General features: G+C 65.5%; 49 protein-coding genes (2 of these 49 running past the window's edge). 27 read left to right on the plus strand and 22 right to left on the minus strand.

Translation table 11 applies throughout. The features are described 5' to 3' along the window. Positions 1-763, minus strand: partial view of a substrate-binding domain-containing protein gene (locus GQB00_RS11300; RefSeq protein ID WP_165856282.1) — the 5' portion only. 317 nt of this gene lie to the left of the window's left edge; only the first 763 of its 1080 coding nucleotides appear in the window; its start codon is at positions 761-763; the stop codon falls past the left edge of the window. Positions 764-891: 128 nt separating this feature from the next. On the opposite strand from GQB00_RS11300, the gene GQB00_RS11305 reads away from it, so the two are divergent. The 5 genes from GQB00_RS11305 to GQB00_RS11325 are packed head-to-tail and all read left to right on the plus strand — an operon-like array spanning position 892 to position 6930. Continuing rightward, on the plus strand, positions 892-1398 hold the full coding sequence (locus GQB00_RS11305) for a formate dehydrogenase subunit gamma (RefSeq protein WP_165856283.1): 507 nt from the start codon (positions 892-894) through the stop codon (positions 1396-1398). Further along, positions 1398-2942: a formate dehydrogenase beta subunit gene (locus GQB00_RS11310; RefSeq protein ID WP_165856284.1), complete on the plus strand. Its 1545-nt coding sequence runs from the start codon at positions 1398-1400 to the stop codon at positions 2940-2942. Before GQB00_RS11305 ends, GQB00_RS11310 begins: the two co-directional genes overlap by 1 nt. Before the next feature lie 16 nt (positions 2943-2958). Next, positions 2959-5847, plus strand: coding sequence for a formate dehydrogenase subunit alpha (fdhF, locus tag GQB00_RS11315; protein WP_165856285.1), 2889 nt, complete (start codon positions 2959-2961; stop codon positions 5845-5847). Further along, complete coding sequence (fdhD, locus tag GQB00_RS11320) at positions 5834-6700, plus strand: formate dehydrogenase accessory sulfurtransferase FdhD (RefSeq protein WP_207950670.1); 867 nt, start codon at positions 5834-5836, stop codon at positions 6698-6700. The genes fdhF and fdhD overlap by 14 nt, the downstream gene beginning before the upstream one ends. Further along, positions 6697-6930 (plus strand): formate dehydrogenase subunit delta, encoded by a 234-nt coding sequence (locus GQB00_RS11325; RefSeq protein WP_323127272.1) that lies wholly within the window; start codon positions 6697-6699, stop codon positions 6928-6930. Before fdhD ends, GQB00_RS11325 begins: the two co-directional genes overlap by 4 nt. Positions 6931-6932: 2 nt before the next feature. On the opposite strand, the gene GQB00_RS11330 is transcribed toward GQB00_RS11325, so the two are convergent. The 10 genes from GQB00_RS11330 to GQB00_RS11375 all read right to left on the minus strand — a co-directional run bounded on the left by GQB00_RS11330 (position 6933) and on the right by GQB00_RS11375 (position 18916). Continuing rightward, positions 6933-7580, minus strand: coding sequence for a condensin complex protein MksE (locus tag GQB00_RS11330; protein WP_207950671.1), 648 nt, complete (start codon positions 7578-7580; stop codon positions 6933-6935). Further along, entirely contained in the window at positions 7567-9021 is a 1455-nt protein-coding gene (locus GQB00_RS11335) for a hypothetical protein (RefSeq protein WP_165856287.1), read from the minus strand. Before GQB00_RS11335 ends, GQB00_RS11330 begins: the two co-directional genes overlap by 14 nt. Beyond that, positions 9011-11977: a hypothetical protein gene (locus GQB00_RS11340; protein WP_165856288.1), complete on the minus strand. Its 2967-nt coding sequence runs from the start codon at positions 11975-11977 to the stop codon at positions 9011-9013. The genes GQB00_RS11335 and GQB00_RS11340 overlap by 11 nt, the downstream gene beginning before the upstream one ends. Beyond that, positions 11967-12764: a hypothetical protein gene (locus GQB00_RS11345; protein ID WP_165856289.1), complete on the minus strand. Its 798-nt coding sequence runs from the start codon at positions 12762-12764 to the stop codon at positions 11967-11969. Before GQB00_RS11345 ends, GQB00_RS11340 begins: the two co-directional genes overlap by 11 nt. A 5-nt stretch (positions 12765-12769) precedes the next feature. Further along, positions 12770-13603, minus strand: coding sequence for a hypothetical protein (locus tag GQB00_RS11350; protein WP_228276700.1), 834 nt, complete (start codon positions 13601-13603; stop codon positions 12770-12772). A gap of 3 nt (positions 13604-13606) precedes the next feature. After that, on the minus strand, positions 13607-14881 hold the full coding sequence (locus GQB00_RS11355) for a type II toxin-antitoxin system HipA family toxin (protein ID WP_165856290.1): 1275 nt from the start codon (positions 14879-14881) through the stop codon (positions 13607-13609). Continuing rightward, positions 14881-15195 carry a helix-turn-helix domain-containing protein gene (locus tag GQB00_RS11360; RefSeq protein WP_165856291.1) on the minus strand — a complete coding sequence of 105 codons (315 nt, stop codon included), beginning with the start codon at positions 15193-15195 and terminating at the stop codon, positions 14881-14883. Before GQB00_RS11360 ends, GQB00_RS11355 begins: the two co-directional genes overlap by 1 nt. Before the next feature lie 320 nt (positions 15196-15515). After that, positions 15516-17111 (minus strand): solute:sodium symporter family transporter, encoded by a 1596-nt coding sequence (locus tag GQB00_RS11365; protein ID WP_165856292.1) that lies wholly within the window; start codon positions 17109-17111, stop codon positions 15516-15518. 99 nt (positions 17112-17210) lie between these two features. Then, on the minus strand, positions 17211-18128 hold the full coding sequence (locus GQB00_RS11370; RefSeq protein ID WP_165856293.1) for an SMP-30/gluconolactonase/LRE family protein: 918 nt from the start codon (positions 18126-18128) through the stop codon (positions 17211-17213). After that, on the minus strand, positions 18128-18916 hold the full coding sequence (locus GQB00_RS11375) for an IclR family transcriptional regulator (RefSeq protein WP_165856294.1): 789 nt from the start codon (positions 18914-18916) through the stop codon (positions 18128-18130). The genes GQB00_RS11370 and GQB00_RS11375 overlap by 1 nt, the downstream gene beginning before the upstream one ends. A 361-nt stretch (positions 18917-19277) precedes the next feature. Here GQB00_RS11375 and GQB00_RS11380 point away from each other — a divergent pair, with 361 nt between their 5' ends. From GQB00_RS11380 to GQB00_RS11405, 6 genes are all read left to right on the plus strand, one after another. After that, positions 19278-21005, plus strand: coding sequence for an IlvD/Edd family dehydratase (locus GQB00_RS11380; RefSeq protein ID WP_165856295.1), 1728 nt, complete (start codon positions 19278-19280; stop codon positions 21003-21005). Between the two features lies 1 nt (position 21006). After that, the gene (locus GQB00_RS11385; RefSeq protein WP_165856296.1) at positions 21007-21771 is read left to right on the plus strand and encodes an SDR family NAD(P)-dependent oxidoreductase; all 765 of its coding nucleotides are present in this window, start codon (positions 21007-21009) and stop codon (positions 21769-21771) included. After that, entirely contained in the window at positions 21768-22706 is a 939-nt protein-coding gene (locus tag GQB00_RS11390; protein WP_165856297.1) for a 2-dehydro-3-deoxygalactonokinase, read from the plus strand. Before GQB00_RS11385 ends, GQB00_RS11390 begins: the two co-directional genes overlap by 4 nt. A gap of 25 nt (positions 22707-22731) precedes the next feature. After that, on the plus strand, positions 22732-23367 hold the full coding sequence (locus tag GQB00_RS11395) for a 2-dehydro-3-deoxy-6-phosphogalactonate aldolase (protein WP_207950672.1): 636 nt from the start codon (positions 22732-22734) through the stop codon (positions 23365-23367). Positions 23368-23436: 69 nt separating this feature from the next. Further along, a complete protein-coding gene (locus tag GQB00_RS11400; RefSeq protein ID WP_165856298.1) occupies positions 23437-24432 on the plus strand; it encodes an aldose 1-epimerase in 996 nt (331 codons plus the stop codon). Between the two features lie 67 nt (positions 24433-24499). After that, complete coding sequence (locus GQB00_RS11405) at positions 24500-25966, plus strand: patatin-like phospholipase family protein (protein ID WP_165856299.1); 1467 nt, start codon at positions 24500-24502, stop codon at positions 25964-25966. Between the two features lie 45 nt (positions 25967-26011). Here the strand turns inward: GQB00_RS11405 and GQB00_RS11410 are convergent, their stop codons facing one another. From GQB00_RS11410 to GQB00_RS11425, 4 genes are all read right to left on the minus strand, one after another. Then, complete coding sequence (locus GQB00_RS11410; RefSeq protein WP_165856300.1) at positions 26012-26395, minus strand: septal ring lytic transglycosylase RlpA family protein; 384 nt, start codon at positions 26393-26395, stop codon at positions 26012-26014. 288 nt (positions 26396-26683) lie between these two features. Next, positions 26684-27661 (minus strand): hypothetical protein, encoded by a 978-nt coding sequence (locus GQB00_RS11415; RefSeq protein WP_165856301.1) that lies wholly within the window; start codon positions 27659-27661, stop codon positions 26684-26686. Positions 27662-27697: 36 nt separating this feature from the next. Continuing rightward, on the minus strand, positions 27698-28120 hold the full coding sequence (locus GQB00_RS11420; RefSeq protein WP_165856302.1) for a hypothetical protein: 423 nt from the start codon (positions 28118-28120) through the stop codon (positions 27698-27700). Positions 28121-28386: 266 nt separating this feature from the next. Continuing rightward, positions 28387-29769 (minus strand): ribonuclease J, encoded by a 1383-nt coding sequence (locus GQB00_RS11425; protein ID WP_165856303.1) that lies wholly within the window; start codon positions 29767-29769, stop codon positions 28387-28389. A 132-nt stretch (positions 29770-29901) separates the two neighbouring features. Here GQB00_RS11425 and GQB00_RS11430 point away from each other — a divergent pair, with 132 nt between their 5' ends. After that, positions 29902-30906, plus strand: a complete 1005-nt coding sequence (locus tag GQB00_RS11430) for a ribonuclease Z (protein WP_165856304.1) — start codon at positions 29902-29904, stop codon at positions 30904-30906. Between the two features lie 18 nt (positions 30907-30924). On the opposite strand, the gene GQB00_RS11435 is transcribed toward GQB00_RS11430, so the two are convergent. Genes GQB00_RS11435 through GQB00_RS11445 form a run of 3 tightly spaced genes read right to left on the minus strand, consistent with a single transcriptional unit; the run spans position 30925 to position 34612 of the window. Further along, entirely contained in the window at positions 30925-32418 is a 1494-nt protein-coding gene (locus tag GQB00_RS11435) for a CoA-acylating methylmalonate-semialdehyde dehydrogenase (protein WP_165856305.1), read from the minus strand. A gap of 19 nt (positions 32419-32437) precedes the next feature. After that, a complete protein-coding gene (locus GQB00_RS11440; protein WP_165856306.1) occupies positions 32438-33712 on the minus strand; it encodes a M24 family metallopeptidase in 1275 nt (424 codons plus the stop codon). 18 nt (positions 33713-33730) lie between these two features. Then, complete coding sequence (locus GQB00_RS11445; RefSeq protein WP_165856307.1) at positions 33731-34612, minus strand: hypothetical protein; 882 nt, start codon at positions 34610-34612, stop codon at positions 33731-33733. A 104-nt stretch (positions 34613-34716) separates the two neighbouring features. Here GQB00_RS11445 and GQB00_RS11450 point away from each other — a divergent pair, with 104 nt between their 5' ends. The 8 genes from GQB00_RS11450 (at position 34717) to GQB00_RS11485 (ending at position 42333) form a co-directional block, all read left to right on the plus strand. After that, positions 34717-35574: a LysR family transcriptional regulator gene (locus GQB00_RS11450; protein ID WP_111493609.1), complete on the plus strand. Its 858-nt coding sequence runs from the start codon at positions 34717-34719 to the stop codon at positions 35572-35574. Between the two features lie 357 nt (positions 35575-35931). Beyond that, entirely contained in the window at positions 35932-36567 is a 636-nt protein-coding gene (locus GQB00_RS11455; RefSeq protein WP_204355787.1) for an ABC transporter permease, read from the plus strand. Between the two features lie 37 nt (positions 36568-36604). Beyond that, entirely contained in the window at positions 36605-37789 is a 1185-nt protein-coding gene (locus GQB00_RS11460; RefSeq protein WP_165856308.1) for an ABC transporter ATP-binding protein, read from the plus strand. A gap of 3 nt (positions 37790-37792) precedes the next feature. Next, on the plus strand, positions 37793-38524 hold the full coding sequence (locus GQB00_RS11465; protein WP_111493605.1) for an ABC transporter permease: 732 nt from the start codon (positions 37793-37795) through the stop codon (positions 38522-38524). A gap of 79 nt (positions 38525-38603) precedes the next feature. Further along, positions 38604-39485 carry a glycine betaine ABC transporter substrate-binding protein gene (locus GQB00_RS11470; protein WP_165856309.1) on the plus strand — a complete coding sequence of 294 codons (882 nt, stop codon included), beginning with the start codon at positions 38604-38606 and terminating at the stop codon, positions 39483-39485. Between the two features lie 64 nt (positions 39486-39549). Beyond that, positions 39550-40878, plus strand: a complete 1329-nt coding sequence (locus tag GQB00_RS11475) for an MmgE/PrpD family protein (RefSeq protein ID WP_165856310.1) — start codon at positions 39550-39552, stop codon at positions 40876-40878. Positions 40879-41076: 198 nt separating this feature from the next. After that, positions 41077-41895 carry a nitrilase-related carbon-nitrogen hydrolase gene (locus GQB00_RS11480; RefSeq protein WP_111493600.1) on the plus strand — a complete coding sequence of 273 codons (819 nt, stop codon included), beginning with the start codon at positions 41077-41079 and terminating at the stop codon, positions 41893-41895. A gap of 96 nt (positions 41896-41991) precedes the next feature. Beyond that, complete coding sequence (locus tag GQB00_RS11485; protein ID WP_165856311.1) at positions 41992-42333, plus strand: DUF805 domain-containing protein; 342 nt, start codon at positions 41992-41994, stop codon at positions 42331-42333. On the opposite strand, the gene GQB00_RS11490 is transcribed toward GQB00_RS11485, so the two are convergent. After that, the gene (locus tag GQB00_RS11490; RefSeq protein ID WP_165856312.1) at positions 42330-42734 is read right to left on the minus strand and encodes a gamma-glutamylcyclotransferase family protein; all 405 of its coding nucleotides are present in this window, start codon (positions 42732-42734) and stop codon (positions 42330-42332) included. The genes GQB00_RS11485 and GQB00_RS11490 overlap by 4 nt on opposite strands. Positions 42735-42963: 229 nt before the next feature. Here GQB00_RS11490 and GQB00_RS11495 point away from each other — a divergent pair, with 229 nt between their 5' ends. Then, entirely contained in the window at positions 42964-44376 is a 1413-nt protein-coding gene (locus tag GQB00_RS11495; RefSeq protein ID WP_111493596.1) for an alanine/glycine:cation symporter family protein, read from the plus strand. Positions 44377-44434: 58 nt separating this feature from the next. On the opposite strand, the gene GQB00_RS11500 is transcribed toward GQB00_RS11495, so the two are convergent. Beyond that, positions 44435-46003, minus strand: coding sequence for a BCCT family transporter (locus GQB00_RS11500; RefSeq protein ID WP_165856313.1), 1569 nt, complete (start codon positions 46001-46003; stop codon positions 44435-44437). 268 nt (positions 46004-46271) lie between these two features. Here GQB00_RS11500 and GQB00_RS11505 point away from each other — a divergent pair, with 268 nt between their 5' ends. From GQB00_RS11505 to GQB00_RS11530, 6 genes are all read left to right on the plus strand, one after another. Continuing rightward, complete coding sequence (locus tag GQB00_RS11505) at positions 46272-47942, plus strand: VRR-NUC domain-containing protein (protein ID WP_165856314.1); 1671 nt, start codon at positions 46272-46274, stop codon at positions 47940-47942. After that, positions 47942-50227 carry an ATP-dependent DNA helicase gene (locus GQB00_RS11510; protein ID WP_165856607.1) on the plus strand — a complete coding sequence of 762 codons (2286 nt, stop codon included), beginning with the start codon at positions 47942-47944 and terminating at the stop codon, positions 50225-50227. Before GQB00_RS11505 ends, GQB00_RS11510 begins: the two co-directional genes overlap by 1 nt. 281 nt (positions 50228-50508) lie before the next feature. Beyond that, on the plus strand, positions 50509-51507 hold the full coding sequence (locus GQB00_RS11515; protein ID WP_165856315.1) for a glycosyltransferase: 999 nt from the start codon (positions 50509-50511) through the stop codon (positions 51505-51507). Beyond that, positions 51482-52393, plus strand: a complete 912-nt coding sequence (locus GQB00_RS11520) for a polysaccharide pyruvyl transferase family protein (protein WP_111493586.1) — start codon at positions 51482-51484, stop codon at positions 52391-52393. Before GQB00_RS11515 ends, GQB00_RS11520 begins: the two co-directional genes overlap by 26 nt. Next, complete coding sequence (locus GQB00_RS11525; RefSeq protein WP_165856316.1) at positions 52390-53679, plus strand: lipopolysaccharide biosynthesis protein; 1290 nt, start codon at positions 52390-52392, stop codon at positions 53677-53679. The genes GQB00_RS11520 and GQB00_RS11525 overlap by 4 nt, the downstream gene beginning before the upstream one ends. Continuing rightward, positions 53676-54875, plus strand: a complete 1200-nt coding sequence (locus tag GQB00_RS11530; protein ID WP_165856317.1) for a glycosyltransferase family 4 protein — start codon at positions 53676-53678, stop codon at positions 54873-54875. The genes GQB00_RS11525 and GQB00_RS11530 overlap by 4 nt, the downstream gene beginning before the upstream one ends. A 50-nt stretch (positions 54876-54925) precedes the next feature. On the opposite strand, the gene GQB00_RS11535 is transcribed toward GQB00_RS11530, so the two are convergent. Together GQB00_RS11535 and GQB00_RS11540 are read right to left on the minus strand one after the other, a co-directional pair. Further along, positions 54926-55990, minus strand: coding sequence for an acyltransferase family protein (locus tag GQB00_RS11535; RefSeq protein ID WP_162628709.1), 1065 nt, complete (start codon positions 55988-55990; stop codon positions 54926-54928). Between the two features lie 28 nt (positions 55991-56018). Next, positions 56019-57061 carry the 3' portion of a glycosyltransferase family 4 protein gene (locus GQB00_RS11540; RefSeq protein WP_165856318.1) on the minus strand. Its footprint extends 181 nt past the window's final position, so 1043 of the gene's 1224 nt are visible here — the last part of the coding sequence; its start codon lies off the right edge, out of view — the gene reads right to left on this strand; the stop codon is at positions 56019-56021.

Consider the following 57061-nt stretch of genomic DNA (forward strand, 5'->3'; position numbering starts at 1 on the left):
GGCCCTCACGAATGCCCTGTTCCGCCAGCAGCATGTTGAACAGGATCCGCGTACCGGAATGCTCGTCCCGGTTGATGAAACGGACATCGGACCGGGTCAGGTCGGCCAGGCCGGTCACCGTCTCACGGCTGTCACGCCGGATGATCAGCCCCTGCTCCCGAGTGACGAAGCGGACGACCCTCAGTTTTTTAAGATCGAGCTGATCCTGGTAGGCCGCCATCACCTGCTCTGCCTGGTGCGGGCACGCCGGAAAGTGGAAGCTGGCCACATCCGCATCCCCGCGAGCCAACGCGCTCAGCGCTTCAGCGGGATTGCAGTAACGCAGATCCAGCTCCAGCTCATCGGAGAAATCCGGCAGCAGGGCCACCGCATAGCCGTGACTGGCGTGCAGTCGCAATACCGGATGCGCCCCCGCCAGCAACTGCTGCAGCTGGTTGTTGAGCTCCGAGGCCATGCTGTCCATCTGCGGCCCCAGACGGGCCTTGGCCCGTTGTTCGGACCACAGCAGTTTCTCGCCCAAGGCCGACAGGCGGGTGCCGCGCCCCTTGTGCATATCCACCAGCGGCAACCCGAAAAAGCCGGCGCTGCGATTCAAAAGGTTCCAGGCGTGGCGATAGGAGATCCCCGCCTGTTCGGCGGCCACGGTGAGCTTGCCCGCATCGCGCACGCCTTTGAGCAACCGGAACAGGACGGGATCGAACAGTTCGCCTTCCTCGGAGCGGAAGACCCAAGCCGGTGAAATGCTGAGTTTTTTCTTATGCATTGTTTTTCATATTTCTAGCCGATGAATGGAGTGCTATTTTTCCAGTAAGCACCTGATCAGAGCCTATAACAATTAAGAATGGTTGTGCATAACCGTCAACCATTCGAAACCTGATGAGAGTCTCCGCCATGTCACAAGCTGCTGCCCAAGCCGCGCAGGACTGGACGCTGGAACAGATCCAGCAGGAAATCGACGCCCACCGTCACCGGCCGGGCGCGATGCTGCCGATCCTGCACGCCATCCAGGACCGTTTCGGCTACGTTCCCGAAGCCGCCGTACCGCTGATCGCCGAATCCATGCGCCAGACCCGCGCCGAGGTCCACGGCATTATCAGTTTCTACCACCATTTCCGCACCCGCCCGACCGGCAGCCATGTGGTTCATGTGTGCCGCGCCGAAGCCTGCCAGGCCGTGGGCGCCCGCCAGTTGGAAGCTCACATCAAGGGGCGGCTGGGGATCGACTTCCACCAGACCAGCGCCGACAACGAGATCACGCTGGAACCGGTCTACTGCCTCGGCAACTGCGCCTGTGGCCCCTCGGTCCGGGTGGATGACGCCGTCCACGGCCGTGTCGACGCGGACACGTTCGACCGACTCGTGGACCAGCTCACGACGACCGCCGTGGAGGTGAAGTGATGTCCGTTACCGTGTACGTGCCCTGCGACACCACGGCACTGGCCATGGGGGCCGACGCCGTCGCCGACACCATGAGGCAGGCCGCCAATCAACGCGGCGTGGAACTGAACCTCGTCCGCAACGGCTCCCGGGGGCTGTTCTGGCTGGAGCCCCTGGTGGAAGTCGCCACACCGAACGGTCGCCTGGCCTACGGCCCGGTGAAAGCCGCCGACGTGGATAGCCTGATCGCGGCCGGGCTGTTCGAGGGCGAGACCGATCACCCGCTCGCGCTGGGCCCGACCGACGACATTCCGTACCTCAAGAAGCAGCAGCGCCTGACCTTTTCCCGCATCGGCGTGACCGACCCGCTGTCCATCGACGACTACCGCACCCACCGTGGTTTCGCCGGCCTGGAAAAAGCGCTCAACCTGAGCGGCCAGGCGATCGTCGATGCGGTGAAGGCCTCCGGCCTGCGCGGGCGCGGCGGCGCGGCCTTCCCCACCGGCATCAAATGGCAGACCGTGCACGACGAGCCGGCGGGCCAGAAATACATCGTCTGCAACGCGGACGAAGGCGACTCCGGCACCTTTGCCGACCGGCTGGTGATGGAGTGCGACCCGTACCTGCTGATCGAGGGCATGACCCTGGCCGGGCTGGCCGTGGGCGCCGATCAGGGCTACGTCTATCTGCGCTCGGAATACCCCGTCGCCCACCGTATCTTCAGCGAGGCGCTGGCGCGCGCCTATGACGCCGGCTACCTGGGCCGGGACATCCGCGGCAGCGGCAGGCATTTCGATCTGGAAGTCCGACTCGGCGCCGGCGCCTACATCTGCGGCGAGGAAACCTCCCTGCTCGATAGCCTGGAAGGCAAGCGCGGCATGGTGCGCGCCAAGCCTCCGCTGCCCGCCATCAAGGGCCTGTTCGGCAAGCCGACAGTGGTGAACAACGTGCTGTCCCTGGCCGCCGTGCCCTTCATTCTCGACCAGGGCGCGCAGGCCTACGCCGATTACGGCATGGGCAAGTCCCGCGGCACCCTGCCGCTGCAACTGGCCGGCAACGTCAAACGCGGCGGGCTGGTGGAACTGGCCTTCGGCATCACCCTGCGCGAGCTGATGGAGGATTTCGGGGGCGGCACGCTGACCGGGCGGCCACTCAAAGCCGTGCAGGTGGGCGGCCCGCTGGGCGCGTACCTGCCGCAAAGCCAGTGGGACACGCCCATCGACTATGAAGCCTTCGCCGCATTCGGCGGCGTCGTCGGCCACGGCGGCGTGGTGATGTTCGACGACACCGTGGACATGGGCGAGCAGGCCCGCTTCGCCATGGAGTTCTGCAGCGTCGAATCCTGCGGCAAGTGCACGCCCTGCCGGATCGGTGCCGTGCGCGGCGTGGAAGTGATCGACCGACTCCGCGCCGGCGAGAACGTGGAGACCAACCGGGAACTGCTGGCCGACCTCTGCGACACCATGATGGACGGCTCCCTGTGCGCCATGGGCGGGATGACCCCCTTCCCGGTGCAGAGCGTGATGAAGCACTTCCCCGACGAACTGACACACCGGCCGACCTGAACCGCAGGAGGCAGCCATGCTGAACTATTTCGACCCCAGAGAGTACCGCATTGACCCGAACCGGGACCTGGGCACGCCGCCGGCGCTCTCGGAAACCGCCGTGGCCCTGACCATCGACGGCGTCGAGATCCACGTGCCGGACGGCACCTCGGTGATGCGCGCGGCGGCCCTGGCCGGCATCACGATTCCCAAGCTGTGCGCCTCGGACAACCTCGAGGCCTTCGGCTCCTGCCGCCTCTGCGCCGTGGAGATCGAAGGCAAGCGCGGTTACCCCGCGTCCTGCACCACGCCGGTGTCCGAAGGCATGGCAGTCCACACCCAGACCGGCAAGCTCGCCAGGCTACGGCGCAACATCATGGAGCTGTACATCTCCGATCACCCGCTCGACTGCCTGACCTGCCCCGCCAACGGCGACTGCGAACTGCAGGACATGGCGGGCGCCGTGGGCCTGCGGGACGTGCGCTACGGCTTCGACGGGGCGAACCACCTGGACGCGGAAACGGACGACTCCAATCCGTACTTCAGTTTCGACCCGAGCAAGTGCATCGTCTGCTCGCGCTGCGTGCGCGCCTGCGAGGAAGTCCAGGGCACCTTCGCCCTGACCATCGACGGTCGCGGCTTCGACTCCACCGTCGCCGCCGGGCAGGACGAGGACTTCATGGACTCGGAATGCGTCTCCTGCGGTGCCTGCGTGCAGGCCTGCCCCACCTCGACGCTGATGGAAAAGAGCGTGATCGAGGTCGGCGTACCGGAACACAGCGTCGTCACCACCTGCGCCTACTGCGGCGTGGGCTGTTCGTTCAAGGCTGAAATGAAGGGCGACCAGCTGGTGCGCATGGTGCCCTACAAGGGCGGTGACGCGAACCACGGCCATTCCTGCGTGAAGGGACGCTTCGCCTTCGGTTACGCCACCCACAAGGACCGTATCAAGGAACCGATGATCCGCGAGTCCATCGACCAGCCCTGGCGCGCGGTGTCCTGGGAGAACGCCATCGACTTCGCCGCCCAACGCCTGAAAGGCATCCAGGCGGAACACGGCCGCGAGAGCATCGGCGGCATCACCTCGTCGCGTTGTACCAACGAGGAAACCTACCTGGTGCAGAAACTGGTGCGCGCCGGCTTCGGCAACAACAATACCGACACCTGCGCCCGGGTCTGCCACTCCCCCACCGGCTACGGCCTGAAGACCACCATCGGCGAATCCGCCGGCACCCAGACCTTTGACTCGGTGATGCAGGCGGACACCATCCTGGTGATCGGCGCCAACCCCACCGACGCCCATCCGGTGTTCGCCTCCCAGATGCGCCGCCGGCTGCGCCAGGGGGCCAACCTGATCGTCGCCGACCCGCGCCACATCGACCTGCTCGACACCGCCCACGGCGGCGAAGGCCTCCACCTGGCGCTGAAACCCGGCACCAACGTGGCGCTGATCAACGCCCTGGCCCACGTGGTGGTCAGCGAAGGTCTGGAAGACACCGACTTCATCGCCAGGCGCTGCGAGCCCGGCGCCTACAACACCTGGCGCGAGTTCATCCAGGAAGAGAAAAACTCACCGGAAGCGCTGGAAGCGGAAACCGGCGTGCCCGCCGACAAGGTCCGCCAGGCCGCCCGGCTCTACGCCAGCGTCGGTAACGGCGCGATCTACTACGGCCTGGGCGTGACCGAGCATAGCCAGGGCTCGACCATGGTGATGGGCATCGCCAACCTGGCCATGGCCACCGGCAACCTGGGCCGGGAAGGCGTGGGCGTGAACCCGCTGCGCGGCCAGAACAACGTCCAGGGCTCCTGCGACATGGGCTCGTTCCCGCACGAGCTGCCCGGCTACCAGCACGTGGGCGACCCGGCGGTGCGCGAGCGCTTCGAGAACCTGTGGCACGTGAAGATCGACGATGAGCCGGGCCTGCGCATTCCCAACATGTTCGACGCCGCCATCGCCGGCCACTTCAGGGCGCTCTACGTGCAGGGCGAGGACATCGCCCAGTCCGACCCCAACACCCAGCACGTGGAACAGGCGCTGACGTCCCTGGACTGCCTGATCGTGCAGGACATCTTCCTCAACGAGACCGCCAAGTACGCGCACGTGCTGCTGCCCGGCGCCACCTTCCTGGAGAAGAACGGCACCTTCACCAACGCCGAGCGCCGCATCAACCGGGTGCGCAAGGTAATGGCGCCGATCGCCGGCAAGGAGGACTGGGAGGTGACCCAGGACCTGGCCAACGCCCTGGGCTATGCGATGAACTACAGCCACCCGTCCGAGATCATGGACGAGATCGCCCAGCTCACGCCCACCTTCACCGGGGTCAGCTACGCGAAACTGGACGAACTGGGCAGCATCCAGTGGCCGTGCAACGCCGAGCATCCCGACGGCACCCCCACCATGCACGAAGTGGACTTCCCCATCGGCAAGGGCCATTTCGCGGTCACCGAATACGTCGCCACGCCGGAACGCAGCAACCGCCGTTATCCCCTGCTGCTGACCACCGGCCGTATCCTCAGCCAATACAACGTGGGCGCCCAGACCCGGCGTACCGAGAACAGCGTCTGGCACAGCGAGGACGTGCTGGAGATCCACCCCAGCGACGCCGACCTACGCGGCATCAGGGACGGTGACTGGCTGGGCGTGTCCAGCCGTGTGGGACAGACCGTATTGCGCTGCCGCATCAGCGAGCGCATGCTGCCGGGTGTCGTCTACACCACCTTCCACCACCCGGGCAGCGGGGCCAACGTCATCACCACCGACAGCTCCGACTGGGCCACCAACTGCCCCGAGTACAAGGTCACCGCCGTGCAGGTGGAGAAGGTGACGCAGCCGTCGGCCTGGCAGAAGCACTTCCAGTCCTTCGACCGGCGCCAGCACGACTACCTGGAACATTCGAGTGACGAGTCCAACTTTGCCATTAAATGATCCCGAAGCACCGGCCTCCGGGCCGGACGACACCCCGTCGGCCCTGTTCCGCACCCGCGTCGACGAACGCGGCCAGGAACGGGCCGGCGAGACCGACGATGTCGTCGCCGAGGAGATGCCCGTCGCCATGGTCTACAACGGCATCTCCCACGCGGTGATGATGGCCACGCCGTCGGACCTGGAGGACTTCGCGGTGGGCTTCAGCCTGACCGAGTCGATCCTCCATACCCCGGACGAACTCTACGACCTGAGCGTTCAGCGCAGTCCGGCCGGCGCCACGGTGGACATGACCATTGCCAGCGAGCGGCTGTTTGCCCTCAAGGCCCAGCGTCGCAACATGGCGGGACGCACCGGCTGCGGCCTGTGCGGGACCGAGTCGCTGGACCATGCGATCCGCGCCATTCCACGAATCGACGCGCCGCCCGCCCTCAGCGATGACGCCGTCCAGACCGCGGTGCGCGACCTGAAGCAGCACCAGCCCCTGCAAGCGGAAACCGGCGCCACCCACGCCGCCGCCTGGTGCGACCTGGACGGCGCGATCCTGGCCGTGCGCGAGGACGTGGGGCGCCACAACGCCCTGGACAAACTGGTGGGGCACTGGCTGCGCCAGGGGCGCTCGTTCGAACGCGGGTTCGCCCTGATTTCCAGCCGGGGCAGTTTCGAGATGGTGCAGAAAAGCGCCATGGTGGGCATCGGCGGCCTGGTGGCGGTTTCCGCGCCTACCGGCCTGGCGATCCGCGAAGCGCGCAAGGCCAACATGACCCTGATCGGCTTCGCCCGCCCGGGCCGCCACGTGATCTATCATTGCGGACAGACGTCCACGACCGACGCCAAGCAGGAGAGCCCGACGTGAACAGCGAGCTTCATCACCTGATCCAGATGATCAACCAGATCAGCGACAACAACCTCCACCACGGCAACAACGCCCAGGCGGCGGACAAGGTCGCCACCCACCTGAAGAAGTTCTGGGCCCGCAGCATGAAGCAGCAGATCATCGACTACGCCGGGAGCGACGGCAGTGAGCTGACGGACGTGTCGAAGCTGGCGGTGGCGCGGCTCATAGAACTGCGGCAGGCGGGCTAGGCCTAGCCCGACACACCTTCCCGCGCCTCATACGCCGCCACCAACTGCTGCAGGAAGTGCATCCCCGCCGAGCTCAGGAAGAAGCGTTTGGGGCCGGTCCGGAACAGCAGCTGGCGTTTGCCCAGGTAGTCCAGGGCTTCGGCAATGCCTTTCTCGAAGCGGGCCGCGCGCAGCATCTCGCGGTATTCCTCGTCCGCGGCCAGGGCGTCTACATCCTCGTCGCGCAGGCCGGCGTCCGGCCGGCCCAGGTATTCCAGATCACGTCCCGAGCGGGCGAAGTAGCGGCCGATCAGCAGGAGGCAGACCTGCACGCGGAAGGCGTTCTCGTCGTGTTCCTCGCTCTCGTCGTCGGTGTTCTCGCGCAGGTAGAAGAACGCCCCGTTCTCGTTGAACACCAGTTCGCTGCCCAGGTGTTCATAGAAGGTCCGGAAATGGGCCAGGTGGTTGTACAGCAGGTTGTAGAGCGGGTTGGCTTCCAGCTCGGCGCGGTTGAGGTTGTAGACGTCGCGCACGATGACCTTCCCCGCCGCCAGCTCCCGGAACAGGGCCGCGCTCTGCGCCGGGGCGATGCGGTCGAAGCCGCTGCCGCCGGCGTGATCCAGCTCCGCGGGAGCGACGCTGTCGGTCGGTGTGTGTTCAAGATCCGGCATGGCTCGCCTCTCCCTGTGATGTCGGTGCATTGGGGCGCGGCTCCAGGCGGCGCCGGCGGTAGACGAAGACGTCAGCGATGTCGTCGGGGCCGCTCTCCGTCTCCAGTGTGTTGAAGCGGTTGGTGGTGACCACCTGCAGCCCCTCGGGGTGTTTATGGCTCAGGCGATTGACCGCCGCCAGCAGGTCCGGGAAGCGATAGCCCGCCACGACACCGTCGAGCCGGCCGTGCAGCTCGCGCACCAGATCCCGGGTCGGCCGCAGCTGCAGGGATTCCAGCCATTGATACAGGGTCTGGATGCGCTCGGCGTCCACTTTCGGGTTGCGCCCGGCAGCCGCCGCCCGGCCCAGGTCGGGCACCTGTTCCTTGCGCCCCAGGTCCGCCAGCCGCAGGTCCAGTTCCGAGAACAGCAGTTGGTAATAGCTGGATGACTGGCCGAACGCATACTGGCGCGGCCGGCTCTGGGCCTTGAGGCCGACCAGGAAGCCGGTGGTGCGGGAGAAGTCGCTGCCGTCGAGCCACTTCTTCTTCAGGTTCAGGGTTTCGGTGTCTTCCTTGAGCTCACGCAGCTGAGCGAAGAAATGCTCCATGGCGTTGTACTGGACCATGCTGCGCCGGGTCTTGCGCAGGAAATGATCGACTTCCGCCGCCAGGGTCTGGATCGGCTTGTGCAACGCGTTGAGGCTCAGGGACGAGCGGAACATCTGGTCGGCGATGTCCTGCTGCCGGTTCTGCTCCAGCAGGCGGATGATGCCTTCCAGCGTGGCGAACAGGTTAGCGCCGTCGGGCAGCTGCGTGTCCGGGTTGAGGAACACCAGCGTCGGCTGGATGTGGCGCTCGTACAAGGTCGCGATGCGTTCCAGCAGGTCCTGACGGAAATGGCTGAACTGCTCCGGCGCACGGCTGGCGTCCCCGGACATGTCCGCCAGGTCGGCGCTCAGGGTCTGCATGCGCAGGATGTTCTGGCGCAGCAGGCCGATCAGCAGACTGACCCGCTCGTTCAGGTCGTCGCGCAGCTCGGTGAAATCCGGATCGGCGTCGTTGAAGGTGCTTTGGGTAAGCCGGTCGTGGATGTCCCGCAGGGTGACCAGATGACCGCGCAGGCGGGCGTCGGTCAGCTCCTGGTAGAGCGACGCATTGCAGGCCCGCACCAGGTTGAGCAGCGCTTCCTGGAACACCAGCCGGCGCTCGCCCTCCGCCTTGACGATGTCGATCACCAGCCCGGTGCGGAACAGGTTGTCGGTGCTGAACCCGGTGCGGATGCGCTCCTGCTCGGTGCGCTTGAGGCTGCGGACGTAGTCGAGCACATCCATGGCCAGCTCGCTCTCGCGCACGTAGCGCACCGACTCGCGGTCCATGCGCTCGATCACCCGGAACAGGACGCGCGGGTGTTCGAACAGCAACCGCGTGGTGTCGAGGGTGCTGAAGCGTTTACGACTCATGACTCACTTCCAGCAGGTGGTGCTGCGTCTGGTCGAACCATTCCGACAGGCCCTCGCGGTCGCTGAAGCCTTCCGGCCCGCCCCAGAACACCAGCGTGCGGCTGGCACTGTAGGGCCGCGCCGTGCGCATCTGCCCCACTTCCAGATGGCGACCGACCTGGAAGATCAGCTCGGGACTGGCGCTGTGGGTGGCGGCGGAGAACAGATTGAAGCCCTGGTCCTGCAACCGGTCGAGCAGCGCCGGCACCTGGCTCACGTCCACGCTGGCCAGCTCGTCCAGCACCATCGGGAACGACAGGCTGATCTGCGGGTAGAGCACCCGCCGCAGCAGGCGGTGCACCAGCTCCAGGTTGATCAGCGCCGTGGTGGACGTGGACTGCCCCTTGCTGTCCAGGGTGGTCGAGGACTGCTTGCGGGTGCGGTAGGAGACGCCGGTCACCACCTTGTCCATGGTCAGGCGGTTGCCGCTCTTCTGGTCGCCGAAAAATTCCGCCACGAACACCCGCAGGCGGTCGTAGAAGGCATCGGACTGCAGCTTGCCGGACGCGTAGGGATCGATCGCGGCGGACTCTTCCACCAGGTTGTGGAACTTGGGATCGGTGTGGATATCGACGCGGATCTCCACCAGATCGTTGATGGTGACGCCGTCCAGCTCCCGGTTGAGCGCCGCTTCGAAGCGCTGGATGTGCTCGCTGTTGGCCTTCAGCGCCTGGCGGTAGCTCGCCACCGTTTCGTTGTGGGAGTCGATCTGCTCGCGCAGTACGCGGCCGCTCTCGGCCAGGCCGGCGAACAGGTCGGCCAGCGCCTTGAAGGTGTCGCGGATCGCCTGCCAGCTGGGGCTGTCGCTCTCCAGCAGGCCTTCCCGGTCCTCGCCGATGCCCTTGTTGATCAGCCGGCGCAGACTCTCGAGGATGTTGAAGCGCAGCTGTTCCAGTTCCTCCAGCCCGCTGCGGATATCGTCCAGCCGCGCCACGGACACCGCCTCGGCCGCCAGCGGTGCGTCCGCCTCCACGGTTTTCAGGGACGGGAAGCGGCGCATGTCACCGCTCACCGTGGTCTGCAGGTGCAGCAACTCGGTTTCCCGTTCCTGGGCGCGGCGGGCGACGGTCTGGGCCTTGTCCAGCTTGGTGCCGACCGCTTCCACCCGCTCGCGTTCGATGGCGGTTTTCTCCTCCAGGGCCGCGACGGCTTTGTTGGCCTCGTCGATGGCCTGGGTGGCGTCCTCGATGTTGGTGGCGGCGCTGGGCAGGCGCTTGAGAATGTCCAGCTCCTTGCGGGTGGCGGCGATGTCCTTCTCCGCCTGCTGGATGCGCTGGGGCCGGTCCTGGCCGCCGCTGGCCGAGTCGTCCAGTTCCGCCAGATGGCGGCGGGCGGCGTTCAGTTCGCCTTCGAGCTTGTGGCGCTGGGCCGGGAAATCATCGGCCTGGGGCGCGCGGGCCGGGAACGCGGTGTCGAACCAGTCGAATCCCCGGTCGGTCTGCGCGAAGAGTTCGGCCATGCGGCCCAGGGTGGCTTTGGTATCCTCGTCCAGCGCCTGACCCGGGCTGGCCGACACCAGCTTCGGGTTCACCGCCCGCAGCGGCGCGATGACGTCGTCGTCGAGCTGGTTCTGCAACTGCCACTGGGCGCGCTGCTCGCGCTCGGCCAGGGCCTTGAGGTCCGCGTCCAGCTGGTCGATGGTACGGGTGAGCTGGGCCTTGCGCTGTTCCGCCTGGGCGGCGCTGTTGAGCGCATTGAGCTGGGCCTGGCTGTCTTCCAGCGCCTCGTTCAGGGTGGCCTGGATCTCATCGGCGGTCAGGTCGCCGTAGCGGGACACCAGCAGTTCGCCGTCCTTCTGGACCTTCTCCGCCTTGTCGAGAACGGAGGTCTGCGCCTTGATCTCCCCTTCCAGCCGGTTCTGCTCGGTTTTCAGGCTGTTGAGCTGCTTCTGGGACTGTTTCTGCGCGCCCTGCAGCTCGTCCCGCTCGCGGTCCGCCTGCTGACGCTGCTGGCCGATCTCCGCCAATGCCGCGGTCAGGCCGTCGCGGAAGGCCGCAAAATCGTGCTGGGTGCGGGTCAGGGTCTGGTAGCGCTCGAACGCACTCTGCAATTTATCGAACTGGGGCCGCGCGCTTTCCACGCGAGTCAAATGTTCCTGGCGGCTTTTGAGCTGGTCGTGGCGGTCGAGGAACTGGTCGATGTCCAGCTCGAAGGCGTCGTCGGCGAATTTCTTGTCCGCCTCGATGATGCTGGCCACCGCGTGGGCCATGGCCTTGTCGTCCGCCTTCATTTCGAACAGCAGCAGAATCAGCGTGCGCAGGGACTGGATCTTGCGCTCGTCCGGGTCCGCCAGGGGCAGCACCGAGTAGCGCACCGCGTCCGGCGACATCAGGTCGCTGCTGTAGAGGATGTGCTTGAGCCTGGTGGGGTCGCTGCTGACCGTCGTCTCCCGGGACAGCGTCTTCAGCGCCTCGGTCACCCGGGCCACGGTCAGCCCCTCCACCGCCTGGCCGATGCCGTCGGCGTCGTCCTCCTCGCAGCGCCAGAACAGGCCGCGCAGCTGGTCGTAAGCGACCGGCACGAAGATCCGGCCGTAGCTGAGCTGGCTGCTCTGGTCCCGGTAGAGCACCTGGCAGTGGGTGCCGGACGGGCTCTCCACTTCCATGATCAGGAAGCTGGACTGGCTGGGGAAGTAGTGCTGGTAGCTTTCCTCGTTGGTGTAGAAGCTGCCGGCGCTGGCGTTGCGGAAGGCGAACTTGTTCTTGCTGTTGCGGAAGTTGTTTTCCGGCAACAGGAACAGACGCAGGGAGTTCAGCAGGCTCGATTTGCCGAGGTTGCCGCTGCCCAGCAGCAGGGCGTGCTGGTTCAGGGGAATCTCGACGTAACAGAAGCCCGCCGAGTCCACCAGCACCAGACGGCGGATGCCGAAACGGAAATACGCCTGCGCCTCGGCGTTGGGCGCTCCCTCAGTGCTCATCCAGAATGATCTCCTGTTCCATGAATTGCCGGGTCTCGCGGAAACGCTCGGCCAGACCGGTGAAACCCAGTGCGCCGGCGCGCTCAATGGCCTCGATTAACCGCTGCGGCGAGCCCGGCGTCTTGCAGAACCCGGCGTGATAGAGCGTCCAGTCCGGCGGCTGCAGAAAGTGGGCGCGATCGCCCAGCCGTTCCCGCAGCGCCTGAAACATCTTCAGACCGCCCAGGTCGTAATCGAAAGCGCAGAGAACGCGGTCGTAGCCCGCCAGCCAATCCATCACCGGCGCCCGCAGAACGCGGTTGCCACCGCCCAGGACCACGTCGCAGCAATCCAGCGCCAGGGGCTCGCCCAGGCAGCTTGCGGCGAACGCCAGCATCTGGCGGGCCTGGGCGAAATTGTCCTCGTTCTCCACCACCAGCGCAGTCGCCTTGGGCGCGAAGCCCAGGTGGCAGCGTCCGGCGTTCAGGCACACCACATCCGGCCGCGGATCGATCAGCGCCTCATGGTAAACCAGAACGAAGGCCGTTGCCGTTTCCCGGCGGTGGGAATCGCCCTGCAACGCCGCTTCGCGCCGCGTACCAGGAACCCGGGCCAACTGCTCCAGCTCGGCGGCAACCGACGTGTCGACAATGCGCACCCGCCAACGCTGCTGCGAGACCCGTTCCACATCGAAGTGGCGGGACCAGCGACCGGCGATGCTTGCGGGCAACAGTTTGCGGAACGCCTCGAAGTTGATCGGTCGGCCCTCGCGAATGGCGGCCAGGTATTTCTCCAATGCCGAACTCATGCCGTTCAGTCCCGGACGTAAACCCAATTGGTTGCCACATTGTCGCACACGATCACCGCCTCACCCGACCGTGCGCAGTTCTCCATCGACGCGGGAAAGCCCTCCGCCAATCGTGCGTCCACGGCCAGGTTGCGTTTGTCCTGTTTGAGATAGCGGAAGGTGTCTTCCATGCGCTGGGCGAAGTCGACGCCTTCGGCCCGGTGACGGTGGAAACTGTTGTAGAAGCGGGTGAAGCTCATGGTCGCCCCGCCCAGGCCTATCTCCAGCATCTTGGCGATGTAGCGGTCGTAGGCGTCGGACAGGTAGGCGCGCACCGCCGCCTCGTCGCCGGCGTCGCCGTGGAACGGGCTCAGACCCAGGCGATTGTTGGCGTCCAGAACACCCGGCGCCAGCGCGCCGTTGGGCTGGTTCACCGCCAGTCGGAAGAGACCGTCGGAGCAGCGAACAGTATCCATCTCCAGATCGCAGGCCGACAGCCCCGACGCGTATTCAGTCACCTGCGGCGGTTCGGGCGCTGCTGGTTCGGCAGGCTCTCGCGAAGGCACGGACGGCGCTCCCGTATCGCTCGCAGGACCGGGCTGCGACGCCGGCTCCGGCAAGGCAATCCCCCACCGCGCCGCCGGCCGCTTGAGCAGCAGCGCCTGGACCTGCGGCGTATTGCGGCGGAAGTCCTCGAACGTCGGCAAAGCCGCACCGCCGCCCTTGGCCCTGATCTGGCAAAAGGCGCGTTCGTAGGCGGTTGCCGGCTCAGGCGGACATGCGGCGTACGTGAGCAGTGGCGTCATCAACAACAGGCCGGACAGTAAAGCCCGCCGGCCCCTGAAAACACGTCTTGCCATGGATCAATCCAACCGAAAATCGTTGTGCAGGTTCTGCCAGTGCTGGCGCAGCAAGGCCTTGTGAGTCGCCGCCATGGGCAAGTCGGCCAGGCGATCCGGCCACTCCGACCGGGCTTGCGCCATCACCGCCTCAAGGTGCACCCGAATCGCCGGCCATGATACGCCAATGCGCTCGGCCCAGGTTCGGAAATGCGCCAGACTCATCCCCTGCCAGCGCCGGATTCCGGCCATGTTCAGCGCGGCGTCCGCCTCGCCCTCGACATAGGCCAGGGTCGTGACGATGTCGTACGCCGGTGACAGGCGTGCATGGTACCGGTCCGGGTAGACCAGCGACCAGTTCTTCAGGTGAGCATCCCCGTTCGCCAGCAGGATATTCACCAGCAGTCGCCGCGCCATCTGCTGGACCTGGGCAAGGCCGTCTTCGCCGTACCGGTAGAGCGCCCGGCCGACCTGCTCGTAGTTGGCCGCACCGTACTTGTCGTGGGCAAAGCACTCGAAGACCTGAGCGAAATCCTCCGCGTGAACGCGCCCGCCAGGGCTGCGGTCGAACCGCTTGATCGCGTAGGCTTCGCCCTCCCCCAGCTGGATATCCGGCAGGTTCCCGAGCTGTTCCAGCGGGATCAGCTCGATGTCCGGAATATCAACGCCAACGGCTTCGGCCAGGCGCATGGCGGTGTATTCGTTGGCCGGCACCTGGCGATGCACGCTGGACGGCGTCTTGATGATCCAGTCGTCCCCGCCCGCTTCGGCGGTGATGTTGAATCGCTGGTCCCGGCGACGGGCAGAGAACTTCATCTGCACGCCCGCCAGGGAAAACCGCTGCCCCGGACCACGGACGTTAATCTGAATCGGCTGCACCCGCTCGCGGGACGACAACGCCCAGGACGGGATGCGTCCCTGGGTCAGGGGATGAGCCACAAAGGCCCCGGGGAGATTCTGTCCAGCAACCGCCAGCAGCGGGAACTCGTTGTCGGGGTGCGTCTTGAGGGCGTCCGCCATCCAGGCTCGCAGCGCGCCTTCCGGCAGCAGGTTCGACAGCAGCGGTGGCAGGCGCTGGGACGCCATCTTCGGGGATTGCAGGTAGCGCTCACTCACCTGCTGCGTCAGCGTTGCCGTCGGCCGGCGGGACGGATCGTTCGCCACACCCTCCACATAGGCGGGATCGAACGTCAGGATATTCCGGCCACCGGCGTAATGGACCAGCACGCCGATCCGCTCGCCATACAGTTCGATGGCTAGACCTTCAACCGCTTCCTGTCGCTCGGGCTGCACCACCATCACTCACTGTCCTTCAGGTCGCCCAGTTCCACCGACCAGACGGACGCTTCGGGCTCGATATCTGCCCGCGCGTCCGTCGATGCCCGGTCAACCGAGCGTGAAGCGCTCTCCTGCCCGGGCGGACGAATCGCCAACTCCAGGCCCATACCCTCGAGAATGCGCAGCAGCGTAGACAGCCGCACGTCGCTGCCGGATTCGATCTTCTGGTATTGCTGCTGGGACATACCGATGCGCATCCGCATGTCTTTCTGGCTCAGGCCAAGCTGTTTGCGCCGCGCCTGTAGAATGTCCGTCAGTTCCGCGAGGGATTGCATACCCGATTGCCCTTCCGTTTACGGATCTTTTGACAGCATATTGGCTGTTATTCGCCTTTGAAACAATACAAAGGCTGTTAATTAGAGTAAAAACAATTTATGAGATGTTTATTGACGATTTAACAACGAAAAAGCTGTTCAGGAAGGAATAAAAAGAATGACGGCGGCGCGCCTTTCAACATTGGCGGGACAAAGATGGCGAGCGGAATCCCTCGCCCAGAAACAGAAACGCCGCCGGCTCTGTCTCACTCGGTGAGATAAACCGGCGGCGTATTCAGTGGGCCGCCGACGGAACGTCAGCGACCGGGGTTTTGCGGTCGTTAACCGGCAAACGCCAGATAGATCGCGATCACCAGGATCACCAGCACGATGCCGGCCGGGACGGCGCCTTTCCACGGGGTCAGGTCGACCTTGCCGGCGTCTTCGTGCACCCAGGCGGTCGCGCGCGGGGCGAGCTTGCCGAGCAGGAGCATGATGGCCACCAGCACCACGAAGACCAGGGCGACGAAGTGGAAGTCGTGGACCACGTCCAGCACGCCGGTAAACGGCGGCACGAAGTAGACCAGACCGATCACCGCACAGCCGCCGATCAGGGCAATCTTGGCCGCTACGGCCGGGACGCGCTTGGTCAGCAGGCCGACCAGCACCACCGCCAGGATCGGGATGAAGTACATGGCGTTCATCTTCTGCAGGTAGCCGAACAGGCTTTCCTGGCCCGCCAGCAGCGGCGCGATGATCATCGCCGCCAAGGCCATGATCCAACCGAAGATCTTACCGACCTTGACCACCTGCTCCTCGGTGGCGTTCTTGTTGATCACACCCTTGTACAGATCGAGACTGAACAGCGTGGTGGTACTGTTCAGGGCCGAGTTGAAGGAGGACAGGATCGCACCGACCATGACCGCGGCGAAGAAGCCGGTCAGGTACGGCGGCAGCACGTTGAACACCAGGTGGCCGTAGGCTTCGTCGGCGCGGATGTCGTCACCGGCGTAGAGGTGGTAGGCGATGATGCCCGGCAGCACCAGGTACAGCGGGCCCAGCAGTTTGAACAGGCCGGTCAGCAGCACGCCCTTCTGGCCCTCAGCCAGGTTCTTGGCAGCGAAGGTCCGCTGGATGATCTGCTGGTTGGTGGTCCAGTAGAACACGTTGATCAGCAGTACGCCGGTGAACAGCGTGGCGAACGGCACCTGCTGTTCGGCACCACCGATGGAGTTCAGCTTGTCCGGGTTGGCTTCCTTGAGGATATCCCAGCCAGCCAGGATGCCGGAGCCGTCACTGACCGCCTGCAGGCCGAAGTAGACGATCACGAAACCGCCGATCAGCAGACCCACACCGTTCAGGGTGTCGGACACGGCGACCGTGCGCAGACCGCCAAACAGGGCGTAGACGGAACCGATGATGCCGACAATCCAGACAGTGCCCCACAGCAGTACGGTGTCGGACTGGATACCGGTCAGCCCCTGCAGGTCGAGCATGCCCTGCAGCCCCACCGCGCCGGAGTACAGGATGATCGGCAGCAGGATCACCGCGTAGGCCAGCAGGAAGATGATGTTACAGATCAGCTGGGTGCCTTCGTCGAAACGAATGCGCAGCAGCTGCGGCACAGTGGCGATCCCGCTGCGCAGGAAGCGCGGCAGGAAGAACAGCGCCAGCAGCACCAGGGCCACAACGGCGACGACCTCCCAGGCCATCACACTGAGGCCATCGGTGAAGGCGGCGCCGTTGAGACCCACCATCTGCTCGGTGGACAGGTTGGTCATCAGCAGGGAGCCGGCGATCAGCGGGAAGGTCAGGCTGCGACCGGCCAGGAAGTAACCACGGGTGCTGGCGTGGTCGTCACGCCGGGTGACCACCCAGGTAATCAGGGCCACCAACCCTGTAAAAAACAGGAACGATATTAGGGTGAGTGCGTGCATAGCTTGTCCTTGTTCTTGGAAACATCAGTTGGGTGAATTCATTCGCGACGCCGCATTACCTGGGTCAGCATGGGTCCGTCCTGTCGCGTGTTGGAATGGTCAGCCGTTGAAGGTGAAGCACCTCTGGCCGACCACATCGGTCTCCGCCACCAGCAGCGCGCCGTCGCAAGGCCCGCGTTCCGAAGGGTCCAGCTCCGCGTAGGCGGTGGTGACGTAGAGCGTCTTGCGATCCGGACCGCCGAAGACGCAGCTGCTGGGGCAGCGCGCCGGTACTTCGACGATGCGGTCGATTTCGCCATCCGGCCGGTAACGGATCAGGCAGCCGGCACCCCAGCGGGCGCTCCACAGGCAACCTTCCTCGTCCATGGCCGAGCCGTCCGGGTTGCCGTAACCCTCGGTGTCGGCAAACACCCGGCGGTTGCTGGCGGCGCCGGTGTCGGCGTCCCAGTCGTACTGCCAGATCACGCCCTTGAGCGTGTCGGCGAAATACATGCGGGTTTCATCCGGGCTCCACACCAGGCTGTTGCTGATGCCGATGCCGGATGCCACCTGCCGCACGCTGCCGTCCGTGTCGATGCACCACAGCAGGCCACTGCTCTGGCGCACGGGAATATGCTCGCCGTTGGGGCCGATGTTCTGCTGCATGCTGGCCATCCAGAAACGGCCTCGGGGATCGACGCGGGATTCGTTGGTGCGGTTTTCGGCGGGTTCTTCGGCAGGTTCGGCGATGACGGTGAGACGGCCGTCCTGCGGGTCCAGGTCGTAGACGCCGCGGCCGGCGGCCACCACGTAGTGCCCGTTGCCGCGCGGCGCGATGGCGCTGACGGTGTCGTCGAACGACCAGTGTCGCGTCTCGCCGCTGGCCGGCACGTGGGCAAAGGCCTTACGCCCGACGATGTCGACCCACAGCAACTCGCCGTGCTCGGCGTCCCAGTGCGGCCCCTCGCCGAGGGCGAAGCGGTCTTCCAGAAGCGGTTTGAAATCAAACGGCTGGAAATTCGGTGCTGACTCGGTCATCACGGTGCCTCCTCGCTGGTGCGCCAATCGTGATCCGCCGGCTGCAGGTAACCCAGCTCGCGTGAGATGGTGCGGGCCACGTCCAGCAACAGGGGCTGGAGATCCTGCAGGCGGTTGGTGGGCATCCGCGACGCGACCGAGGTGATGCTGATACCCGCCACCACGTCGCCGCGGAAGTTGAAGATCGGTGCCGCCACACAGCGAATGCCTTCTTCGTGTTCTTCCATATCGAAGGCGCAGCCGTGGGCGCGGATGTCCGCCAGCGCCTGGCGCAGGGCGGTCTCATCGGCAATGGTGTGGACGGTGTGGCGGACGAACTCGGTATGGGCGATCACCTCGTCCTGCTGCTCCGGCGGCAGGAACGCCAGGATCGCCTTGCCCACCCCGGTGCAGTACATCGGCCCGCGCTTGCCCACCGCCGAGTACAGGCGAATGGTCTTGGGGCTCTCCAGTTTGTCGATGTAGATGATCTCGTGACCGTCGACCACCGCCAGGTGCACGGTCTCGGCCGCTTCGTGCAACAGGCGCTGCATGGATTCACGGGCCGCGCGCGGAATTTCCAGGCCTTCCCAGGTGCGCTGGGCCAGGCTCAGCAGACGGTAGCCGGGCGAATAACGCTGATCGCCGGTGTCGTAACGCACCATGCCCTGATCGACCAGGGTGGCCAGCAGGCGGTGGGCGGTGGACTTGGGCAATTGCAGACGTGCCACCAGGTCCGTAAACCGGACTGGCTCCGGACTGTCGCAGACAGCCTCCAGCACCTGAATGGCCTTGTCGATCGATGACATGGGTCACCACCCTTACCGAAAAATAAAACCACGTTCCACATCCGGGAAACGAAGTTCCGTAATATGGACCTGCTCAAGCGAGCGGGTCAAGCGCGGTCCTCGTTCGTCAAATGACCTGTACAAAGAGCGTACGGCTTGACACGGACCGGGCGCGAATTTAACACTATCCCTCATATGGAACACAAGTTCCACTATTTGGAACTTAGAGCAATATAAACCCCGCCCTTTCCTCCATCTGGGCATAACGCACGCTCAACGACTGGAAACCATCGCCCTGTCGACGCCCGGGAACGGCACCGATCCATGATGACCTATGACGGCGATGAGCAAAGGCTATCGATAGAACTTCGGGAGAGACCAAGTGAGTAACAGCAAAGACCGCAAGCTGCGCAGCCAGCAGTGGTACGGCAAGCACGACCGCGACGGCTTTATCCACCGCAGCTGGATGAAGAGCCAGGGCCTGCCGGATCACGCCTTCGATGGCCGGCCAATCATCGGCATCTGCAACACCTGGTCGGAAATCACCCCGTGCAACGCCCACCTGCGCGACATCGCCGAGCACGTCAAGAAAGGCGTCTGGGAAGCCGGCGGCGTGCCGCTGGAGTTCCCGGCCATGTCCCTGGGCGAGACCCAGATGCGCCCCACCGCCATGCTGTTCCGCAACCTGCTGAGCATGGACGTGGAGGAATCCATCCGCGCCAACCCGCTGGACGGCGTGGTCCTGCTGGGCGGCTGTGACAAGACCACCCCGGGCCAGGTGATGGGCGCCGCCAGCGTCGACCTGCCCACCAGCGTGATTTCCTCCGGCCCGATGCTGAGCGGCAAGTACCGCGGCCAGGACATCGGCTCCGGCACGGACGTGTGGAAGTTCAGCGAGCAGGTCCGCGCCGGCTCCATGAGCCTGCCGGAGTTCCTCAACGCCGAAGGCTGCATGTCGCGCAGTCCGGGCACCTGCATGACCATGGGCACCGCCTCCACCATGGCCTCGCTGATGGAAGCCATGGGCATGGCCCTGCCCCTGAACGCGTCCATCCCGGCCGTCGACGCGCGCCGCAAGGTGCTGGCGCACCTCACCGGCATGCGCATGGTGGAAATGGTCCACGAGGACCTGACCATCTCCAAAGTGCTGACCCGCGAAGCCTTCGAGAACGCCATCAAGGTGAACGCGGCCATCGGCGGCTCCACCAACGCCGTGGTGCACCTGCTGGCCATCGCCGGTCGCCTGGGCATCGACCTGGACCTGGAGGACTTCGACCGCCTGGGCCGCGAGGTGCCGCTGCTGGTCAACCTGATGCCGTCGGGTAAATACCTGATGGAAGACTTCCACTACAACGGCGGCCTGCCGGTCGTGCTGCAGCGTCTTGCCGACCAGCTGCACCTGGACGCCCCCAGCATCACCGGCAAGCACATCGGTGAAGCGCTGGACCAGGTGGAATGCTTCAACGACGACATCATCCGCCCGATGGACAACCCGGTGCGCCCGGCCGCCGGCATCGCCGTACTCAAAGGCAACCTGTGCCCGCAGGGCGCCATCATCAAACCGTCCGCCGCCAGCGAAGGCCTGCTCAAGCATCGCGGCCAGGCGGTGGTGTTCGAGACCATCGAAGACTTCAAGGCGCGCATCGACGATCCCAACCTTGAGGTGGATGAAAACTCCATCCTCGTGCTCAAGGGCTGCGGCCCGAAGGGTTACCCGGGCATGCCGGAAGTGGGCAACATGCCGCTGCCGCCCAAAGTGCTGGAGAAAGGCGTCACCGACATGGTGCGCCTGTCCGACGCCCGCATGAGCGGCACGGCGTTCGGCACCGTGGTGCTGCACATCTCGCCGGAAGCCAACGAGGGCGGCCCGCTGGCGCTGGTGGAGAACGGCGACTGGATCGAGATGGACGTGGAGGCGCGCAAGCTGCACCTGGACATCTCCGACGAGGAACTGGCCCGCCGTCAGCAGGCGTGGGAAGCGCCGGAATCGCCCCACAAGCGAGGCTACTACCGCCTCTACATCGATCACGTGCTGCAGGCCGACGAAGGCGCGGATCTGGACTTCCTCAAGGGCAGCAGCGGTCACGTGGTGACGCGGGAGTCCCACTGAGATGGCCGAGTTCGCCCACTACCCCAGCCTGCGTGAGCGCACGGTGCTGGTCATTGGCGGCGCCACCGGCATCGGCGCCGCGCTGGTGGAGGCCTTCGCCGGCCAGGGCGCCCGCGTCGGCTTCCTCGACATCGACGAGAGCGCCGGGCGGGCCCTGAGCGAGCGCCTGGCCAACAGCGCCACGCCGCCGCTGTTCGTGCCCTGCGACATCCGCGACATCGACGCCCTGCGCGGCGCCATCGCCCGGGTCACCGACGCCTTTGGCCCGGTGCGCGTGCTGATCAACAACGCCGCCCGGGACGACCGCCACAAGCTGGAAGACCTGTCCCCCGAGGACTGGGACCAGGGCATGGCGGTCAACCTGCGCCCGCACTTCTTCTCCAGCCAGGCGGTGCGCGAGGCCATGCGCGACGCCGGCGGCGGCAGCATCATCAACATGAGCTCCAACAGCTACCTGCTGGGGCTGGACGGCTACCCCGGCTACGTCACCGCGAAAGCCGGCATCGTCGGTTTGACCAAAGGCCTGGCGCGGGAGCTGGGGCCGGAGAACATCCGCGTCAACGCCCTGCTGCCCGGCTGGGTCATGACCGATCGCCAGATCGACCTGTGGCTGACCGACGAGGCCGAACAGGAACTGATGCAGCAGCAGGCCCTCAAGCGCAAGATCGACCCGGCGGACGTGGCGCGACTGGCACTGTTCCTGGCCGCCGACGACAGTGCGCTGATCACCGGCCAGAGCCACATCATCGACGGAGGGCGGGTATGACCGCCGACCCGAAAACGACACAGACCGCACGCCTGATCGCCGTCGACTGGGGCACCACCAATTTCCGCGCCTCGCTGCTGGACGCCGACGGCGCGGTGGTGGATCGCACCCAGGCGGCGCGCGGCATACTCCACGTCGAGCGGGACGGGTTCGGCACCGCGCTGGACGAACTACTCGGCCACTGGCTGGCCGACCTGCCGGAGGTCCCGCTGCTGATGGCCGGCATGGTGGGCAGCGCCGACGGCCTGCGCGAAGTGCCCTACCTGCCCTGCCCCGCCAGCGTGGACGACATCGTCAACGCGCTGGTGCGGGTGGACGACCTGGGCCTGGGCCGCGCCGCCTACATCGTACCCGGCCTCAGCGGCCGTTCGGTGGCGGACAACCCGGACGTGATGCGCGGCGAGGAAATCCAGATCCTGGGGGCGCTGGACGACGGCGACACCCCGGGCGAGCGCATCGTCTGCCTGCCCGGCACCCATTCCAAGTGGGTCACCCTGGCCGGCCGTCAGGTGCGCGGCTTCAGCACCGCCATGACCGGCGACGCCTTTTCCGCCCTGCGCGGCCACACGCTGCTCAAGCGTTTCGCGGCCGACGGCGGCACCGACAACGCCGCGTTCGACCGGGGGCTGGCCCAGGCCGACCGGCCCGGCGGCCTGCTGCACCACCTATTCAGCGCCCGCACCGAAGTGCTGCTGGGCGATCTGCCCGCCGACCGCGCTGGAGCCTACCTCTCCGGCCTGCTGATCGGCGACGAGGTGCGCGCCATGACCGACGCCCTGGCACCCGCCGCACCGGTCACGCTGATCGGCAACGGCACCCTGAACGACCTGTACGCCCGCGCCCTCGACGCCCGTGGTTTCGCCACCCGGACGATCGACGGCGACATCGCCGCCGTGCGCGGCCTGCACCACCTGGCCCGCCACGCGGCGCTCTAACGTTTACCGACATCGAGATTGCATCATGCCCAGCCAAGACTGCATGCGTTACCTTGAGGAAATGCCGCTGATCGCGATCCTGCGCGGCATCCGGCCGGACGAGGCGGACGCCATCGTCAGCGAACTGATCGACGCCGGCTTCCGGCTGATCGAAGTGCCCCTGAACTCGCCGCAGCCGTTCGACACCATCGCGCGACTGGTGGAACGCTTCGGCGACCGGGCCCTGATCGGCGCCGGCACCGTCACCACGACCGGGGACGTGGCCGAACTCAAGCGCATCGGCGCCCGCCTGCAGGTGATGCCCCACGCCGACGCCGAGGTGATCCGCGCCGGCGTCGAAGCGGGTATGGACGTGTTCCCGGGCGTGATGACCCCGACCGAAGCCTTCAGCGCCCTCAAGGCCGGCGCCCAGGCGCTCAAGATCTTCCCCGCCAACCTGGTGGGTCCGGAGGGCATCAAGGCGATGCGGTCGGTGCTGCCGCCAGACCTCGTCATCGCCCCCACCGGCGGCGTCAGCGCCGATAACCTGGCGGACTTCGCCAAGGCCGGCGCGCGCGGCTTCGGCCTGGGCTCCGGCCTGTACAAGGCCGGCCAGGACGCCGCCACCGTGCGCCGGGCCGCCGACGCCTACGTGGCCGCCTGGCGTGGCATTCCCGGCTAACCGCCTCCGCGCCAAACGCCCCTGCGCGTCTGCCTATCTGCCTAAAGTGACCAGAAAGAGAGCCCGGCTTTGACCACTTACACCGCCACGGAAGGCCGCTTCGGCCCCTACCCGACACTGATCCTGCAGGGCCCGGGCGGCACGCCCCGGGCCGAGATTGCCCTGCGCGGCGCCACGCTGCTGTCCCTGAGCCTGCCGGAGACCGGCCCGGATTCGGTCGTCAGCGGCTACGCCACGCCGGACGACTTCGCCGCTCTCACGGGCGCGCGCTCGGCGATCCTGGCGCCCTACAGCAACCGCCTCGCCGACGGGCGCTATGTGTTCGACGGCGCCGAGCATCAGTTCGCCAAGCGGGATGACGACGGCAACAGCCTGCACGGCCTGGTGATGGACGCGGTCTGGCAGGCGGGCCAGATCGAGCCGGGAGCCGACCGGATCGCCGTGGAACTGACCTGCGACACCCTGCGGTCCGCCGAGCAGCCGGGCTACCCGTTCCACGTACACCTCAGCGCCCGCTTCGAGCTGAGCGGCGACGGCCTCCGCCTAACGCTGACCGCCCGCAACGACGGCGAGAGCGACGCGCCGCTCGGGCTGGGCTGGCACCCGTACCTGCGGTTGCCGGGCCAGGCGCTGGCGGACTGCCGCCTGACCCTGCCCCACACCGAGCGCATCGTCAGCGACGCCCGCCTGATCCCGCTGCCGGGCAACGACGCCTACCAGCACGTGCGCGGCACCGAGCACGATTTCTGCGCGCCAGGCCGGGCTCTGGCGCAGAGCCGTCTGGACGACTGCTACTGGGGCCCGAACGGCAACGGCGGACTGGTCAGCACGCTGACCGGGTCGGACGGGCGGAGCCTGACGTTGACCCAGGACCGGGGCGTGGTACAGGTCTACACGGGCCACAGCCTGCCGGCGGATCAGCCGTCGGGACTGGCCATCGAGCCCAACGAATTCATGCCCGACGCCTTTAACCGACCGGAGCTGGCCAGGGCCATCCGCCTGGTGCCGGGGGCCGAACGTTCGTTTGGCGCCAGCCTGCGGGTCCGTCGCGAACACACCGGATAGGTTACAATCCAGTCACACCACACTCTGTGACTCACAACGTCCCGTTTGCTGCGCTAAGGTAAGGCCCATGAGACGCAAAGCCCGAGCCCGCAAACAGCTGCAACAGGCTCTCGACTCGGCGACGAGCTACGACGAATGGTTCGACGCCGCCGAGAAGCTCGACGATCTGGAAGGCAAACTCGCCTGGCGCGAGCGTGACGACACGCGCATGCTGCACACCGCACTGGTGCGCGAACACGCCGACGATCTCCGCCGGCAACGCGAGGCCGGCGATCCCACCGCGCTGATCCGCACCCTGCAGGAAAGTCTCTACCGGCACCTGGGGGAACTCTCCAACCCGGATCTCTACAGCGTCGCCCGCACCGGCACCAAGCATCTGGTTTCCCGCTTCCTCGACGAAGTGGAGCAGTCGATGCTCTATATCTGCGATCACCCGCTGCCGGGCGCGACCGACGAACAGAAGCTCAACCTGTTCCGCGAGGCCGAGCGGGTGTTCGGCCACACCGCCCTGATGCTCAGCGGCGGCGCGGCCTTCGGCATCTACCATTTCGGCGTCACCCGCGCGCTCTGGTCCCAGAATCTGCTGCCCCACGTAATCGCCGGCTCCAGCATGGGCGCCATCCTGGCGGCGTCAATCTGCTCGCGCAACCAGACCGAACTGGCCGAGTTCTTCACCCAGCCGGAACGGGTCCACCGCGACGCCCTGCGCTGGCTGCCCCCGGCGCGCATGTGGCGTCAGGGCCACGCCATGGACGCGCAGCAGCTGCTGACCCACATCCGCACCAACGTGGGCCGCTACAGTTTCCGCGAAGCCTACGAGCACAGCGGCCGCACCCTGAACATCTCCGTCTCACCCACGCGCACCCGGCAGAAGCCGCGACTGCTCAACGAACTGGCCTCGCCGGACGTGATGATCGACTCGGCCGTGCTGGCGTCGTGCGCCATTCCCGGCATCTACCCGCCGGTCACCCTGAGCGCCCGCGACCCCGCCGGTGAATCGGACGAAAGCCCCTACATGCCCACCGAAACCTGGATCGACGGCAGCCTCCAGGGCGACCTGCCGGCCATGCGCATGGCGCGTCTGCACAACGTGAACAAGACCATCGTCAGCCAGGCCAACCCGCACGTGCTGCCGTTCATCAGCCACCATCACGACCGTGGCCTGACCGCATCGGTGCGCCAGGCGGCGGGGACCTTCGTCCACGCCCAGGTGGCCTCGATGCTGGAGCTGACCCGCAACCTGGGCTCCAAGTCCGGCCTGCGCCCCTACATCGAACAGGCCCACGCCATGGCCACCCAGTCCTACCTGGGGGACATCAACATCCAGTTCCCGTTCCGTCCGCTGCTGTACCGCAAGGTGCTGTCCAACCCCAGCGACGCCGACCTGGACATGTACATCCGCCTGGGCGAACAGGCCACCTGGCCACAAATGGCCATGATCCGGGACCAGACCCTGGTCAGCCGGACGTTCCGGACGTGCATTGATCGGTTGAAGGCGAGTGCCGGGGCTAAGAGGGAGCGGGCGTTGGGGTGAGCGGGACGGGCTGTCTTGAAAGTGGCTGTTGCGCCATTTCAGGTACTAATCCAGCACGTCAATCCGCACATTGATCACGCCCGCCGACGTGTTCCCTATCTGCCTGAAAGCGGACTTTGAGAGATCGATAATGCGACCGGCCACGAACGGCCCGCGATCGTTGATCTCGACCACGACGCTCTTGCCGTTCTGCGTGTTGGTGACTTTGACCGTGGAACCAAACGGCAGGGTTTTGTGGGCGGCGGTCAGCAGCTCGTGTTTATACGGGGCACCGCTGGCCGTCTTCCGGTTCTGGAATTTATCCGCGTAGTACGACGCCTGCCCGGTTTCCGTGAACCCGGTCACCCCGGCCCCGGACGGGACGGTGGAGCAGCCGGCTATCAGGCTGAGGAATACAATGGCCAACATCTTCGCTGGGGTAACCGCCATAATCGGAATCTTCTACCGTGTGCACATCAGGGCCGGACGTCACTGCCGCGCCAATCGTGCGACGCGGTCTGCCCAACATCCGGTGCGAGCTCTGATTATGCCTGCTCACCCGGGGCGCGCACATCCTCGATGTCCACCGGGCGGGCGAGCAAGGCGCGCGGGGTCAAGTCTTGCGTTTTTCTCTATGCGAGAGCGTAAACGTAAAAATAAGACAAGGGCAAAAGGCAAGACTTGACACCGACCTTCTTCATGACCCCGACCTTCTTCATCTGGCAGATATTTAAACATTCACTCCGCTTGATGATTCAGAGAAAAAAATTCGACCTCAATAAGTACGCTCTTTTTGGAGCTAACCCCACCCTCCGCTGAGGCCGATACACCGCCCTTCGCTGCTTTGCTGGCAAGGTGTGCTGAAGCAGTCTTAGTCGTCGAGAATGCCGTTTCCTCTTTGAGAAGAATTGAAGCTTTTGTGCACCCCCCTACCTCGCGTGCTACCAAAATCGATTGCCAGTTGGGCTCAAAATTGACCCATGCATATTCTTTTTTATCGATGGGCTTCAATTTTGATTGGTTAGGGTTGAGCACAAACTCTCTATCCCAACTCCGAGAACCGAGTTTTCTATCATCAGCTCCTGCGGACGCGCTAGCCTCGACCAAGCTGTTACCGCCACTGATGTCACCTTTCAATTCACGATGCGAGTCCGTGCTTTCTAACTGCGTCATTGAAATACGGGTGGCACCGAGATTAACCAAGAACTTAATCAGCTCAGCTTCCCGCTCTTCGAAGAGTATCTCGTCATATTTGTCCTCGGGAATATAAACCGTCTCTTTAGTGCTGTCTCCATGCTCAGCTAGCGGGTGAAGCCTGTAGCTGGAGCCTACTCTTGGATGCCCTGGAGGAAACCGAAATCCAAGGGACTTCGCTATGTCAGACGTCATCGCGTGATTGACGAGAAATCGATTTAACTCATCTTCGGCTAATCGTTTTCTCATCTTTTCATCTTCAGAAAGTGAAGTGTTCTCGTTGAAGATATTAGCCAGATTAAGTCCAGCTGTGGCACCTGCGGCCACAGCCAATGGTGTGAAAGGTAGAGAGGCAACTCGGAGTGCAAGAGACAATTTATCGGCTTGGCTCAACACTGTCGCCGAGCCATCCGAGGTCGACTTTTCGGTAGGCGTCGAAAAGTTTGGATTATAGGTTTCCCGGTGGATATTGAACCTTGAGGATGAGGGCATCTGGGATTCATCCTCGACTATGAAAATCATGTCTGCCTTTACTGACATAGTCTGCCTTGTTAGCTCTTATTCCGTAGGTTGAAAAATTGGGGATGTAAGTAATTCATCCGCAGCTTCGCAAGCCAATATTCTTCCAATGCGCCTGTTGTTGTAGTCGCATAAGACGGATTCTGCGCCCAAACCCTTACTCAAGACATACGACGAATTCAGGTAGAACTTGAATACCACTAATTGCTCTCCGTCGTGCTCAGCGACTGCCAAATACTCAATAGCCTTTGGCACACCGTCGATCGCTATGGGGCGATGACGAACTTCAAGCTCAATCCCTAATGATGTTAAGGACACGGCATCACCATTAACCGCCACCATCCCCACCATATTCTCTGGCTGCCCCTGGTTTTTTCTTAGCTCTGCCAGGAACTCTTGATGCATTTCCGTCAACTTTTGTAGACCACGCGCGGCGACATCGTGTTTTTCGTAACTATCCATATGAAATCTCCATAGGCGCTAACAGTCCTTAGACCGCGTTCCAAAATATCGAATAATCGTGCGCTCTCGATAATGTCGCCCTACGGGCAGTCTTGCCACGGTCGTTAATTCCCTTTAAACAACACCCTAGCGCCTTGTCGCCGTTGGCGCCATGCGTTCGTTTGACGTCTTCTTTTTGTGATTCCGACATACCGGTATTAACACGCAGAGCTGAGGGCAGGCGGGCACCGCAGTCAATACGCCTCGCCTGACAACCACCGGGCGCCTCAAACCACCCTCACCAGTTCCCCTCTCTCCCAACCGAGCCTTCCCGTCTCCGCCACCTGCCGCCGCATCCCCGGCACGGGGCGAATCATGAACAGGTCGCCGTTGCGCCCCAGCAGGGACTTGGGCACGCCGCAGTCCCGCGCCAGCCCCGCGTGGACGTCCATGTGTTCGGCTTCGCCGTGGACGGGGATGGCGACGTCCGGCTGGACCCACTGGTACATGGCGCGCAGTTCGTCCTGGGCCGGGTGGCCGGAGGCGTGGATGGGGAGGTCGGCGGCTTCGGCGGTGATGACTTCGACGCCCTGCTCTTTGAGGCTGGCGATCAGGGCCTCGATGGCGTCTTCGTTGCCGGGGATGGCGCGGGCGCTGAAGATGACGCGGTCGCCGGGTTCCAGCTCCACGTCGGGGTGCGAGCCCATGGCCATGCGACGCAGGGCGGTGCGGGGTTCGCCCTGGCTGCCGGTGGCGACGGCCAGCACTTCTCCCCGGGGCAGGTAACCCAGGTGGGCGGGGTTGATGAGGTGGTCGTCGGCGTTCCAGACGCCGGCGGCCTTGGCGGCGCCGCTCATGTTGATCAGCGAGCGCCCCAGCAGGCCCATGTAGCGGCCGGTGGCGCGGGCGACGTTGGCGAGGGTGTGCAGGCGCGCGATGTTGCTGCCGAAGCAGGCGACGATGACGCGGCCCGGTGCATCCTGAGTGGCGGCCAGCAGGCCCTTTTCCAACGCCGATTCGGACATGGAATGCCCCGCCACCGTGGCGTTGGTGGAGTCGCACACCATGGCCGCCACGCCTTCCTCCGCCAGCGCCTGGAAAGTGCCCGGCGTGTAGCCGTGGCCCACCAGCGGTTCCTCGTCCAGCTTCCAGTCGCCGCTGTGGAACAGGTTGCCCGCCGGGGTGCGGATCATCAGGGCGTTGGGATCGGGGATGGAATGGGTCAGGGCCAGCCACTGCACGTCGAACGGGCCGATGGAGCGGCGCTCGTCCACGTCCACCACGTGGATGGGCACCCGGTGCAGCAGGTCGAACTCCGCCAGTTTGCGGCGCAGGATCTCTGCGGTGAAACGGCTGGTGTAGACCGGGCATTGCAGCAGCGGCCACAGATACGGCACGGCACCGATGTGGTCCTCGTGGGCGTGGGTGATGATCAGCCCGGCAAGCCGGTCGCGGCGGTCGGCGATGAAGGCGGGGTCGGCCATCTGCACCGGCGGCTCGCCACGCCCGTGCACGGTGCCGTCGGCGATCACCCGGCCCGGCCGGGGAAAGGTCACCCCGCAGTCCACCATCAGCCACTGGCCGTCGTGGCCATAGAGGTTGAGGTTCATGCCGATTTCGCCGGTGCCGCCCAGTGGGAGGAACCAGAGGTCGTTGTGGTCGGGAGTCATGCCTGGGTCGCCGTTGTCCGGAAATGGAATGCCGCCAGTGTAACGTCTCGGGACAGACCACGTCCGCCGCCACTGGTCGCGGATGGCGATTTACCCCATGATGCAGGTGAATCCACGGACCACGGATCGAGCATGCAGTTCACCTTTCTGGGTACTTCCGCCGGCACCCCGACCCGTCAGCGCAACGTCACCGGCCTGGCCCTCCAGCACGGCGGGCCCAAGGGCTGGTATCTGGTCGATTGCGGCGAAGGCACCCAGCACCAGTTGCAGCGCACCCACCACAGCCTGGTGCAGCTGCGGGCCATCTTCATCACCCACGTGCATGGGGACCACAGCTTCGGGCTGCCGGGGCTGCTGGCCAGCGCCTCCATGGCCGGGCGCACCGAGCCGCTGCCGCTGATCGCGCCGGGGCCAATCAAGGCCTACGTGGAGACCGCCCTGGCCGCCACCGACTCCCATCTGGGCTACGACATCGAGTTCATCGAGGTCCACGCCGACGGTTTCCAATGGCAGGACGGGCACGTCCACGTGACCACCGCCGCCCTCTCCCACCGGGTGCCGACGGTGGCCTACGTCTTCACGGAAAGGCATCTGGAGCGCCAGTTGCTGACGGACAGACTGCGGGCAGACTGTATAGAAGCTGGCCCGAGCTGGGGCGAGCTGCAGCGGGGACGGGACGTCACCCTGGACGACGGGCGGGTGTTGCGCAGCGACGACTACACCGCCATCCACCGCACGCCGCGGCGCGTCGTGGTGGGCGGCGACAACGACACGCCGGAATGCCTGCGCGAGGCTTGCGAAGGCGCCCAGGTGCTGATCCACGAGTCCACCTACACCCAGGCGGTGTCCGACCACGTCGGCCCCAAACCCCAGCACAGTTCGGCCGAGCAGGTGGCGCGCTTTGCCGAGGCGGTGGGGCTGCCTAACCTGGTGCTGACCCACTTCAGTTCGCGCTACCAGTTCAACCACCCGTCGGCGCCGCTGATCGATGAGATCGAGCAAGAGGCGCGCCGGTTCTATTCCGGTAACCTCAACCTGGCGCGGGATTTTGATCGCTATCGGCTGGAACGGGACGGCCGACTCGTCGCGGTGACGGACGAGCCGGCCGGAGAGAAAAGCGAACCGGCCGCCAATTAAGGCCGCCGGCTGCGGCCATCAGGAACTGGCCGGGAAGGTGAGGCGCACCACGTCGGTATGCTCGCTGGAGGGCCAGCGCTGGGTGACGGCCTTGCGGCGGGTGTAGAAACGCACCGAGTCGGGCCCGTAGGCGTGCAGGTCACCGAACAGGGATTCCTTCCAGCCGCCGAAGCTGTGGTAGGCCGCCGGCACCGGCAGCGGGACGTTGATGCCCACCATGCCCACTTCGATCGCGTCGGCAAACACCCGGCCGGCTTCGCCGCTCTGGGTGAACACGCAGGTGCCGTTGCCGTAGCGGTGCGCGTTGATCAGCTGGATCGCCTCATCCAGGCTGCTGACCCGCACCACGCAAAGCACCGGGCCGAAGATCTCATCGGTGTAGATGCTCATGTCCGCCTTGACCCGGTCGAACAGCGTGGGGCCGAGGTAGTAACCGTCGGAGTGGCTCACCATGGGGTGCTCGCGGCCGTCCAGCACCAGCTCGGCGCCGGCCTCCACGCCCGCGTTCAGATAACCGAACACCTTGTCCCGGTGGCCGGCGTTGATCAGCGGACCCATGTCCATGCCGTCCTCAGTGCCCGGGCCAACGTTCAGGTCACGAGCCCGTGCGACGACCTTGTCCACCAGCGCGTCGGCGGTTTCATCGCCCACGCAGACCGCCACGGAAATCGCCATGCAGCGTTCGCCGGCACTGCCGTAGGCGGCGCCGATCAGGGCGTTGGCGGCGTTGTCCAGGTTGGCGTCCGGCAGCACCACGGCGTGGTTCTTGGCGCCGCCCAGGGCCTGGACGCGCTTGCCGTTGCGGGTGCCGCCCTCGTAGAGAGCCCGGGCGACCGGCGTGGACCCCACGAAGCTCAGGGCGCGTACGTCGGGCGCGTCGATCAGCTGCTCGACCACTTCGCGCTGGCCGTGGACGACGTTGAACACGCCTTCCGGCAGGCCGGCTTCCTGCAGCAGATCCGCCATCTTCACCGCCGTCGACGGCACCTGCTCGGACGGTTTTAGGATAAAGCTGTTGCCGCAGGCGATGGCCATGGGGAACATCCACAGCGGCACCATGGCCGGGAAGTTGAACGGGGTGATGCCCGCCACCACGCCCACCGGCTGGTGGTTGGAGAAGCTGTCGATGCGCGGGCCGGCGTCGTGGGAGTAGTCGCCTTTCAGCAACTCCGGCACGCCGCAGGCGTATTCAACGTTCTCGATGCCGCGGCGCAGCTCGCCCAGGGCGTCGTCGAGGGTCTTGCCGTGTTCTTCGCTGATCAGCCGGGCGATCTCCGCGGCGTCGCGCTCCAGCAGGGCCTTGAAGCGGAACATCACCTGGGCGCGCCTGGCCGGCGGCGTGGCCTGCCAGGCCGGCTGGGCCTCGCGGGCGATGCGGATCACGTCGTTGACCAGATCGGTATCGGCCAGGGCCACCTGGCGGATCACCTGACCGTCGGCCGGGTTGAAGACATCGAGGGTGGCCGGCGTGCTGACCGGCTCACCGGCGATGCGATGGGATACGTTCGTCATGGGTGCTTTCCTGTGTCGATCAGCCCAGCAGGGCTTCGCTGAATGGGTAGCGGGACAGCTTCTGGTAACCGGTCTCGGTGATGACCACCTCTTCCTCCAGCTTGACGCCGTCCTGCTGGCCTTCCTCGCCGATGTAGCTCTCCACGGACACCACCATGCCCGGCTCCAGGACGCCGTCCTTGGAGAAGCGGTCGAAGTCCATGTGGTGCGCCACCAGCGGGGTTTCGCCGTGCATGCCGACGCCGTGGATGATGCTGGGGTAGCGGCGATTCAGGAAGCGTTCGGGGATCTTCCAGGCCTTCTCGGCGATCTCGCGGTATTCCACCCCCGGGCCCAGCAGGTCCATGTTGTGGTGCACCTGTTCGTAGGCCATGCGGTAGAGCGACTTCTGGTAGCCGGTCGGCTTGCCCGGGCCCACGTGGAAGGTGCGGGAGAAGTCGGAGTAGTAGCCGTGGATACCGATGGTGTCGGTATCCAGCGCCACCAGTTCGCCCGGGCGGATCACCCGGTCGCTGGCCTCGTTGAACCAGGGGTTGGTGCGCGGGCCGGAGTTCAGCAGCCGGGTCTCGATGAACTCGCCACCCTGGCGGATCACTTCGCCATAGAGTTCGGCGAACAGTTCGTTCTCGGTGATGCCCGGACGGATCGCCGCTTCCACCCGCGCCACGGCGGCCTCGCTGCCGGCCATGGACTGGGCCAGACAGGCGATCTCTTCCGGCGTCTTGATGCGGCGGCAGTGCAGGATGTCCTGCATGCAGTCGAACACTTCGAGGTCCTGGGCTTCCAGGGAGCGCGCCAGGTTCAGGGCGCAGCGGTCCAGCCCCACCTTGCGGTTGCCGCGACCGTGCTCGGCCACCAGCTCGGCGATTTCCACGCCGAACGGGTCGCTGGACAGTCCGTCGCGCTGGTTCACCGCCGACCACACCACCTGTGAGGTGCGGGACTCGTCGATGGTCTCCAGGCCCATGGAGACGTGGGCGCTGCCCGGGTATTCGAACAGGATCACCGGGCCTTCCAGCGGCACATAGATGTAGCGCGTGGAATTACGCAGGAAGTAGCCGAACATGTTGCGCGAGCCGGTGGCGTAGCGCTGGTTGTATGGGTCGAACAGGATCACCGCGGCGTAGCCCTGCTCGCGCATCATGGTGCGCAGGCGCGCCAGGCGGCCGGCCCGGAGCTGTTTCGGGTCGAACGCGGTGGGGATGCTGTCGCCGTTGGCGACCGGCGCCGACGGCACTACCGGAATCGAATCCGGCTCGTTATCCGTCAGCGGCTGGGTTTCTACGATACTCATGGATCAATCTCCTGCGGATCAGTCGGCCAGGTTGTCGCTGCGGGTCAGGCCCTGTTCCAGCAACTGTTCGTGAATCGGCGCCATGCGGCCGAAGATACGCTGGGCCCGTTCCGGGCGGCCGATGAAACCAGGCTCCTTGGCGTAGGCGAAGATCACGGTGTGGCGCTCTTTCTCGCCTTCCACCGGCGTGACCCGGTGCAGGGAGTAGCGGCCGAAGAACACCTGCAGGTCGCCGGGCTGGAGATCCAGCTTCTTGACGGTGCGGTGGTCGCCGTCCAGCACCTGCTCGACGGCGTCGTAGTTCTCGCCGGCCTGGCTGCGAATGCCCGGCGCATACTGGAACTGGCCACCACCGAGGGACTGGCGAGTCATCATGGTGACGATGAATTCGTTGGTGTCGTAGTGCCACGGATGCTGGCAGCCTTCGCGCAGCACGTTGATCACAAGGTCCGCCAGCGGGTCGGCGTACTGGTGGATTTCCTTCATGCCCACCACCGACGCGATGAAGCTCTGGAAATCCGGGTCCTGGTAGACCTGGCGGACGATGGTTTCCTGGTCGATGCGATCGCCGGCCACGAAGCCGTTGGTGCGGTCGTCGAACCGATTCTTCGGGTGCGAGTCCGGCAGCGACGGGTCGGCATCGCAGTTGTACGGGTTGGTCTCGGTCTGGTTGTAGTGGGCATCCGGCGACAGGCGCTCGGTTTCCCGCTCCAGGCGATCCAGGGCTTGCTGGCGTACAAAGCCATCGAGTACCACACAGCCATCGTCGGCCAGTTGGGCATGGCAGCGGGCCAGCAGGGCCTGCCCGGCCTTGGAATCCAGATTGCGGATGGGGTAGCGGTCGGTATCGATCAGGGCATCAAGCGGTGACGACACCGCACTGATTGCTTCGGCTTGCACGTGAAACTCCTTGGTGTTGGAAACGTCTTTTTACCCTATGGCCCTCCCAGAAATTAGTGAAATTAATCTTTAACATCTGTTTTATTTCAACTTAAAATAAGTGGATGGATACCCAACTGCTCAGAACCTTCGTCGCCGTCGCGGAAAGTCAGGGCTTCAGCGCCGCCGCCAAAGTCCTCCACCGCACCCAGTCCGCCGTCAGTCTCCAGATCAAACGCCTGGAGGATCAGATGGGGGAAACCCTGCTGCAACGCACCCGCCGCAGCGTCGCCCTGACGCCCGCCGGCAGCCGCCTGCTGCCCTACGCGCGGCACATGCTGAAGCTGGAAGATGAGGCCCGCCAGGAGATGGGCGCCGACCGCCAGGGGGAGCTGATTCGCCTGGGGATCACCGAGGAGCAGGCGATGGCGTACCTGCCGGAATTCCTCGACCAGTTCGCGCGGCAGTACCCGACCGTGCGCCTGGAGCTGACCTGCGGTGTGAGCTCGCGGCTGGTGGATCTGTTCCAGGAAGGATTGCTCGACGTGGTGCTGGCGATCCGCCACTCCCCCACCCGCACCGGCCAGTTCATCGCCACCGAACCGCTGGTCTGGACCCTGGCCCGGGGCAAGACCCTGGACGACTGGGACGTGCTGCCCCTGGCCCTGAACCCGGAGGGCTGCATCTTCCGCGCCCACGCGGTGGCGGCCCTCGGTCGCGCCGGCTTCCGCTGGAACGTGCGCTATACCAGCTACTCACCGACCGGCGTCAACCTGCCGGTGCAGTCGGGGCTGGCGATGACCATCAAGACGCCCCGCAGCGTGCCGGAAGGGTGTGTGGTGGCGCCGGAATCGGCGGCACTGCCGGACCTGGGGCTCGTGGAGGTGGAGATCCACCGCTCGCCGGCCCATTCCAGCGAGGCCTACGAGGCCTTCTGCGACACCCTGACCAGCGTGGTGCACCAGGCGGAGGACACGGCCTGATTGCTTCGCCCACTAAACGAATCCGTTATAGCATCTCAAAATAATTAAGCGATGGGCGATTTCTGGCCCGACGGTAAAATATCCATCAAATATATGTTTTAAATCGATTTATCCGTCAAAACCGAGAAAACAGATTCGATCCTGCAATCAGATTTATTTCAATTACTAATAACTATCGCCTGTATTAACGCGACGCTTTTGTTAGGGTAAAAAGCTTTCCGCCGGGCACAACCGACGCGTCACTCCGTGCCCGGATACTCTGGCCGCCCGTTCTATACTGAAGGGGCTTCGCCCGCTGATTACCCGAGACTGCAGGAGACCGATCTGGTGGAACTGATCCAGTACGCGCTCGACAATATGGGGCTGCTGACAACCCGGACGCTCGAGCACATCGCCCTGGTGTTCGTGGCCGTGGGCCTGGCGACCGTGACCGGCGTGCCCATCGGTATCGCCATCACCAAGAACGAGCGCATCGCCCGGTATGTCCTCTACGTGGCGTCGATCATCGTGACCATCCCGTCGATTGCCCTGTTCGGCATCATGATTCCGGTGCTGTCGATGATCGGCCACGGCATCGGTTACGTGCCGGCGGTGATCGCGGTACTGCTCTACTCGCAGCTGCCGATCATCCGCAACACCTACACCGCCATTAACAACGTCGACCCGGCCCTGCGCGAAGCGGCCCGGGGCATCGGCATGAGCGGCAACCAGCGCCTGCGCATGGTGGAAATCCCGCTGGCCGTACCGGTCATCATGGCCGGCGTCCGCACCGCCGTGGTGCTGAACATCGGCGTCATGGCCATCGCCGCCTACATCGGCGCCGGCGGCCTGGGCACCTTTATCAGCCGCGGCATTTCCCAGTCCGACCCGCGCCAGCTCATTGTCGGCGCGGTCGCGGTGAGCCTGCTGGCGATCATCGCCGACTACGGCCTGCTGGCCATCCAGAAGCGCCTCACCCCGAAAGGCATGGGCGCTGCCACGTCCGCCGTCTGAACCGTTCGGCCCCGCTTTACCGACCAAGGATTATTCGATGATTCAACTCGAGAACCTGACCAAGATTTTCGAAACCCCGAAAGGTCCGGTCACCGCTGCCGACCACATCAACATGACGGTGCCGAAGGGGGAAATCTGCGTGCTGCTGGGCCCGTCGGGCTGCGGTAAGACCACCACCCTGAAGATGATCAACCGCATCGTGCCGTCCACCTCCGGGCGGGTGCTGATCAACGGCGAGGACACCAGCGGCCTGAACACCCAGGAGCTGCGCCGCAACATCGGCTACGTGATCCAGCAGATCGGCCTGTTTCCCAACATGACCATCGAGGAAAACATCACGGTTGTGCCCAAGCTGCTGGGCTGGGACAAGGCCCGCTTCCTCAAGCGCGCCCGCGAAATGATGGACATGATCGCCCTGGACGCCTCCACCTTCCTCAAGCGCTACCCCAGCGAGCTGTCCGGCGGGCAGCAGCAGCGCGTGGGCGTGGCCCGGGCGCTGGCGGCGGATCCCCCCGTGATGCTGATGGACGAGCCGTTCGGCGCCATCGACCCGATCAACCGGGCGGTGATCCAGGACGAGTTCCTGGCCATGCAGAAAGAGCTCAAGAAAACCATCATGTTCGTCAGCCACGACATCGACGAAGCCATCAAGATGGGCGATCGCATCGCCATCTTCCGTACCGGCAAACTGGTGCAGTACTCCGAACCGGACGAGCTGTTGGCCGCCCCCAAGAACGAGTTCGTCGAGTCCTTCCTGGGCGAGGACCGGGCCCTGAAGCGCCTCAACCTGGTCAAGGTCCACGAGCTGGCCAGCGAGAAAATCGGCTACGTGCGCCCGGACGACACCCTGGAGACCGCCTACAAGCGCATCGAGGAGCACGGCTACCTCAACTGCGTGGTGATGGTGAACGACAAGCACCAGCCCATCGGCCTGATCGACAAGGCCCTGGCGCGCACCACCCAGGGCTATTGCCGCGATCACTACGAGAGCATCCACACCGTGGTCGGACTGGACGACGACCTGCGCAAGGTCGCCTCCCTGATGTTCGCCCACGACATGACCTGGATGCCCTGCGTCAACGCCGAAGGCCGCCTGTGCGGCCAGATCACCCAGCGCGCCATCACCCGCCACCTGGGCTCACGTTACCGCTCGCTGGCCGGCGCGCCGACCGCCGGGGCGGAAGCCGGCATCGCCCCGGAAGCGAACCAGGCGGGGGAGTGATCCATGCCGATACAGTACTTCAAGGGCATCGGCCGGTTCGCGCTGCTGGTCGCCATCTTCGCCGCCGGCGTCTGGGCCCAGTCCAGCGGTGTGCTGGATGACTTCCTTTATTACCTGCCGGACGTGGAATACCTGGCCAAGCAGCACCTGTGGCTGACGGCCATCTCCGGCGGGCTGGCCATCCTGATCGCCATTCCGCTGGGCATCGTGCTGTCGCGACCGGCCATGGACCGCTACGCCGAAACCCTGATGCAGGGTCTGAACGTGGGCACCACCATCCCCACCCTGGCGGTGCTGGCGCTGTCCATGAGCTTCCTGGGCATCGGCACGCTGCCGGCCGTGTTCGGCCTGTTCGTGGCCACCCTGCTGCCGATCACCCGCAACACCTACGCCGGCCTCAAGGACGTGTCGCCGGCGCTGATCGAGGCCGCCGCGGGCATCGGCATGTCGCCGCTGCAGCGGCTGATCAAGGTGGAGCTGCCCAACGCCCTCTACGTCATTTTCGCCGGCATTCGCACCGCGCTGACCCTGAACGTGGGCACCGTGCCGCTGGCATTCCTGATCGGCGCTGGCGGTCTGGGCGAACTGATCTTCACCGGCATCGACCTGTACGACCCGGTGATGATGCTGGCCGGGGCCATTCCCACGGCGCTGCTCGCCATTGTGGTGGACGCTTTGGTCGCCCTGGCAGCGTTCCTGATCGTACCGCGGGAAGTGAACCCGTCCCGCGCCTGAGGCAAACCGAACCGAAAACGCATCCAGAACCCATCCGGCGCTGCCGGACACATCAAAAAACACAGAAGAGGCAAGGCTCATGAAACGATTCATCAAACCCGTAATGGCCATGGTCCTGGCCGCGGCATCCACCGTGGCCGCCGCCGACGACGTCGTGGTGGGCGGCAAGAACTTCACCGAGCAACAACTGCTGGCGAGCATGACCGCCCAGTATCTGGACGGCCTGGGCTACGACGTCGACAAACGCGCCGGCATGGGCTCCGCCGTGCTGCGCCAGGCCCAGGAAAACGGCCAGATCGACCTTTATTGGGAATACACCGGCACCTCGCTGATCAACTACAACGACATCACCGAGCGCCTGTCCCCGGAAGAGACCTACAGCACCGTCAAGGAACTGGACGGCGAGAAAGGTCTGGTGTGGCTGGAGCCGTCCGACGCCAACAACACCTACGCCCTGGCCATGCGTGAAGACGACGCGGCCGAGCGCGGCATCGAGACCATCAGCGACCTGGCCGCCGCCGTGAACGACAGCGACGATCTGACCTTCGCCTGCAACGCCGAGTTCTACGCCCGCGAAGACGGCCTGCGCCCCCTGCAGCAGGAATACGATTTCCGCTTTGCCCGCCCGCAGATCAAGCGCATGGATTCCGGCCTCGTCTACCCGGCCCTGCGTGACGGCCAGGTGGAAGTCGGCCTGGTATTCGCCACCGACGGCCGCATCCAGGCGTTCAATTTCCGCGTGCTGGAAGACGACAAGGGTTACTTCCCGGCCTACGCCCTGACCCCGGTCGTGCGTCAGGAGACGCTGGACGCCAATCCGGAACTGGCGGCGCAGATGAACCAGCTGTCCGCCCTGCTGAACGACGACACCATGGCCGGCCTGAACGCCCAGGTCGACGTGGAGAAGCAAACCATCGAGAAGGTGGCCGAGTCGTTCCTGAAAGAGAACAACCTGCTGTAATCCATCCCGCTCGCCGGGCCGCACTAGGCCCGGCATCCACTTTCCCGCCCCTCCGGATCGTCCCATGACCTCCAACCTGCAGCCCCTCGACTGGATCCAGTCCTTCACCCCGGACCAGTTGGAACCGGACGCGATGGCCCACGCCAAGCGCTGCCTGCTCGACCTCGTCGGCGTGGCCGCCGGTGCCACCGCGACACCCCTGGCGGACAAGGCGCGCCGCTTCACACTGAGCCAGTACGGCGGCGAGCGCCCGCTGCTGTTCGCCGACGGCCGGACCTCCCCGGCCGGTGTGGCATTGCACGGCGCCTGGCTGATCGACGCCCTGGACGCCCATGACGGCCAGGTGCTGACCAAGGGGCACGTGGGCGTGGCGGTGCTGCCGGGCCTGCTCGCGCTGCCGGAGGTCAACGCCCTGTCCGGGCGCGCGTTCCTGGGCCTGCTGGTGCTGGGTTACGAAGTAGCGACCCGCGCCGGCATCGCCCTGCACGCCTCGGCGGACGACTACCACACCTCCGGGGCCTGGAACGGGCTGGCCGTGGCGGCGGTCTGCTCGCGCCTGCTGGGTTCGGATCGCGACACCCTGCACCACGCGCTGGGCATCGCCGAGTTCTACGGCCCGCGCAGCCAGATGATGCGCTGCATCGACCACCCCACCATGCTCAAGGACGGCTCCGGCTGGGGCGCCCTGGCCGGGGTGTCCGCCGCGCTGCTGGCCGCCGACGGCTTCAGCGGCGCGCCCACGCTGACGGTCACCGATCCGGCGCTGGCGCCCATCTGGGCGGATCTCGGCGAACGCTGGTACCTCTACGAGCAGTACTTCAAGGCCTACCCGGTCTGCCGCTGGGCGCAGCCAGCCGCGGAAGCGGCACTGTCGATCCGCCCGCAGGGCATCGACCCGGCGCGGATCGCGTGCATCGAGATCGAGACCTTTCACGAGGCCAAACGACTCCACACCCGGGCACCGGCGGATACCGAGCAGGCCCAGTACAGCCTGCCCTGGTCGGTCGCCTGCGCGCTGGTGCGGGGCACCGTCGATACGGACAGCGTCACCCGCGCGTTGGGCGACCCACTGATCACCCGACTGGCCCAACGGGTGGTCATCACCGAGTCGGACGCCTTCAACGAGGCCTTCCCGGCTCGCCGCTGGGCCCACGCCACGCTGGTGCTGGACGATGGCCGTGCCTGGCACAGCGACGCCATGGAAGCCCGCGGTGATCCGCACACGCCGCTGAGCGACGAGGAGATCCGCACCAAGTACCGCGCCCTGGCCAGCCCCGTGCTGGGCGCCGAGGCCACGGCGGAACTGGAAACGGTGATCGACACGCTGGACGAGCGACCGGTGACGGATTTGCTGGATAAGCTGGTTGTCCCCGGGAAGGCGGGAACGGCGTGAATGGGGCGCCCGCTTCGGCTACATTGTCCTGAAAAATCCCTGGAATGACTCCTTAACCTGCTTCACTTTGACTGGCATCATCGCGCCTGAGGAGCCTCTGAAAAAATTCAGACTGTGGATGAAGCGCAACGCCGCGATTCGCCGCAAAATCGACTTTTTCAGCGGCTCCCTAAATACGAGCATTGCCGGAGACCCATTATGCACCACCAGGACGCCCTGCACGTCGGGGCCGCCCAGATCAACAGCGTCCTGGGCGACGTGGCCCGGAACCTCGACACCCACCAGCGCCTGATTGAACAGGGCCGCGCCGCTGGCCTGGAACTGCTGGTGTTCCCGGAACTGTCGCTGACCGGCTACAGCCTGCGCCAGAGGGTGGTGGACGTCGCTATGCCCGCGACGGACGCTCATCTCCTGGAGCTGGCGCGGGCCGCGGGCGAGATGCAGACGGTGGTGGGTTTCGTGGAAGAAGTCAGCCCGGGCGAATACTACAACGCCCTGGCCATCCTGCAGCACGGGGAGGTCCAGGCGGTCCACCGCAAGATCAACCTGCCCACCTATGGCGGCCTGGAGGAAGGCAAATGGTTCTCCCCCGCCGACGCCACCACCCTGTGCCCGGTGGTGGAAGGCTGGCCCGCCAGCTACCTGATCTGCGCCGACCTCTGGCATCCGGGGCTGGTGCACGAGGCGATGATGCAGCGGCCGTCGCTGCTGTGCGCGCCGATCAATTCGGCCTCCGGCATCGTCAGCGAGTCCTTCTCCAACGAGGACAACTGGGCCCTGAACCTGAGTTTCTACGCCATGACCTACGGCACGCCCATCGTGATGGCGAATCGCTACGGGCCGGAGGGCGAAAGCCACTTCTGGGGCGGCTCGCGTATCGTCGGTGCACGCGGTCAGATCCTGGCGGCCGCGGAGGACGGCGAGCAGTTGATCCACGCCACCCTACGCCGCACCGACATCGCCCGCGCCCGGTTCGAGTTGCCCACGCACCGCGACGCCACCCGCTTCCCGCGCTGACATGATCTCGATCCAGTCCCGGCCGGACGAGGCTCCGACCGGCTGATAGGCTTCGTCTTCACTGCCTGAATGTTGTTCACCTGAATAGGGGCACCGATGGACGAATTCATCGACGGTTTCCGCCGCTACGCCGATTTTTCCGGCCGCGCCACCCGGCGCCAGTACTGGATGTTTTTCCTGGTCTATTTCCTGATATCCCTGGCCGCCAACGTGATCGATCTGGCCATGGGCTCGTTCATTCTCTCAACCGTGTTCAGCGTGGTTGTTCTGGTCCCGAGCATCAGCCTGGGCGCCCGTCGCCTGCACGACATCGGTCGCTCCGGCTGGTGGCAGTTGTTGATGTTCGTGATCGTGATTGGCTGGATCGTGCTGGCGCTGATGCTGGCACGCCCGGGCGAAGGGGAAAACCGCTACGGACCAGCACTGGCGGGCACCTAGCGGCGGGCGGACCAGCCGCCCCGGGTAATGCGCCGCCGGCCTCTCACCGGAGGGTTGTACAGGTAGACCCAGGCGGGGCCGAGAGGCGTTGCCAGCCAGCGGCGGTCGTAGGTGCCGCGCGCCGGAGCCTCGGGCCGGTATTCCTCCAGCCAGTCGACCCGGCGCAGGCCGGCGTCATTTACCGCGTAGACTTCCACATCCACGCCTGCGGAGGCTTCCAGCCGCGCGCCGGGATAGGCACCCAGATCGTACAGGGCAATGCTCTGCAGCCGCGTTCGACCCAGAAACCGGGCGCCGCGCAGGTAGCGGTGATTGCTGCCGCCGCGCTTGAGCGTGCCGTACACCGCCACGCGATGGGGACGAACGCGGTCATTGCCGCCGAAGTCATGCTCTGATGTCATCATCCTTACCGGTTTTGTCTATCCTGAAACGAAAGACATTCGCAGTACCTCGGATAGTTTGTCCAGGATGGACGCGATTCTTTTCCCATCCCCTGTCGGGTCTTGATGTAGCCCACGATCGTCTATCGGCGAAATCCTGAGGTGAGTGTTAGACTCGCGCGCTTTTTCGACCCGCTCCGCCGGGTTGGCCTTTTTCACCGGATCGCGGCACCGCCGCTGGGGACCTTTCATGACAGCCATTGTCGACTTCCTGAATTCCATACTCTGGGGCTACGTGCTCGTCTACGGTCTGCTGGCCGTGGGCGTGTTCTTTACCCTCCGGCTGGGACTGCTGCAGTTCCGTCACTTCAACGAAATGATCCGCGCCATCCGCGGCTCCCGCGAAAGCGACGTGCACGGTATCTCGCCGTTCCAGGCCCTGTGCACCAGCCTGGCGTCGCGGGTCGGCACCGGCAACCTGGCGGGTGTCGCCGTGGCGCTGTACCTCGGCGGCGCCGGCGCCATCTTCTGGATGTGGATGGTGGCGCTGGTCGGCATGGCCACCGGCTACGCCGAGAGCACCCTGGCCCAGCTCTACAAGGTGCGCGACGGCAAGGGTCAGTATCGCGGCGGGCCGGCTGTCTACATGGCCAAGGGGCTCAAGGCGCCCTGGGCCGGTGGCATCTTCGCGGTGTGCCTGATCCTGTCCTTCGGGCTGGTGTTCAACGCGGTGCAGGCCAACTCCATCGCCGACGCCATGCAGGGCGCTTTCCACATCCCCAAGCTCTGGGTGGGGGTCGCCGTGGCCTTTTTCGCCGGCATCGTCATCTTCGGCGGGCTGCGCTCGATCGTGCGTTTCGCCGAATTCGTGGTGCCGTTTATGGCGGGACTGTACGTGCTGGCAGCGCTGGTGGTCATCGCCATGAACATCACCGAAGTGCCGGGTGTGCTGGCCACCATCGTCAAGAGCGCTTTCGGTATTTCCGAGGCCGCCGGCGGCGTCGCCGGTTCGGTGACCGCGGCCATGCTCAACGGCATCAAGCGGGGGCTGTTCTCCAACGAGGCGGGCATGGGCTCGGCGCCGAACATCGCCGCCACCGCCACACCGGCCCCGCATCACCCGTCTTCCCAGGGTCTGGTGCAGGCCTTCGGCGTGTTCATCGACACCCTGATCGTGTGCACGGCCACCGCGGTGATGATCCTGCTGTCCGGCGTCCTCGAACCGGGTTCCGGCATTACCGGTACCAAGCTGACCCAGGACGCGCTGCAAGTGCACTTCGGTGCCTTCGGCGCCTACTTCATCGCCATCGCGATCCTGTTCTTCGCCTTCACCTCCATAGTCGCCAACTACACCTACGCCGAGAACGCCCTGATCTACCTCGGGGGCGGCAGTACGCTGGGATTGACCCTGCTGCGCCTGGCGGCGCTGGGCATGGTGGTCTGGGGCAGTTACGAGGCGGTGATCACGGTATTCAACGCCGCCGACGCGTCCATGGGCCTGATGGCCACCATCAACCTGATCGCCATCGTCCTTCTCTCCGGCACGGTGGTGAAACTGACCAAGGATTACCTGGCCCAACGCAAGGACGGCAAGGTGCCGCACTTCAAGGCGCAGGAGTATCCGGAACTGGCCGAGAAGATCGACCACACCATCTGGCGCTGATCGGCCAAGTCGAACTCACGCCCACAAAAAAGCCGCCCATCGGGCGGCTTTTTCATACTCAGTCCGAGCCGATAATCCCCTGCTGCCTTGCCATGGCAGCCGCGGCCTTGGGGCCAGTCCACAGGGACGGCAGGATCACCAGGGACACGGGAATCGCCGTGAGCACGATGAACTGCTGCAACACGCCGATCTGGCCGGCGCCCATGTACAGCAGCATCGCCGCCATCACGGACATCGCGCCGCCCCAGAACACCCGCGTACCCGGGCTGGGTTCGTCGTGGCCGGCGCCGACCATGGCGATGGCGTAGCTCATGGAGTCGCCGGTGGTGGCCACGAAAATGGTGGTCAGCAGCAGGATCGCCGCCGCCATGAACGAGCCGCCCGGCAGGGCCTGGGCCACGGTGAGAGTCGCCACATCGAACTGGAAGCTGTTCAGCGCCTCGGTCAGGTCGAAGGTGCCGGCCAGCTGGTGGTAGATGCCGGTACCGCCCAGCAGGGTGAACCAGATGGTGGTGGCAATCGGCGCCAGCACCGACACGCACAGCACCATCTGGCGCACGGTGCGGCCGCGGGAAATGCGCGCCACGAAGATCGCCATCAGCGGCGTATAACCGATGAACCAGGCGAAGAAGAACACCGTCCACCACTTCATCCACCAGGCCGGTGCGGTCTGGGAGGTCTGCGTGGCCATGGTGAAGAAAGACGACACGTACTCGCCCATGGACTGCAGGTAGGTGTCCACCAGGAACAGGGTCGGGCCGAAGACGACGATCACGCCGGCGATGATCAGCGCCAGCACCACGTTGAACCGGCTCAGCAGCTGGATGCCCTTGTGCAGGCCGGTCAGGGCGGAGGTCATGTACACCGCCGCCAGGATCGCGAGGATCACCAGCTGGGTGCCGAAACCGTCCGGCAGGCCGAACAGTTCATGCAGGCCGAAGCTCATCTGGGTGGCCAGGAAGCCGATCGGGCCGACCGTACCGGCCACCACCGCAATCACACAGACCGCGTCGATCACGCTGCCCAGCCAGCCGCTGACGGCTTTCTCGCCAAACACTGGGTACAGCAGGGTGCGCGGCTGCAGCGGCTTGCCCTGGCCGTAGTGGGCGTAGGCCAGCACCAGCGCGGTCAGCGAACCCAGCACCGCCCAGGCCAGGAAGCCCCAGTGCATGAACGATTGCGCCAGCGCCGGCGCCACGGCATCGGCCGTCGCCGCTTCCGCGCTGAACGACGGCGGCGACACCACGAAGTGGTAGATCGGCTCGCCGGCGGCAAAGAACACGCCGCCCCCGGCCAGCAGGGTACACAGGATCATCGACAACCAGCGGAAGGTGCCGATTTCCGGCGTTGACCGGTTACCGATGCGCGCCTCGCCGCTGCGGGTGAAGGCCACGCCCAGGGCAATGAAGAAGGTCAGCAGCAACAGCAGCTGGAAGAAGCTGCCCATGGTTTTGGCGGTCCAGGCAAAGCCGGCGCCGATCCAGGCGGTCATGGTTTCGGAATCCACCAGGGACAGGGCCACGAAAGCGACGATAAAGGTCATGGTCAGGGCCGCCACCAGCGGGTCGCCCAGTCGGTTGGAACGGGATTGCGCCTGTTCCAGGGCGACATTCGAAGAATTAGACATAGGGAAATTTGAATACTTGAGGAATGGAAAGGGTCGCGCACCGTACAGGAAGGCGATGGGTTACGCCATCCGTTGTACCCGAGAGCACCGCCAAAGCGGCGGCGCAGGCAAGGCTGTCCATTCGCTTCTGGCTGGAGCATCCAGTCCTGAGCCGTTTCATTTCATCAACGCGGCACGGTGACGTCGCGCTTGTACCCGGCGGTGAACACTGGGACACATCCGCCCCAGGCTTTAAACTGTCCGCCCGGAACCAACCTGTCGGAGCGTCATGAACCGTCCCATCGCCACCGCATCGCTGGATGATCCGCTCTACTACCTGAAGAACTTCGAGACCGTGGTGCGCTGGGTGCGCGAACACCACGGTGACCTGCTCACGTCCGACGAGCGCGCCCTCATCGACCGCCTGCTCGACCTGCCCCAGCCGGCCCGCGCGCTGCTGGTGCGGCTGGTGATGCGCAGCGGCGAACGCTTCCGCCAGAGCAAGCTCAACTACCCCGAACTGGGCGCCCCGGTGGATGAGGCGCTGGACGCGCTGGCCGCAGCCGGCTGGGTGGAAAACGACCCGGAGCTGGACATCGAAGCGCTGTTCGACGCCCTGACCGTCGCCGAGTGCCGCAACGCCCTGGGCGCCTGGCTGGCCGAGAGCCCCCTGCCCCGCTCCGCCAGCAAGAAGGCCATGCTCGCCCATTGCCGGGAACTGACGCCGGAACCACGGCGTTTCTCGCACTGGTGGCCGCAGACCGATGATCGCCTCGTGGCCCTGCACCACATGGCGCTGTTCGATCGTATCCGCCTGATGTTTTTCGGAAACCTGCGCCAGAGCTGGCCGGACTTCGTGCTGGTGGAACTGGGCCATCACCGCTATGAGACGGTGCCGTTCACGCCCGATTCCCGGGCTTTCCAGAGCCGCGACGACGTGGACCGCTACCTGGCCATGCAGGCCTGCCGCGACCGCCTGGAAGCCGGCGAGTCGCCCGACACCATCTGGCCGGACGTCCCACCGCGCAACGCCAACCCCTGGCTGGAGAGCCGGCGCGGGCGACTGCTGATGGAGCTGGGACGCCAGGCCGACCGCAGCGGCGAAGCCGAGCTGGCCCTGCGGGCCTGGGGCGAGAGCGGGCATCGCGAGGCGCGGCTGCGGCAGCTGCGATTGCTGGAACGGCTCAAGCGGCCGGAGGAAGCCTGGGCCGTTGCGCGTGACGCCGTCGACGACCCGCGCGGCGACGGCGAAGCCCGGGGCCTGGAGCGCCTGCTCAAACGACTGGCCAAAAAGCTCGACCAGACGCCACCGCTGGCGCCCCGGCGGCCGCCGATTCCGGAGCAGACGCTGGTGCTGCCAAAGCCCGAGGCCATGTCGGTGGAGTGGGCCGCCCTGGAGCACCTCAGCCAGGAGCGGGCGCCGGTCTGCTACGTGGAGAACACCCTGATCAACGGCCTGTTCGGCCTGCTGTGCTGGCCGGCGCTGTTCGCGCCACTGCCCGGCGCCTTTTTCCACCCGTTCCACCTGGCGCCGGCGGACCTGCACCGGGAAGATTTCGTGCAGCGCCGCCAGGCCCTTTTCGACGATTGCCTGGCCGCACTCGACGGCGGCGACTACAAGGACCGCATCCGTGACAACTGGCGTGCCAAGCAAGGCCTCTCGTCCGCCTTCGTGCACTGGCCAGTGCTGACGGAACCGGTGCTGGAGATGGCCCTGGCGTGCATCCCGGCCGCGCACCTGAAGTTGCTGTTCCAACGCCTGTTGCGGGACCTGCGCGAACACCGCAGCGGCCTGCCCGACCTGATCCGGTTCGTGCCAGACGACACCACCTACGAGATGATTGAGGTGAAAGGCCCGGGCGATCGCCTGCAGGACCACCAGATCCGCTGGCTGGAGTTCTGCCTGGAACACGGCCTCCCGGTATCGGTGTGCTACGTGCGCTGGTCGGAGGCCGAGTGATGCCGATTGCCGTGCGCACCCTGTGCGAGTTCGCCGCCCGCCGTGGCGACCTGGATCACCGCTACACTCCGGCACCGTCCGCCGAGGACGGCATCGCCGGACACGCCCGGGTCCAGGCGCGGCGCGGGCCGCAATACCAGGCGGAAGTTCCGCTGAGCGGCGAGTGCGCGGGCCTGTCCCTGCGCGGTCGCGCCGACGGCTACGAGCCGCTGGCCAACCGGCTGGAGGAGATCAAGACCCATCGCGGTGACCTGGAACGCCTGTCGCCGGACCAGCGCGCCCTGCACCGGGCGCAGCTGCGGGCCTACGGCGCCCTGCACTGCCAGGCCAGCGGCCGGGACAGCGTCGAGCTGGCCCTGGTCTACTACGACATCGGCCGCGACCGGGAAATCGTGGTGCGCGAATCCGCCAGCGCCGACAGCCTGTGGCAGGAGCTGACCGACCTGTGCCAGGCCTACCGCGCCTGGGCCCAGCAGGAAGCGGCGCACCGGCGCGAGCGGGATGCGGCGCTGGCCAACCTGCGCTTTCCCTTCCCGGATTTCCGGCGTGGTCAGCGCCCCCTGGCGGAGACGGTCTACCGCAGCAGCCTGCGCCAGCGCTCGTTGCTGCTGCAGGCGCCGACCGGCCTGGGCAAGACCCTGGGCACGCTCTATCCGGCCCTGATGGCGCTGCCCCGGGCCGGGCAGGATCGTCTGTTCTACCTGACCACCCGCAATCCCGGCCGCGACCTGGCGCTGGACGGCCTGCAACGGCTGGCCGACGCCCAGGACGGCGCCGTGCCCCTGCGCATCCTGGAACTGAGCGCCAAGGACCACGCCTGCGAACACCCGGACAAGGCCTGCCACGGCGAGGATTGCCCGCTGGCCCGGGGCTTTTTCGACCGCCTGCCCGCCGCCCGCCAGGCCGCGGTCGACCACCCCGGCCCGTTGACCCGGGAAGCGCTGCGCGACATCGCCGCCGAGCACGGTCTGTGTCCCTATTTCCTGGCCCAGGAGATGGCCCGCTGGAGCGATGTGGTGGTGGCGGACGTCAACCGGATGTTCGACCAGCACGCCCTGCTGCATGGCCTGACCCGGCAGAACGACTGGCGCGTCAGCCTGCTCGTAGACGAAGCCCACAACCTGATCGACCGCGCCCGGGGCATGTACTCGGTATCGCTGCGTCAGTCGCGGCTGCTGCAGGCCAGGAAGCAGGCCCCGGCCAGCCTGAAAGGCCCCATCAACCGGCTGGCCCGGCAATGGCAGACGCTGGCCCGCGAGTACGGCAGCGACGATGACCGGCCCGTGTTTCTGGACACACTGCCCAAAGCGCTGCTGGGCGGCCTCAACGGGCTGGTCTCGGCGATCACCGATTACCTCACCGACCACCCGCCGGACCTGGCCCTGCAGGAGCTCATGTTCGACTGCCTTGCCTTCAGCCGTCTGGCGGAATCGTTCGGCGACCACTCCCTGTGCGAATACCACCGCGGCGGCCGCGGCCGGGCCGAACTGGCAATCCAGAACCTGGTGCCGGCGGACTTTCTCAGGCCGCGCTTCGAAGCCGCCGACAGCAGCCTGCTGTTCTCCGCCACCCTGTCGCCGGGAATCTACCACCGCGACCTGCTGGGCCTGCCGCCGGAGACGGCCTGGCAGTCCGTGCCCAGCCCCTTCCACAGTGGCCAGTTGCAGATCCACTTCGCCGACCGCATCAGCACCCGGCGCGCCCACCGCGAGGCGTCCCTGGGGCCGATTGCCGAGCTGATCGCCAGCCAGTACCGGCGCCAGCCCGGCAATTACCTGGCCTACTTCAGCAGCTTCACCTACCTGGAGGCGGTCCGCGCGCGGCTGCAGCGCGAGGCGCCGGATATTCCCGTCTGGCACCAGCACGGCGGCATGAGCCAGGCGGAGCGGGCCGGGTTCGTCGAGCGTTTCACCGAGGACGGCCAGGGGGTCGGATTTGCGGTGTTGGGGGGCGCCTTCGGCGAAGGCATCGACCTACCCGGCACCCGCCTGATCGGCGCCTTCGTCGCCACCCTCGGCCTGCCGCCGTTCGATCCCTGGCACGACGTCCTGCGCCAGCGACTGGACGCCCGTTTCGGCGCCGGCTACGACTACACCTACCTCTACCCGGGCCTGCAGAAAGTGACCCAGGCCGCCGGTCGCGTCATCCGCACGCCGCAAGACACCGGCACCCTCTGGCTGATCGACGACCGCTTCGCGCAACCGGCCATTCGACGCCTGCTGCCGGACTGGTGGTTCGCCGATGACGACACGCCGAAACATGAAGGCAGCCTTGCGCGGATGTAACTCAACTCCGACGGTGGATGCTTTAGACTGGGTTGCCATTATCGGACGGTCAGCGCGCCCCATCGCGGCGCATCCACGGCCGTTCGTGACTCCCCACGGGGCCCCGCGCTCCGGCGTTTTGCGGGAGACCAGAAGCAGCAGGCTGTCGTCACGCAGTAACATCGCGGCCTGACAATTGCATCGCATAACCATGCCGGGAATCCCTGGCCCATTCGCCAACGAGGGGAGCGGGCAACCATTGCCTACGCTTTCCACAACAGCTCCAAGGCAAGGACGTGAACATGGACCTGAGTATCGTTGTCGCGGCGTATAACATTTCAGAATTCATCGACGACTGCATCCTGTCGATTGTCGAGCAGGACACCCGCATTCCTTTCGAGCTCATTGCCGTGGACGACGGCTCCACCGATGACACCGGCGAACGCCTGACGGCCCTCGCCGAGCGTTTTCCCGAGCGAATGCGCGTGGTCACCCAGGTCAACGGCGGCCTGTCCGCGGCCCGCAACACCGGGTTCGAGCACTCGACCGGTGAGTTCATCTGGTTCATCGACGGCGACGACATGATCACCCCGGGCGCCATCGACAGCATCGTCGCCACACTCAAGCAGCAGGCGCTGGACTGCGTGCACTTCGGTTTCCAGGAAGTCGACGAAGCCGGCACCGAGCTGCCGGGCCGCCACACGCCCCTGCAACTGGGCCTGATCTCGGGACGCCAGTTTTTCCGCGAAGGCGTGAAAGCGTTCCACATCGCCACCACCGCCTGGACCTACGTGTACCGGCGTTCGCTGCTGGTCCAGTCCGGCCTGCGTTTCGAGCCCAACCTGCTGCACGAAGACATGCTGCACACGCCGCAGTTGCTGCAGGAGGCGGACCGCTTCGTCACCCTGGAGCAAGCGCCCTATCTCTACCGTCAGCGCTCCGGATCGATCACCCAGGCGGTGAATCCGGACAAGGCCCGCGCCAGGGTCGACAGCCTGATCCAGATCTTCCTGGAGCTGCACTACCTGCGCCGCGAAACCCGCGACAATCACTTCCGCGAGGCGCTGGGCTGGTACGCCTACCACGTCTACCGCAAGGCCGTTAAAGAGGCGCAAGGCGCGGACCTCAAGGAATGCCAGCAGCGTCTGCGCCAGCTCAACCAGAGCACCCGCGCCTGGCGTCTGTTTCCCAACCACGATCTCGTCAGCGGCCTGAAGAAGGCGGCGCTCAGCGTGATCTATGGACCGACCTCGTACTTTCAACGGAATCTCAGGGATGAAGCTCGATCAGCACGATTTTGAATCCATCATGCAGCGGGAGTTCGGAGCGTCGACGCTGACGCTGGCCAGCTTCCCGGGCAACGCCGGCGACCACCTCATCACCATGAGTTCGCTGAGCACACTGGAGAAACTGGGCCTGAAGGTGAACCTGGCCCTGCCCGGTGCGCCGGTGGGGGAATCCGCCGCCAACCGCACCCTGCTGGTGGCGGGCGGTGGCAACCTGGTCCCGCTCTACGACGACGTGGCGCAACTGCTGCACCGCTTCAAGGACGCCTTCCAGCGCCTGGTGGTGCTACCGCACACCATCGCCGGTCACGAACCGCTGCTGCGCGAACTGCCGGACAGCACCCTGATTTTCTGCCGGGAAAAGCCCTCTTTCGATTACGTCAGCAACCAGGTCAGCGCGCAGACCTACCTGTGCGACGACATGGTCTTCTATGGCGATATGAGCGCCTTTCGGGTGCGCCACCTGCCGCTGGTATGGCTGCGCGAGCTGTTCGGCACCTTCCGCGTGACCGGCCTGGGCCGGCGCAAGTACGCCGAGGCCAAGCTGCGCCTGCTGGGGGGCTGGCTGCGCCGTCGCCTGAGCCGCTCCGGCACCCGCGCCGGACACCTCTATCGCACCGACCGGGAAAGCGCCGGCCAGCCGATTCCCGACGATAACTGCGACGCCTCGGTGGCGTTCGACTATGGCCAGACCTCGATCGAACGCATCCGCGAATCGGCGCGGGATTTCGTCAACTACATCGACCAGTTCGACATCGTCTACACCGATCGCCTGCACGTGTGCATCGCGGCGGCGCGACTGGGCAAGACGGTCTATTTCAGTGGCGGCAGCTATCACAAGTGCCGATCGGTCTACGAGAATTCCATCGCCGGCCGGTTCGACAACGTGATCTGGACATGAGCAACGAGCCGAACGCGACGACCGCCGAAAACAAGGCCGCGTCCGGCGGCCGTTCCCTGATCGGCCTGATGCTGCGCAGCAGCTCGGTCAACGTCCTGATCGTGGTGATCTCCACGCTCAACGCCGCCCTGGTGGCGCGCATCCTGGGTGTGGAGGGTCGAGGCCATCTGTTCCTGCTGTTCCTGCCGATGTACTTTGCACCGCTGGGTTGCAACCTCGGGCTGCATCGGCTGGCAATCTACCTGGGCAAACGCGAGCAGCGCCAGGCCGCGGCAGTGCACCTTGCCATCGGCGCGGCCGCCGCCACGGTTTTCGCGGTGATCTGGTGCCTGATTTTCCCGTTCTACATCGAGCCCAAGTACACCAGCCTCAACACCGCGATCGTGATACTGACCCTGGCCGGCACCGTGTCGTTCACCGCCGCCACCTACCTGCAGGCGCTGGCCGCCATCGACCGTCGCTTCATCATCCCCGACGTGGCCAAGTTCATCCTGCCACTGCTTAACGGGCTGCTGCTGGGTTGCGCCTTTCTGCTCGACATCGGCAGCCCGGAGATCCTGCTGGGTTTCCAGATTGTCTGCCGGCTGGCCGAGATCCTGTTTATCAGCTGGGCCCTGCGGCGCCTGTTCCGCACCCAGCAGATCGAGCGCCAGCCCGGGCTGCCCCGGCAAAACCGTCGCTACTCCCTGCGTTTCTGGCAGTCCGACCTGATGGGCCTGCTGCAGCAACACCTGGACAAGATCCTGGTGTCGCTCATCGCCACCACCAGCGAGATGGGCATCTACGCGGTGTCGGTGACCCTGGCCATGTCCGCCCGCCAACTGGTGGGTAACGTCACCAATGTGATCATCGCCCGGGTCAACGCCCAGGATGAAGCCGAGATGCGCCGCACCTTCAGCCGATGGACGCTGATCTATTTCGGGCTCGGGCTGGTGCTCTGGCCCATCTGCCTGGTGGTGCTGGAATACCCGGTAGCCCTGGTGTTCGGCAAGGACTTCAGCGGCGTTGCCCACATTACGTCGCTGCTGCTGCTCAACGTGATTCTCGCATCGGTGGCCTGGCTGGTGATCCAGCCGCTGCTGCTGACCGGGCACAACCGGGTCCAGGTTCGCGCCCAGCTGGCCGGCACCCTGCTGTTCGTGTCCGGCTCCGTGTGGGCGGTGCGCGAATCCAGCCTGGAGATCTTCATCTACTCGATGATCGCCGGCTCGCTGCTCAAACTGCTGATCTGCCTCGCCCGAATGTACTTCGGGCCCCATTCCCGCCAACCGCGAGGCTCCACATGACGTTACTGCACGCCGTGCCGGCCTATTCCCGGATCAATGAGGAATACATTTTCCTGCACCTGCGCAGCCTGATGCGCCAGGGCTACGATTGCCGGCTGGTGACCTCGCGCCTGCTGGACACGCCGGACCGGGAACTGCCGGGGCTGGAAGTGCACGTTGTGCCAGGCCGGGAGAGCGGCGGCTGGGCCCGAACCCTGACACGGATCGAATCCAAGCTGCTGCGCCAGTACCGGGAATTCGAGGTGGCGACGACGGCCATCGCCCAGCCCACCCGCGGGGTGGCCGCGGTGCAGGCGCAGTTCGGCATGTCGGCGACCAATTTCCTGCGGGCACGGGTGCCGGTGATCACGTCCATGCACGGCTACGACGGCAATGTGGCCCTGCACCAGCACCGGGAATTCCGTCGCGCCATGGAGAAGCTGAGCGCCGGGTCCGAGCGGATCTTTACCTTTCCCAGCCAGCACTTTGCCAACCAGGTTGCCACCACCCTGAAGCTGGCGCCGTCCCAGGTGCGGGTGGTGCGCAACTACGTCAACCAGAACTTTTTCCCGTGGCGTCCGCGCCAGTACGACGGCGGGCCGCTGCGGCTGGCCTGCATCGGCCGGTTTGAAGGGTTCAAGGACCAGGCCACGCTGCTTGAGGCGGTGCGCCTGCTGCGCGACAAAGGTGTCGACGTGACCCTGGACCTGGTCGGCTTCGGTCCCACCGAGGCACGGCTGCAGTCTTTCATCGGCGTACACAGCCTGGCCGACCGGGTCACGCTGCACGCCGGCCTCAGCCGCGACGGCATCCGCACCCTGCTCTACAACAGCCACGTCTACGTACAGCCCTCCCACGTCGATCCCCAGACCGGCGCGGAGGAGAGCTTCTGCATCGCCATCATGGAAGCCCTGGCCAGCGGCCTGCCGGTGATCTCATCGGATTACGGTGCCCTGGCGGAGATTTACGCCCCCATGGCGCAAGCCGATAGCAACGGTTTCCGTTTCTTTGAGGCGGGGGATGCGGAGGCGCTGGCAACAGTGATCTCGGCCAGTCGCGAGCACTACCAGAGCCCGGACGAACAGAGCGTCCAACGCTTTATCGGCGGGTTCTCGGAAGAGGCGGTGGGGCAGCACTGGGCTGATATTCTGGACAGTCTGGGCGTCGTGCCGGACAGCGCGGCCAGCCCTTCGCCCCTCCCCGACGCGGCGTCCTGAGCCGCACGCTATGAGCCGCCCCCGCACTCGCGGAGGCGGCTACGCCGGCATCAGCGGCGTTTTCCCAGCAGCACCAGTCGACTCCAGCCATAGCGGGACGCCACCCGGTCGACGATGATCGGTGCCACGATGCCGCACACCAGGCCGACGACGAGCAGCAGGAAGGTGTCGGTCACCCCCAGTTTTTCAAGGATGATCCGCGACGGCGCCGCGGCAAACACGTGGTAGATATAGATGCTGTAGGAAAAGCCGCCGATGAAGACCAGCCAGCGCACCTTCCACTGGGACGCCAGCAGGAACAGGCCGCTGCAACAGCCAATCACCAACGCCGGTACCGACTGGTCCGGCACCCGCGCGGTCAGTCCGGCCACGCCCATCAGAGCCCAGGTGCCGCAGAGCACGAACAACAAACCAGCCGGCCACAGCACCGTCGGCCGGAACAGAGTCTCGCGAAAACGGTTGCAGGCCGCCCCGAACAGAAAGAAGGGGATCAGGTAGATGGCACCGGCAAAGCCCAGATAGATCGGCGGCTTCTGGTACAGCACGTGAATAACACAGCCAATCGCCATAACGGCAATGAAGCGCCTTCCCGTGGACAACAGACCGCCCATCTCCAGCAGCATCACCAGCAGGAAGATCCAGAACAGGGACTCCACGTACCAGAAATGCTCGACCGGGACGATGTGCAGTGTCAGGAAATCCTCCAGCGCCATCGGGGTGTTGGTGCCGGGCGCCACGCTCTTGAGGATGGCAAACAGGGTGCCCACCACCAGCATAGGCACCAGCAGGCGGCGCACCTTGCCCTGCATGAAACGGCCAGCGCCGCCGCTGAACGGACGCATGGCGTAGACGTAGCCGGACAGGAAGGTGAACAGAGGCATGCGCAGATAGGCCAGCGCGTCGGTCACCAGCCGGTAGATGGAGTCCGGGTCTTCCACCCGCAAACCGGTGTAGGGCTTGCCGCCAACCACGTGGAAGCCAACGAGCAGGAGACAGGCCAGGCCGCGCAGGGTTTCCACGTTCAGGTCGGTCCGGCGTCCCGCCTTGGCGCCGGAGATGACACCGGACGAGCCGTCGGCCAGCCCACCGGACAGGGTATTCGTTATTTCGGCCACGCCACGCCCTCCTGCGGTTCCAGTTGCATCACAGGCCCACCGCCCTGTCGTTCGACTTCGCGGCGGACTGCTCCTCAAGCAGTGCCCCGAACAGGTTGAGGTACTGGTCGATCACGTTGGCGGCCAGCATATCCGGCGATCGCAGCCGCGCGTTACGGGTCAGCTCCGCCAGACGTTCGCGGGTCAAACCAGCCAGGGCGTCGTGAATGTTCGCCACCGTCGGCGTGAACACCAGGCCATCCTGTTCGTGGCGCACCATCTCCGGCTGCCCGCCCAGGTTACAGGCCAGTACCGGGATGCCGTTCAGCAGGCTTTCGCTGACCACCCGCGACAGCGGTTCTTCCCAGGTGGAGGGCATCACCATGACATCCATGCGCGGATAGAAGTCCGCCGGTTGGGTCTTGCCCAGATAGGTGATGCGCTCGTCGCCGGCAATGATGTCCTGCAGCCGGGCCACGTCGGCGTCGCTGCCTGTACCGGCGATGTCCAGGGTCATGTCCCGGCGCGCCAGCTTGCGGAAGGCTTCGGCCAGGATGAAGGTGCCCTTGTTCTCCGCCACCCGGCCGATGAAGCCGACGCGGATCGGATCGCCGTGCTGGCGCTCGGCGCGCGGAAACTGCAGGTGGTCGCCGGGCCGGTTGTGGATCGCAGCGGTGCGCCGGGCATTCGGGAAGAAGCCCGCCTCCAGATGATGCTGCAACATGTAGTCGGACACGCCTACCGCCGCGTCCACACACTCGCTGTGACGACGCCGGGTCACCTCGGCGGGCAGACAACCGGTGCAGGTCTTCTGGCAGGTGGCCCCGTTGCGGTAGCGGTTGGAGCGCTGGCAGCGCAGGTAGAAATCGCGAATATTGTGGACCATCACCGCGTCGTCGCGCTTCTGCTGGCGAATGGTCTTCCAGAACTGGGTGGAAAACCCCAGCAGGTTGTTGGTGTGGATCACGTCGAATTCGGACAGGTCCACGTACTTGTCGGCGTCACCGCCCTGGAACACGTCGATCAGGTGCCAGCGGGTGCGTTCGGTGAGCGAGCCCTGGCTGATCAGCGGGATGTGGTGGTTGTAGCTGG

It is taken from the genome of Marinobacter sp. JSM 1782161, assembly GCF_011421605.1.
GTDB classification, from domain to species: domain Bacteria; phylum Pseudomonadota; class Gammaproteobacteria; order Pseudomonadales; family Oleiphilaceae; genus Marinobacter_A; species Marinobacter_A bohaiensis.

What these genes read in the sequence shown, in the direction of transcription:
- GQB00_RS11330 (WP_207950671.1), bottom strand. Translation starts at nt 7,580, where the DNA reads ATGCCGGATCTTGAACACACACCGACCGACAGCGTCGCTCCCGCGGAG.
- GQB00_RS11490 (WP_165856312.1), bottom strand. Translation starts at nt 42,734, where the DNA reads ATGACATCAGAGCATGACTTCGGCGGCAATGACCGCGTTCGTCCCCAT.
- GQB00_RS11465 (WP_111493605.1), top strand. Translation starts at nt 37,793, where the DNA reads ATGCCGATACAGTACTTCAAGGGCATCGGCCGGTTCGCGCTGCTGGTC.
- GQB00_RS11340 (WP_165856288.1), bottom strand. Translation starts at nt 11,977, where the DNA reads ATGAGCACTGAGGGAGCGCCCAACGCCGAGGCGCAGGCGTATTTCCGT.
- GQB00_RS11370 (WP_165856293.1), bottom strand. Translation starts at nt 18,128, where the DNA reads ATGACCGAGTCAGCACCGAATTTCCAGCCGTTTGATTTCAAACCGCTT.
- GQB00_RS11510 (WP_165856607.1), top strand. Translation starts at nt 47,942, where the DNA reads ATGCCGATTGCCGTGCGCACCCTGTGCGAGTTCGCCGCCCGCCGTGGC.
- GQB00_RS11395 (WP_207950672.1), top strand. Translation starts at nt 22,732, where the DNA reads ATGCCCAGCCAAGACTGCATGCGTTACCTTGAGGAAATGCCGCTGATC.
- GQB00_RS11460 (WP_165856308.1), top strand. Translation starts at nt 36,605, where the DNA reads ATGATTCAACTCGAGAACCTGACCAAGATTTTCGAAACCCCGAAAGGT.
- GQB00_RS11430 (WP_165856304.1), top strand. Translation starts at nt 29,902, where the DNA reads ATGCAGTTCACCTTTCTGGGTACTTCCGCCGGCACCCCGACCCGTCAG.
- GQB00_RS11455 (WP_204355787.1), top strand. Translation starts at nt 35,932, where the DNA reads ATGGGGCTGCTGACAACCCGGACGCTCGAGCACATCGCCCTGGTGTTC.
- GQB00_RS11515 (WP_165856315.1), top strand. Translation starts at nt 50,509, where the DNA reads ATGGACCTGAGTATCGTTGTCGCGGCGTATAACATTTCAGAATTCATC.
- GQB00_RS11530 (WP_165856317.1), top strand. Translation starts at nt 53,676, where the DNA reads ATGACGTTACTGCACGCCGTGCCGGCCTATTCCCGGATCAATGAGGAA.
- GQB00_RS11475 (WP_165856310.1), top strand. Translation starts at nt 39,550, where the DNA reads ATGACCTCCAACCTGCAGCCCCTCGACTGGATCCAGTCCTTCACCCCG.
- GQB00_RS11375 (WP_165856294.1), bottom strand. Translation starts at nt 18,916, where the DNA reads ATGTCATCGATCGACAAGGCCATTCAGGTGCTGGAGGCTGTCTGCGAC.
- GQB00_RS11345 (WP_165856289.1), bottom strand. Translation starts at nt 12,764, where the DNA reads ATGAGTTCGGCATTGGAGAAATACCTGGCCGCCATTCGCGAGGGCCGA.
- GQB00_RS11415 (WP_165856301.1), bottom strand. Translation starts at nt 27,661, where the DNA reads ATGATTTTCATAGTCGAGGATGAATCCCAGATGCCCTCATCCTCAAGG.
- GQB00_RS11500 (WP_165856313.1), bottom strand. Translation starts at nt 46,003, where the DNA reads ATGTCTAATTCTTCGAATGTCGCCCTGGAACAGGCGCAATCCCGTTCC.
- GQB00_RS11480 (WP_111493600.1), top strand. Translation starts at nt 41,077, where the DNA reads ATGCACCACCAGGACGCCCTGCACGTCGGGGCCGCCCAGATCAACAGC.
- fdhF (WP_165856285.1), top strand. Translation starts at nt 2,959, where the DNA reads ATGCTGAACTATTTCGACCCCAGAGAGTACCGCATTGACCCGAACCGG.
- GQB00_RS11360 (WP_165856291.1), bottom strand. Translation starts at nt 15,195, where the DNA reads ATGCAATCCCTCGCGGAACTGACGGACATTCTACAGGCGCGGCGCAAA.
- GQB00_RS11425 (WP_165856303.1), bottom strand. Translation starts at nt 29,769, where the DNA reads ATGACTCCCGACCACAACGACCTCTGGTTCCTCCCACTGGGCGGCACC.
- GQB00_RS11440 (WP_165856306.1), bottom strand. Translation starts at nt 33,712, where the DNA reads ATGAGTATCGTAGAAACCCAGCCGCTGACGGATAACGAGCCGGATTCG.
- GQB00_RS11485 (WP_165856311.1), top strand. Translation starts at nt 41,992, where the DNA reads ATGGACGAATTCATCGACGGTTTCCGCCGCTACGCCGATTTTTCCGGC.
- GQB00_RS11410 (WP_165856300.1), bottom strand. Translation starts at nt 26,395, where the DNA reads ATGGCGGTTACCCCAGCGAAGATGTTGGCCATTGTATTCCTCAGCCTG.
- GQB00_RS11385 (WP_165856296.1), top strand. Translation starts at nt 21,007, where the DNA reads ATGGCCGAGTTCGCCCACTACCCCAGCCTGCGTGAGCGCACGGTGCTG.
- GQB00_RS11405 (WP_165856299.1), top strand. Translation starts at nt 24,500, where the DNA reads ATGAGACGCAAAGCCCGAGCCCGCAAACAGCTGCAACAGGCTCTCGAC.
- GQB00_RS11390 (WP_165856297.1), top strand. Translation starts at nt 21,768, where the DNA reads ATGACCGCCGACCCGAAAACGACACAGACCGCACGCCTGATCGCCGTC.
- GQB00_RS11365 (WP_165856292.1), bottom strand. Translation starts at nt 17,111, where the DNA reads ATGCACGCACTCACCCTAATATCGTTCCTGTTTTTTACAGGGTTGGTG.
- GQB00_RS11335 (WP_165856287.1), bottom strand. Translation starts at nt 9,021, where the DNA reads ATGAGTCGTAAACGCTTCAGCACCCTCGACACCACGCGGTTGCTGTTC.
- GQB00_RS11525 (WP_165856316.1), top strand. Translation starts at nt 52,390, where the DNA reads ATGAGCAACGAGCCGAACGCGACGACCGCCGAAAACAAGGCCGCGTCC.
- GQB00_RS11305 (WP_165856283.1), top strand. Translation starts at nt 892, where the DNA reads ATGTCACAAGCTGCTGCCCAAGCCGCGCAGGACTGGACGCTGGAACAG.
- GQB00_RS11435 (WP_165856305.1), bottom strand. Translation starts at nt 32,418, where the DNA reads ATGACGAACGTATCCCATCGCATCGCCGGTGAGCCGGTCAGCACGCCG.
- GQB00_RS11355 (WP_165856290.1), bottom strand. Translation starts at nt 14,881, where the DNA reads ATGGTGGTGCAGCCCGAGCGACAGGAAGCGGTTGAAGGTCTAGCCATC.
- GQB00_RS11310 (WP_165856284.1), top strand. Translation starts at nt 1,398, where the DNA reads ATGTCCGTTACCGTGTACGTGCCCTGCGACACCACGGCACTGGCCATG.
- GQB00_RS11450 (WP_111493609.1), top strand. Translation starts at nt 34,717, where the DNA reads ATGGATACCCAACTGCTCAGAACCTTCGTCGCCGTCGCGGAAAGTCAG.
- GQB00_RS11420 (WP_165856302.1), bottom strand. Translation starts at nt 28,120, where the DNA reads ATGGATAGTTACGAAAAACACGATGTCGCCGCGCGTGGTCTACAAAAG.
- GQB00_RS11520 (WP_111493586.1), top strand. Translation starts at nt 51,482, where the DNA reads ATGAAGCTCGATCAGCACGATTTTGAATCCATCATGCAGCGGGAGTTC.
- GQB00_RS11470 (WP_165856309.1), top strand. Translation starts at nt 38,604, where the DNA reads ATGAAACGATTCATCAAACCCGTAATGGCCATGGTCCTGGCCGCGGCA.
- GQB00_RS11495 (WP_111493596.1), top strand. Translation starts at nt 42,964, where the DNA reads ATGACAGCCATTGTCGACTTCCTGAATTCCATACTCTGGGGCTACGTG.
- GQB00_RS11350 (WP_228276700.1), bottom strand. Translation starts at nt 13,603, where the DNA reads ATGGCAAGACGTGTTTTCAGGGGCCGGCGGGCTTTACTGTCCGGCCTG.
- GQB00_RS11505 (WP_165856314.1), top strand. Translation starts at nt 46,272, where the DNA reads ATGAACCGTCCCATCGCCACCGCATCGCTGGATGATCCGCTCTACTAC.